The following is a 56625-nucleotide window of genomic DNA, read 5'->3' as shown; positions in this document are numbered from 1 at the left end:
CACCGTAGATGTCGTCGAAGTGCGCGGCGATCTCTCCGGTAGTCAAACCCTTTGCACTGAGCGACAATACGACTTCATCGATGCCCGTGAGTCGGCGCTGGCGCTTGCGGACGATCTTCGGGTCGAACGACGACTCGGTGTCACGTGGGACCTCGATGTCGACTGGTCCGATCTCGGTGAGCACGGTCTTGGTGCGGGTGCCGTTCCGGGAGTTGCCGCTGCCGCGGCCGGCCGGGTCGTGCTTGTCGTAGCCGAGGTGCTCGGTCATCTCCGCCTCGAGCGCGGTTTCGAGCACGTTCTTCGTCAGCTGGTTGAGCAGCCCGTTCGGGCCCATCAGCTCGACACCTTGCCCGCGGGCCTGCTCCAGCAGTTGCTCGGCGAGCTGCTTTGGATCCACCTCGGTAGCCACGGGCTCCAGTGTTTCCGTCATGGCCGGTCCTTCCCGCCAAGCCGCTGCGGCTCGGCGTGTCAGGCCAACCCGGATCCACCGTTATTCAGACAGTCCCGCGTGATCTACTTACCGCCTGAATATCCAGGCAGTGTTGCGACGACCCCTTGAATCCGCCCTGCGATCCGCGGTCGCTGTGGACGATGCAGCCGGCGACCTGATCCCCGGCCGCGGCCCGGCGGGCGACGGCGGAGTCGAGGGCGTCGACGGCGAGTCGGGCCTTCATCCTCGAGTCGATGGAGTAGCCGACGATCCGGTTCGAGTACACGTCCTTGATTGCACACAGGTAGAGCTTGCCCTCACCGGTGTGATGCTAGGTGATGTCTGTGAGCCACAACCGATTTCGTTCATCGGCGGTGAAGTCTCGGGCGACGAGGTCGTCGTGGACCGGCGGCCCGGAACGGACATGTTTGGTGCCGCGTTTCTTGCCGAATGAGCTCCACCACTTGTTGGCTGAGCAGATCCGCCAGCCGGTGCGCGGCGCCATCGTCTGGCCGGCGTCCGCGGCCTCGTCGACGAGGAACCGGTACCCGAACTCTTCGGTCGTCGCGGTGGGCGTCGAACAGGGCGTTGGCCCGGTATGCCTCATCGAGTTCGGCAGCGGTCACAGGTGCGGCAAGCCACCGGTAGTAAGGCTGACGCGCGATTTTGAGGACCCTGCACGTCACCGCGACGGGGATGCCGTCGGCGGCCAGTTCACGGACGAGCGGTGGGGGCACCTCCCGCGTGCGGGGGAAGATCATTTTCCCGGCAGGTTCGCCTGCGACAGATACGCCGCCGCCCGACGCAGGACTTCGTTCTCCTGTTCGAGCAGCCGGATCCGCTTCCGCGCCTCGCGCAGCTCGGCGTTCTCGCTCGCGGTGGTTCCGGGTTTGATGCCGTCTTCGACATCGGCGGCCTTCATCCAGCTGGCCAGGCAGGACTCGCTGATCCCGAAGTCGGCGGCGATCTGCTTCAGTTGCTGACCAGGCTCACGGCCTCGGGCGACGCGGACGATGTCGTCACGGAACTCTTTGGGATACGGCTTCGGCACGGGGTACATCCTTCCAGCAGTGCCTGTCGGCACCACAGATCAGATGTCACCTATCCATGCAGCAGTCCCTTGTCCGGGTGTGCGGGTGTTGGCGGGGTCGTCGATCGGGTTGCGGGGTTTGGTGAGTGTGGACAGTGCGGTGAGGAGCATTTCGCCGGTCTCGTTGTCGAAGTCGCCTTTGGCGGCGATGCGTCCGTTGAGTGTTTTGGAGGCGTGGAGTTCGTTGCGGTCGGTGTCTTCGCTGGCGGGCAGTCCGGCAGATTCGAAGATCCGCTCGAGTTTCGTGATGGTGCCGCGGAGGGTGTCGGTGTTGGCGGTGGGTCCGGTGGCGCAGTCCAGGAGGATGTTTCGGCATGATTCGAGGGCTTTGCCGAGGGCGAGGATTCGTGCGGCTGCGGGTACTTCCAGCAGGGTGGTCGATGCGAGCCACATTTTGACGCTGCGGAATCCGAGGGTGTCCAGTGCGACGGGGCGTTGGTCGATTTCGGTGACGGCGGCGACGCGGAGGGTTTCCAGGCGTGCGATCTCGTGGGAGATCTGAACGGCGGCGGTGAGGAGTTCGGGTTCGGGGAGTCTGCGGATGTCGTCGGCGTGCAGTGTGTTGGCTGCGGTGCCTGGTTCGATGATTCCCCCCGGATTCATGCAGTCAGTTTAGATCGAACTAGTGTTCGAGTCAATCGGCTCGGGGATTCTGTTCTGGAAGAAGGGGCATGCCGCTGAATCCCCCTGCACCGCGGCGGCCCGACGCTACTCGTATCCGGGCAGGCGACAATGCAGGTCGACATGCCGACCCCGACTGACCTCGGCGTACGCGGCGGTGGCCGGTCCGCGGCGGTGAACTGGCTACATTCGAGGGTATGACCGCACAGCCCACCGTTCGTCGCTGCCGCCGCCGTCGCCTCGTCGTCTGGATCGCTGCCGTGATCGCGGTGCTGGCTGTGGTGGCGGGCGGTGTGCTGTGGTGGGCGCCGGAGCGGTACATGCCGTGGGACACGGCGTCCTTCCCCGACGTCGACATGTCGCAGCTGTCGCCGACGCAGGCGCGGGTCGTCGACCTGCTCGAGCAGGAACACGGGCAGCAGCGTCCCGGCACCTTCTATTCGGACGGAGCCGACGAGCCGTGGTGCGCCAACTTCGTCAGTTGGATAATGCGGGAGGCGGGCCAGCCGCTGTCGAACCCCAACTCCGGGTCTTGGCGCATCCCCGGCGTTTACACGCTGCAGGAGTACTACGAATCGGCAGATCGGTTCGAGCCCATCGGCAACGGCTACCGGCCCAAGACGGGTGATGTGGTGCTCTACAACAACGAATTCCGGATCGGGCAGCACACCAACTTCGTCGTCGCGGTTGACGGTGACACCGCCACCACGGTCGGCGGCAACGAACTCGGCAAGATCCGGGTCCACGACCTCGACTGGCAGTCCGACTCCGCCGTCGTGGGATTCGGCCGGTTGGATTCCTGACCGCCGGGCGGCGCCACTGCCCGTTTATGCTCCGATGCGGACCCCGATCTCCGGGGTGAGGGGAGGGCTCGATGAGCACGATCGATCCGGTTGCGGCGCGCGAGCACACCCAGCGGGGGTGGTCGCTGTGAAGCCGCGCTTACCGTTTCGGGGTTAACCACCGTACGCCCGGTCCACGCGACGGGCCGGTGGGATCCTTCTCAGCTCGCCCCGACTGACGGAGGTACGTCAGTTGCGTGACGTCTCGCCGGTCGGCACCTGTGGCGGCGACGATGTCCCGGGTCTGGGTAGCCACCTGCCGCAACGTCATCAAGGGCGCATGTGACAGATGCCTGAGCACTACCCGCAGATTGGGCACTGTCTTGTCGAAGACCTTCTTCTCCACCCAGTCGGCGTCGCGAACGGTTCCGGCGAACGCATCCGGCCCGGAGCGCCTGTCGGAAACCCCGAGCACCACGTAGGCGTCACCGCCGCTGCCGATGGCGAAGCAGATGCATCCGTCGATCAGTGTTTCGGCTACTTCGGCGTCGGGGTTCCCCCTGGCGGCGGGCCGGCTGGGTACCCGAGCGGGATCCTCTTTGAAAACGAGAACCGCAGTCTCCTGCGAACCCCCCGTCGCGCCGGCCCAGATCGCGTCCAACGCGGTAGGGACGGCATCGGGTCAGCTCGGTTTGACGAGGCAAGACTAGCGACTTTACGGCGAGTTGCTGCAAAGTTGTTTCAACAACTCTGCAAAAACTATCTGGATTCACGCGCTGCGCCATGCGGGGTGGGAAGCGCGTCGGAGACGCCATAATCCGAGTTCAGGAGCCTTCTCGGATCGATGGGCACGGTCTTCTCGGAGTTGTAGGAAGTTGTTTCGGAGTTGTTTTCGCCGCACCGCGCGTTCCTCAGAACGCCCACCGCAACGCCGCGGCGATGTCCTCCGGTGACGCGTCGGCGAACCGGGCGATCTCGGCGCGGTGCACGTCTGCGATGGTGGCCACCAACTCGGCGCCGAACGCCTCGGTCAGCAACGCGTCGGCCTCCAGGGCGTCGGTGGCCTCCGCGAGTGATGTCGGCAGCATGCGGATTCCGCGCTCGGCACGTTGCTGCTCGGTGAGCGACGAGGGGTCGACGTCGACGAGCGGGGGCAGCCGGGCGCCGCTGCGGGCTCCGGCCATGCCCGCGAACAGCAGCCCCGCCAGGCACAGATACGGGTTCGCGGACTGGTCGAACACCTTGACCTCGAGATTCGGCGCCGTCCGTTCCTCCCCAGTGCTACCGGTGACGAAACGCAGTGCCGTTTCCCGATTCTCGTGCCCACAGGCCTGGAATGGTGCGGCCCACTGTCCGGGAACCAACCGCAGATAGCTGGCGACGGACGGCGCGCCGATGGCCAGCAGTGCGGGCAGCCGTTCCAGGATTCCGGCGGCGAATCCTTCTGCCGTGGTCGTCATTGCGCACGGGCCGTCGCCGCCGCCGTGCAGGTTCACCCCGTCCTGCCATACCGACAGGTGCACGTGGCCGCCGTTCCCGACGCCGGCGGCGTCCACCTTCGGCGAGAACGACGCTCGCAGCCCGTGTCGCAGCGACACCGCCCGGATCGTCTCCCGGACCAGCACGAACGTGTCGGCTGCGCCCACCGGGTCCTCGGCGGCGACGGACACCTCGAACTGCCCGGATGCGTACTCGGGGTGGATCTGCTCCACCGCGACGTCCTGGTCCCACAGCGCGGTCAGCAATTCGGCCAGGTAGTCCGACCGCTCCACCACGCGGGTGAATCCGTAGGCGGGCCCACGGGTGGCCGGCACGAACTCCTTGCGGTCCAGCCTGAGCGCCCATTCGATCTCGACGGCCGCCTTCACGGTCAGCCCGTCCGCGGACAGCTTCGCGACGGCGCGGTGCAGCGCGCCTCGCGAATCCTGCGGGTGTGGTTCGCCTCCTCGCGTGTACCGGTCGACGGGCGCCCAGGCCCAGCCCGGCTGCGCGGCGAGCACGGTGACCCGGTTCAGGTCGGGCAGCAGACGCAGGTCGCCGATCGGACCGCCGGCATACCGCCCGGCGACGATGGTGTCGTCGGGTGTGAACGCGTCGAACACCGGTGAGGCGCCCACGCCCCACTCCGCGGTCCGTTCGAGTCGCTGTACGGGCACCGCCTTGGTGCGCACGACGCCACTGTTGTCGACCCACGTCAGGGCCACGCCGACGACGCCCCGGTCAGTGAGCCGGCGGGTCAGTCGGGCGGCCTCGATGGCGCGTCGCTCGCGGTCGTGCCGATCCATCGCATCTCCCTCACGCCGGGTCCGGGTCAGCGGCACAATGCAGGGGTGGAGCCGTGTCCAGACGATACGCCGGGAAGCCGCGGGAGAAGCCGGATTGCGGAGGTGATCGAGCGGATTTCCCTCGTCGACCACCACTGTCACGGGGTGCTGCGCGAGCCGCTGGATCGGGCTGCGTTCGAGTCGTGGCTGTGCGAGGCCGACGCACCCGGTCCCTGGCACGGCACCCTGTTCGACACCCAGGTCGGGTTCGCGGTCCGAAGGTTCTGTGCGCCGCTGTTGGACCTCACGCCGCACACCGAGCCCGACGCCTACCTCGAGCGCCGCGCCGAGCTCGGCCCCGCCGAGGTGAGCCGACGTCTTCTGACGGCGACCGGAATCTTCCAATTCCTGGTCGATACAGGATTTTTCGCCGACCAACTGACATCACCCGACGAGCTGGCGGCGTACACCGGGGCGACCGCGCGCGAGGTGGTCCGGCTCGAGATGGTTGCCGAACAGGTGATCCCCGAACACGATCCGATCGTCTTCGCGGACGTGTGCCGCGAAAGGCTCACGGCTGCGGCGGAATCAGCGATCGCGTTCAAGTCCATCGCGGCGTATCGCGTCGGCCTCGACCTGGATCCCGCCCGTCCTTCCGAGGCCGCGGTCGTCACAGCGGTGGCGCGATGGGCATCGGACATCCAGCACGGGGCGACCCCGCGTCTGACCGATGAGACTGTGATCCGCTTTCTGATCTGGGCGGCCATCGACCTCGGCATGCCGATCCAGTTCCACACCGGCTACGGCGACGCCGATACCGATCTGGCCCGCGCCGATCCGTTGCTGCTCACTCCCTTGCTGCGGGCCACCGCACACCACGGGGTGCCGATCATGCTGCTGCACACCTATCCGTTCCACCGGCACGCCGGCTACCTGGCACAGGTGTTCGACCACGTCTTCGTCGACATCGGCCTGGCGGTGCAGAATGTCGGGACCGGCACCGGACGGGTCCTCACAGAGCTGCTCGAGCTGGCGCCGTTCGGTTCGGTGCTGTTCTCCACCGACGGGTGCGGGCTGCCGGAGCTGTTCCACGTGAGCACGGTGCTCTTCCGGCAGGCGCTGGCCGACGTCCTCGGCGCGGGCGTCGCCGAGGACTCGTGGTCGATCGCCGACGCCGAACGGATCGCGCGGATGATCGGCGTCGGCAATGCCCACCGCGCGTACCGACTCGGGTCCTGATCATGGGGAAGGCATGCGGAGCGGTAGACCGATTAGTCCGAAACGCCCAGAATTGGTGCCTGAGTGATCCGGGTCTCCCACGTGCCGTAGTTTCGGCGCACAATGACCTTGCCACACAGGCACGCATCGAACCAGGAGCCGTGAATGTTCAGTACGATGAATGATTTACCTCTTTCCATCGCGCAGTTGCTGCGGCACGGAAGTACCGTCCACGCGGAGGCGGAGGTGGTGACCTGGACGGAGGCCGGTGCGCGCCGTCGTACCTACGCCGAGGTCGGTCGGCGCTGTGCGGCTCTGGCCCACGCGTTGCGTGGTCTGGGCGTCGAGGGCGATGACCGGGTCGCGACGTTCATGTGGAACAACGCCGAGCACCTCGAGGCGTACCTGGCGGTGCCGTCGATGGGTGCGGTATTGCACACCTTGAACATTCGCTTGTTCCCGGAGCAGCTGGTGCACGTGGCAAACCACGCCGAGGATCGTGTGATCATCGTCGACGCGTCGCTGATTCCACTGCTTGCACCGCAGCTGTCACAGATGAAGACGGTGGAGCACGTAATCGTCACCGGCGACTCGACCGGCGGACTCGAAGCGCCCGAAGGGGTGCAGGTGCACGCCTACGAGAGCCTGATTTCGGGACTGCCGACCGAGTTCGACTGGCCGGAGCTCGACGAACGCTCTGCTGCCGCAATGTGTTACACATCCGGAACCACGGGCGACCCGAAGGGTGTCGTGTACTCGCACCGGTCGATCTATCTGCATTCCATGCAGGTGTGCATGAGCGACGGGCCCAATCTGGCGCAGGGCGACCGCGTTCTGGCCGTCGTGCCGCAGTTCCACGCGATGTCGTGGGGCCTGCCGTACGGAGCCTTCCTGATCGGTGCCTCGCTGATCATGCCGGACCGGTTCCTGCAGCCGGCGCCGCTCGCCGAGCTCATCGCCGCCGAGCGCCCCACGATCGCGGCGGCTGTCCCGACCATCTGGCAGGGCCTGCACCTGCACCTCGAACATCATCCGCAGGACATCTCGTCGATGCGGGAGGTGCTGATCGGTGGTGCGGCAGTGCCGCCGTCGCTGATGCACGCGTTCGAAGAGGACCACAAGGTCTCGGTGTTGCATGCCTGGGGAATGACCGAGACTTCCCCGCTCGGATCTGTGGCCCGTCCGCCCGCCGGGACGTCCGGGGACGAGATGTGGAAGTACCGGTACACGCAGGGCCGCTTCCCGGCGTCCGTCGAGGCGCGCCTGATCGACGACGACGGCAACGTCGTTGCGCACGACGGCCGCAGCGTCGGCGAACTCGAGGTGCGTGGTCCGTGGATCACCGCGTCGTACTACGGCGTGGACGCTCCCGACAAGTTCCGCGACGGCTGGCTGCGGACCGGGGACGTCGGCTCCATCACCCCGGACGGCTTCCTGACGCTCTCGGACCGTACCAAGGACATCATCAAGTCCGGTGGTGAGTGGATCTCTTCGGTGGATCTGGAGAACGCCGTGATGGGACATCCGTCGGTGACGGAGGCCGCGGTGATCGGCGTGCCGGACGAGAAGTGGGACGAGCGCCCGCTCGTAGCCGTCGTGTTGCGCGAGGGCAGCACGACGACACTGGACGAGCTGCGAGATTTCCTGGCGGACAAGGTTGCCAAGTGGCAGCTTCCCGAGAACTGGGCCGTGATCCAGGAAGTGCCGAAGACGAGCGTCGGCAAGTTCGACAAGAAGCGGCTGCGCGCCGATTTCCACGACGGCAGTCTCGACGTCACCCGGTTGTGACTCGATAGACCCGTCACGCCGGATCGGGCGCCGTCCCGATCCGGCGTGGCAGGTCCGCCGCGCGGGTGTCCGCGCGCTCCAGGACCATACCGAAGCAGGACTATGCCGATCCAGGCTCTTGATCTTCCGTTATCGGCGCCGGGTGGCACTCGCCAGTAGCGCGGCCACGACGAGAACGATTGCCGCGCAGACGAACGCCGCCCGGAAGCCATCTCCCAGCATCGGCGCCACCGCCAGCGGCCCGAGGATCTGCCCGAGCCCGTACACCGCCGTCAAGGCCGCCGCGGCACGCGGAATGCCCAGTCCGAGGGCCGAATCCATGGCTAGCAGCGTGATGCCCATGAAGGTCCCGCCGAACAGCACCGCCGCGAGCAGGGCAGCTGCCGGACCTGCGACCAGTGCGGGTAGCAGTGCGGAGAAGGCCTGTAGCGCAAGTGCCACCGCGAGCAGTGACTCCGCGGACCAGCGGCGCAGGGCCTTCGCCCACAGCAGCGGGGACGGGATCGCGGCGAACCCGACCACCACCCATGCCGCGGGGCCCGTCCAGTCCGCACCCCCGGTAGACACCGCCGCGACCAGGAATGTGCCGAGGATGATGTAGCCCAGGCCTTCGAGGAAGTAGGAAGTGCCGAGTGTCCACCAGCGCGCCGATGGCGAGGCGCGTATCCCAGAGCTGTTCTGGTGCAGGGGAGGAGGAGCCCCGGGCGGCAGGCTCCAGGCGATCGCTGCGTAGCCCGCCGTGATCGCGGCAGCGGCGGCCCACAGCATGTTCCACGACACGATCGGCCCGAGCGCGACGACAAGGATGCCCGACGTCGCGATGCCGACCCCGACACCGGTGAACGTCACCCCAGCCGACGGGTGACCGACCACCGCCGTGGCGCAGTACACGAAGACGGCGGCACTCGCGATGCCGGCCACGACGCGCGCGGCCAGCCACAGGCGAACGTCGGTACCGGTGATCATCACGAGTTCGCTCGCAATGAGGGCGAGGATGGACGAGCGGAACAGGACCCGCGAGCGTGCTCCGGACGGGAGGAGGGCGAGCGCGATCGCGCCCAGGAAGTAGCCGAGGTAGTTGGCGGTCGCGATCAGTGCGGTATCGGAGTGCGAAACGCCGGTCTGCTCCTGCATGAGTGGTAGCAGTGGGGTGTAGACGAATCGGCCGACACCCATCGCCGCGGCGAGTCCGGCGGCAGCGCGCAGGACCGTCACGCGGGCATTCCGGGGCGGAGCACCCGTCCGGATCCGTGTCGGCACGTTCACGGCCGTCCCCCTTCGTCATCTCGACGCTATGTGGGACGGGCGCCGTACGGAAATGCCGTTTCGGCGGCATCTATGCTTGTTGATTATGAATGTCGAGCTGCGACATATGCGGGCGTTGGTCGCGGTGATCGATGCCGGCACCTTCACGGCCGCCGCTGAGCGGCTGAACATCACACAACCCGCGTTGACGCGAACGATCCAGCAACTCGAAGCCACCCTCGGAACCCGTCTGTTGGAGCGGACCTCGCGGTCGATGACACCGACCGAGGACGGGCGGGCGTTCGCGGAACGCATCCGCCACGTCCTCGGCGATCTGGATGCCGCGGTCGCATCCGCGCAGGCCAATCGGACGGTGCGACTCGGATTCAGCTGGCTGCTTCCGGACCCATGGGCGCACGACACGATCGCCGCGTGCGAGGAACGCTCTGGCGCGAGAGTGTTGCTGCAGCGATGCGACGATCCGCAGACTGCACTGCGCGACGGTGTCATCGATGCCGCGGTGATGCGTGGCGAGGTTCCCGGTGGGGTGCTGGCGGTACACCATCTGTTCTCGGAGCCACGTGTCGCCGCGGTCAGCGCCCGGTCACTCCTAGCGGAGCGGGACACGATCACGTGGGCCGAGTTGGGAACGTATCCACTCGTCGTCAACACCCTGACCGGGACGACCCGTGCCGAGTCCTGGACGGAACCGGACCCCGGCCGAGAGATTGTGACCTGCACCAACTTCGACGAGTGGCTGGAACTGATCGCGACCGACCGCGGCGTCGGGGCCGTGCCGATCGCCGCGCGGCGTCGGGTGCACCATCACAATGTCCGCTTCGTCGATATCGAGGACGCCGCACCGACTGCGGTGAGCCTCGTCTACATCGCATCCCGTGTGACTCCGCTGGTGCGGGTCCTGCGGGACTGCGCGCTAGCCGAGGCTCACCGTCTCAGGCGGTGAGAGAGCCGTCCTGTCGCTCACCAGCCATCACCTCGGCGCCCACGGCACGGCGTAGCGCCGTTACCAGGGCGGGTTGGTTGCGGCCGTCGACGACCGCGGCGATATGGGCGTCGGGGCGTACGATCCATACCTCGTTCGCCGCTGCTTTCATTGCAGCAGTGAGCAGTCCGGTGGTGTCGACATCGGCCAGGGCGTGTATCCGGATGGGGGCGTGGGTGGCGGTGAGCGCGCTCTCGCGAATTTCCGTCGGATCGATCTCGGTGCCGTACAGCAGCAGGACGCCGTGCCGGGCGATCTCCCGCAGACGCGCGCAACTCTGGCCACGGACCGACACCGGAACATCAGGCACGAGCACGCCCGGAACGGGCTCGGGTGCGACGCCGCGAGCGGGGCGTCCGGCGAAGGGTCGGGTCGGGTCCGGCGTCGTCAGCGGTGAATCGACGTACCAGAACGGTTCGGCGAGCCGGCCGGAGTCGACGTCCGCCCGCGCCTCGGGATCGGCGATCGCGGCCTCGAGAACGGCGGCGCGACGGGCGTGCTGTGCATCAGTCCGGGGCACCAGGAAGTCCATCGTCGCGGACGTGACCGCGAGGTTCTCGGAGGCCGCGGCGCGACGTTCGAGATCGTAGGTGTCGAGCAGCGATGGGCCGGCCCAGCCGCGCAGCACGAACGCCAGCTTCCAGGCGGCGTTCTCGGCGTCGCCGACACCCGAGTTCAGTCCACGCGCACCGAACGGCGACACGATGTGCGCGCAGTCCCCGGCAAGCAGCACCCTGCCCACCCGCATGCGGTCGGTGAGACGGGCATGGAAGCGGTACAACGACTTCCATACGATTCGGTAGGGCGTGTCGCCGATGATCTGCCGGATCCGCGCGTCCAGTGCGCCACTCTCTGCCTCCTCGTCGAGGTCGTAATCGCCGGGGACCTGCCAGTCGATCCGGAAGGTCGAGTCCGGGCAGGGATGGATCAGCACCTGCCGACCCGGGTTCCACTCCGGGTCGAAGTAGAAGCGGCGCTCGTCGGCCCAGCCTGGAATGTCGGCCTGGATGTCACAGATGAGGAACTTGTCGTCGAACGACCGGCCGGGGAACCCGATCCCGAGCTGACGGCGCAGTTCGTCACTGCGGGATCCGCTGGCGAGCACCGCATAATCGGCGGCAACCGTTACCGATCCCGCCTCGGTGGCGCACCCGAGTCGGACCTCGGATCCGTCCTGCTCGATGTCCTCGACCGCATGGCCCCAGCGGACGTCGATGAGCGGTTGCCGCGCGATGGCGCCGTCGAGCAGTTCCTCGGTGCGGGCCTGTGAGACGTTGACAAAGGGCGGGAACGGCGACTGCCCGTGATCGACGAACTGCTGCGAGAACAGTTCGTGTCCACGGTGGAACGTGCGCGCGGTGTCCCACGTGACCCCCTCCGCTGCGATCTGCTCGCCGACGCCGATTGCGGCCCACACCTCGAGCACGTCGCGCTGCTGGCAGATGGCCTTGGAGCCGATCGGGTCCCGTTCGGCCCGACCGTCGAGCAGGACGACGCGGACGCCCCAGCGGGCGAGCAGCAGTGCCGTGGTCTGGCCTACCGGACCATTGCCGACTACTGCCACGGTGCCGGTGCGAATGTGGTTGACGCTCATCGAAAGATCCTCCTGTTACAGCTGTAGCCGGCTCAGCCCTGCAGTTGTGCCCAGACCTCGCGGTCGCGCTCGGCGGTCCAGATGATGGGGCGTTCGATGCCGGACAGTTCGTCCCATACCCGCGAGACGTCGAAGGGCAAGCAGTGTTCGAAGATCGGCCAGTGCCCGTACTGCTCGAACAGTGCGGCGTGCGTGGCCTCGAACGCTTCCTTGAGCGTGCCGCCGCGCTGCTGCACGGCCCCCACCTCGGCGAGCATGACGTTGAGGAAGCGCCGGGTCTGTTCGATCGCGGCGTCCACCTCGTCCCGTCCGCGGCTCACGGCACCGCGGCCGCCGATCAGGGCCTCGGCACCGAGGGCCTTCACTCCGTCGAGAGTGCCTGTGGCCCAGTCCCGGTGGAAAGCGTCGCCGGTGTAGAGCGCGGCCTGTGCCTCGACGAGGTCGCCGGCGAAGAGGATCTTCTGCTGCGGCAGCCACGCCACGATATCGCCCTCGGTATGTCCGCGGCCGAGGTGCTGGAGGATCAGTTCGCCGCGGTCGCCGCCCAGATCGATGGTGAGACGGTCCGAGAACGTCATGGTCGGCCATGTCAGCCCCGGAACCGACTCGGCGCCCTTTGCCAGGCGCGGCATGCGACCGAACTCGGACGCCCAATCCTCCTGGCCGCGTTCGGCGATCAGCTTGTGGGTGTTCTCGTGAGCGACGATGATCTCGGCGTCGAACGCGGACGCGCCCAGGACCCGGACGGCGTGGTAGTGCGAAAGCACGAGGTAGCGCACGGGCTTGTCGGTGTGCTGGCGCAGTTTCGCCAGCCAGTCCTGCGCTGCAACCGGTGTCGCGAGCGCCTCGAAGCAGACGAGGAAGTCCTCGCCCTCGATCGCGCCCAGGTTGGGGTCACCTTCCGCAGTGAGTGCGTAAACGCCGTTGGCGAGAATCTCGAGGGTCTGCTCCTTCTCGCCGAGGTCGGCGGAGGACGCGAAGGACAGTGCTGACACGTAATCACCCCAAATAATCAAAGCTTTGATTGAATGTGTAGAGAAGGTAAGTCATGTCACACCAAATGCGCAAGCCTTTGACTAAATTCTCGCGGGATCGGCTGATGAGGGCTCTACTCTGGCGGCATGACCGACGCGCAATGTGAGGGCGGCGAGGGCCGCGAAGTCCCGGCGAATGTGGACGACCTGGACTTTCTGTCCTTCGTCGACTTCGCGGTGCTCGAGACGACGCGGGCGATGCCCGAGGTCGACCCCGTCTCCATGAAACTGGTTCTCGAGCTGACCCGAGTGGCCAGCGCGCTGGTCTACGACCTCGAGTCCACCGTCCATCGCCCCGGCGGCTGGAGCTGGCCGGGCTTCCGAGTGCTCTTCGTGTTGTGGCTGGCCGGGCCGAGCGAGGCGAAGCGTGTGGCGAAGCTGTCGGGCATGAGCCGGGCGGCAGTGTCCGCGTTGGTGAATACGCTCGAACGGGATGGATACGTTGCGCGGCGACGCTCCGAGGTGGACCGTCGAGCGGTGCAGCTGAGCCTGACCGAAGCCGGCCGGGACGCAATCATGACGACCTATGCCGACCACAACAGGCGTGAACAGGTGTGGGCGAACGCTCTGACCAAGTCCGAGCGAACGGTCCTCATCGGTTTGCTGGAGAAGCTCGCGACGGCGTCGTCGGTGGAGATTCACACTCGAGACTGAGCGAACCGGGGATATCCCCGGCCCGCCGTGCGGCGGGTGAGATCACCGTATCGACGATGCTGTTACGAGGCGCTAGCCGTCCCGAACGGGGAGGGCGAGACGTCGAACTGCATCGTGGCCGACGCCGGATCCCCGACGGGTGGCGCGAAGGTGAACACTGCGCTGTACCGTCCGGCCTCGTGGACGCGGGTCGCCACTGTCGCCCCGCCCAGGGTCAGCGGCACTGTGACGGTGCTCGAGTCTCCGCCTGGTTCGGTGATCACCATGACGACCGGGGAGGTGCCGTCCGCGCCGGCGGGCGTGGGTGAGACAACCACCGCGATTGTCGTGATGGTGTTCGCGAACACGGTGCCGATCGGCGGGATCGCAGTGACCTGATAGGTCGTCGCCGCGGCCGCGCTGGGAGCGAAGGCGAGCCACGCTGTCCCTGCCAGGGCGGCCACGGCGATGGACGTTCGAGACGAGCTCATGCGAATCCCCTTGGTGTCGGCGGTATCTGCGGCGAATGCTGAGAGGTTCCCGATCAGCGTACGACCGCCGAATGTCGCCGGAGCGGACTTTGCAGAGGAGCGTCGGTTTTCACCCGTTTCGGGTGAACCGGGATTCGGCCCCGCTCAGAATCCGTACCCGAGCACGGCGGGACGATCGGCAGCGAACATCATGTCGACCAGCGCGAGATCGCGGTCCGACGCCGCTTCGATCCGGTGTGCGGCGGCCAGCGTCCGCGCCCGGTGCGCGCCCAGATACAGGCTGCCCAGCGCGTCCAGGTCGAGTGTGACGTGCGCGGTGGCGTCGGTTCGCCGGCACTCGGCGTGGCCGTCGCGGACGGTGAGCGCGAATGTGCCGCCGGCGTCGAGGTACGGGTCCCGAACCGCGAGAACGATGTCCCCGTCGAGCGCGTACGTGCGCGCTCCGAGCGCGGCTGGCACGTCCATGATGCGAACCCACAGGTCGTCCGACCGGCGGGTCGTGCGGGGCAGCCGATAGTCGGTGAGCATGAGCCGCAGCGGGTCGTCCGGGTGCTGGGTCGCCTCGATTCGTTGCGTCAGGTCCAGCCCGCACAGGGTCCGCCACAGCGCGGTGTGCGCCGCATCGGTGACCGCGACGAGCTCCGCGACTACGGCCACCATGCCGTCGTCGGCGCTGCGATACCGGAACGTCGCGTAGCCATCCGGATGGATGAGGTAGTGCAGACCGGACTTGCCGTCGCGGTGCTCTTCGGGATCGGCGAACGTGTAGTCCCACTGCGGCTGCGGGCGGTTCTGCGCGCCCGGGGTGATCAGTCGCCAGCGTTCGTAGATCTCCGGTAGACGGGTCACGGCGGTGGCCTGGTCGGTCAGCACGACGCCGCCCGGGTCGGGTGCGTCGTCGCGGAAGCGGGCGAAACGGCGGTCGATCGTGACGCTTGTGCTCACCGTCGCCGGTCCGTACCCGAAGCGGCCGTAGATCCCGGCATCGCTCGCCGTGAGCATGGCCAGCGGGACGCCGGTACGGCCGATGTTGTTGTGTATCTGGGCGAAGAGAGCCCGCAGCACCCCGCGGCGGCGGTGCGTCGGGGCCACCGATACCCACGTGACGCCGCGAACGGGCACCTGCGTACCGCCGGGCACCGTCAGGTCCATCGGCAGATCCAACGCCAGGCCGATCGGTGTTCCGGCGTCGGTGGCGACGACGACGTCTTCGGTCCGCGTCAGCGCGCGGGTGAGGGTGCGGTCGGCATCTACTGGGTGATAGGCGAACGCCACCGAGTCGAGCAGTTCGAGCGCCGGCCAATCGTTGTCGGTGGCCGGCCGGACGGAAATCGTGTCGTGCAGGGTCATATCCGTCAATGCTTGCAGAGATCGCCTCGGATCGCTCGTCAATTTCCGGCCGCCGACCGGATATTCCTTCGTCGCCCGCGAATCTACTTGGCGTGCTTGCCGAATCGTAGCTTCCACGGCACGAGTGCTGATTCGAGCTGGACCCCCAGACTCATCTTGGAGACACCTTCGGTGCGCTCCTCGAACCGGATCGGCACCTCCGCGATCTTCATGCCGCGGCTGGTGGTGCGATAGTTCATCTCCACCTGGAAGGCGTATCCGTTGCACTGCACAGACGCGACGTCGATGGCATCGAGCGTGCTCGCACGCCACGCCTTGAACCCGGCGGTCGCGTCCTTGACGCCGAGTCGCAGGATTGCGTTGACGTAGAAGTTGGCCCACGCCGACAGCGCTTTGCGATGCCACGGCCAGTCGCTCGCGACAGCGCCGCCGGGCACGTATCGGGATCCGAGCACGACGGCCGCATCGGTGGTCTCCAGGGTTCGGATCATCACCGGAACGGTCTCGCATGGGTGTGACAGGTCCGCATCCATCTGGACGACGATGTCCGCGCCCTCGGCGAGGGCGCGGCTCATGCCGGCCACGTAGGCGCGCCCCAGCCCGTCCTTCTCGGTCCGGTGCAGGACACCGATCGGGATCGGCCCGTCGATCGCAAGCTTGTCGGCGACCTCGCCGGTGCCGTCGGGGGAGTTGTCGTCGACCACCAGCAGATGCAGGTTCGGGACCTCCAACGCGGCCAGTCGCTCGACGATCCTGGGGAGATTGTCGCGCTCATTGTACGTCGGTACAACCACGGTCGTCTTCGGTGAGCTGCTGTCCATGGGGCCTTCCTGATGATCACACGCTGTCGTCTTCGGCAGAAACGAGTGTGGTCATGAATGAAGGCGAGATCAACTCACCTGGGCTTTTGCCGCGGTCAGCCCTGCGTCTGGGAGATATTGACCAGCCACGGGACTCCGAACCGGTCCTGGCACGCCCCGAACTCGTCGCCCCACATCTGCTTCTCGAGGGGCACCTGGACGGTCCCGGACTCCGAGATCGCCGCCCAATACCCCCGCAGCTCGGCATCGTTGTCGCCGCTGAGGCTCACCGTCATATTGGTGCCGGGTGTGAACTCCATACCGGGCGGGGTGTCAGCCCCCATGATCGTGAAACCACTGTCGGTTTCGAGCATGCTGTGCATGATCTTGTCGGAACCCTCCTCGCCGGGGGCACCCATATCGCCGAAGGTAGTTAGGGTGAGGGTGCCGCCGAACACGCTTTTGTAGAACTCCATGGCCTCGCGTGCGCTGCCGTCGAAGTTGATGTAGGGGTTGAGACGAGAGTCCACGAGAGTCTCCTTGGTTCGTCGCTCGTCGAGGGTCGTGCTACGAAGTGCTCATCGCAGGTTCGACGCTACCGCGCGGGCGCCGGTCACGAGACCGTTTGTCGGCTCCTACGCCACGGCGGAAGTGCGGCCAGCGTGACGGCCCGCAGCGCCCACTCGGCCGGACCGTACCGGTGTCCACGCAGCCACCACCGGCTCGCGACTACCTGCGCCGTGAACACCACCGCGACGACGGCGACGACGGTGGCCGGCGCCAGCCGGTCCACGAGACCGAATCCGTACCCGGTGAACAACACACCGAGCACCGCGGATTGCATCAGGTAGTTGGTGAGCGCGATCTTGCCCATCGGAGCCAAGGCCGACTCGATGCGTCGACCACGGTCGGACCGGAAGAGCAGCAGCCCGGCCACCACGTACGTTGCGGTGAGCGCCGGAGCGGTGAGCTGGCCGAGGCCGAATGCGAACGTCTCGATGCCGCCGCCGGGAGCGTAAGCGGCGGCCGACGCGTAGATGACCGCACCGAAAAGTCCGATCGGAAGTCCGAACGACAGGACTCGACGCATCGCGGCGCGGTATCGGTCGGGATGCGCGAACATCCGGACTCTGCCCGCTGCGAATCCGAAGAAGAACATCGCCATCGCGCTGGGTGCCTGCAGTGCCGCGAGGGCCCCGATGGTGTCCGGCAGGTGCCCGGTGTGGAATCCGAGTGTCGCCGGTGCGTCGCCGCGGAACGCGGACAGCTTGGTCGCCGCATCCACTGCGCTCGATCCGGTCACCTCGCCCGCGGCCAGTTGCGCGATTCCGAGCAACATCCACACCGTGCCGACCGCGACGACGAGTCCTATCCCGATCTTGGTAGCGGTGGCTGGGGAAATGTTGCGGCACGCCAGCAGGATCAGTCCCAGAATCGCGTACGTCGAGAGGATCTCGCCGTAGTAGAGGACGGCGCCGTGCAGCAGTCCGATAGCGAGCAAACCCGACTGCCGGCGGAGCATCCGGGGGACGAAACCGGTTCGGGCACGTTCGGCCGCCGCCATCTGCAGCGTGAAGCTGTACCCGAACAGGAACGAGAACAGCAGGTAGAACTTGGTCTCGAACAGCAACGAAATCAGGAACCGGACAGCGTGGTCCGCTCCGGAGTCGAAGGCAGGGTTCGTCTGCGTCGACGCGTAGTACGGATCGGCGAACGCCCAGATGTTCACGACGAGGATCCCGAACAGGGCGAAGCCGCGCAGGGCGTCGACGTTGAGCAGCCGAGGATCTGGATCCGAGCGGATGGATGAGCCGACGGTGTCCGTCATCGGCCCCGGCCCGACAGCAGCTGCGTGACGATGCGGCGCAGCACCGGCGCTTGCGTGGCCGGCTCGAAGTCGGGATCGGCGGCCACGCGCGCGAACATGCCGTCGACCAGCCCGGCGAGCCACGTGGCGGCGCTGTCGAGGGCGAGGTCGGTGTCGAGCTGCCCGGCCTCGTCGGCGCGCCGGAGGAGGCTCTCGAGCCCCTGCCGAAATCTGAGGTCGTTCTCTTTGAACCGGAGGGAGACATCCTCGTCGCGATGCGCGAGCGCCGAGATCTCCAGCGCCAGTCCCGAATATGTGGGATCCGCAGCAAGCCTGCAGATCTCGTCGAGCAGCAACAGCAGGGCGGCGAAGGGGTCTGCCGTCGTGGACAGTTCGGCGATCGACGCCGCCGTCTCGTTGCCCTCGCGTTCGACCAGTGCCAACAGCACTGCGTGCTTGGTGGGGAAGTAGTGGAACAGGTTGCCCGAGCTCATTCCGGCGGCGGCGCAGATGTCGGCAGTGCGGGTGGCGTTGTAACCGCGCTCGGCGAAGCAATCCGCCGCGGCGTCGAGCAGCGCCGTCCTCTTCGCTTCTCGTGCGGTCTCGTCGACGGTGCGCATTCAGGTGTCCTTTCGTCCTCGCCGGAATAATACATTGAGTGCTCACTTAATTAATGACTCATGATCCCGGACCACCTACACCGTGCTCGGCATGCTGATCGGGAGGGTCGCCAGGCGAGCTATTCGGACGAGCTGCCGGCTCGACTGACCGGACCCTCGGGTTCTCCGATCTCTACCTCTGCATAGCGGCGCCCTCCGTGAATATGGATCACGGTGCGACGTCGCCGGCCCCAGTGAATCCGTAGCGATCGCACGGCCCGATCACGGCGACCTCGAACAACCCCTCACCGACGACGGTCTCACCGTCCTCGGTGAGGGTGAACCGTGCCAGGTTGTCTACCGGGCACAGCATCTTCTTCCACGGCTCGAGGTCGGAGACCTTTTCGCGCAGGCCTTGGACCACCAGATCGCCCTGCCACATGCCGTGCCGCCAGTCCTGCTCCAGCCCATAACCGGTGCCGACGCCCAGATAGTGGGGGAGCACCGGATCGCATGCGACGGAAAGGATCTCGTCCGGCTTGCGGTAACCACCGGGACGATGGAACTCGAGCGTTCCGGCAGTGACCTCTCGGCCGCCCGCGGCGAAGGCCAGGTCGTGCTCGGGACGGCCCAGCCACTCCGGTTCACGGGTGCGATCCGTCCACACGCGGGTCGCGTCCTCCAGGATTCGGCGACCGTGCCGGTCCTCCTGCATGATCGCGACGATCGAGAACGCCTCGAACTGCATGATCGCGTAGATCCAAAAGAAGTTTTGCTCACCCGCGATCGCCGGATCGGCTCGGCGGCCGGGCGGCTCCGCCTCGCCGACGGGACGCACACCCCACGAGCGGTCGCGGTTGCCGCGCCAGGTGTCCGGGGTGACCGGGATGGCCTCGCCGTCGACGGTGAGAATGCCGCTCCATCGGCCGGTCTGGACGAACCGCTGAGTGTCGAATGTGACGCGTTCGAGCTGACGATGGAAGTGCCGTGCCTCCAAGGACGCCGGGATATCGGATTCGAAGACGAGGTCGAAGGACAGGTCGGGTGCCTCGGCAGTGGGCTCGAGCACGACCCGCAGCCGGTGCAGTCCCTCGAGCACTTCGATGCGCAGTGGGCCGACGGTGATGTCCAGCCGGTCGGAGCCGAGCGCCTTCGACGCCCGCGCGACGATGTGATCGTCACCGCGCCGAAGCACCGCGAAGCCATCCGTGACGCCGAGATTCGGGTACTGGCCCAGACCGACGATGAGGAACAGCGGTTCGCCATCGTAGTCGAGTCCCGGGTGGCAGTTGAAGTAGTAGCGGTCGTAGAAGTTGCGATCCGATGTGCCCACGTAGCGAATGGGCTCGGCGACCTGGTGGATCGGGTAGTCGTCCATGGGGGAGAGCATCACGCCACCCCCTGGCGGCCGATACGGTCCCAGTACGTGCCGTCGAGCATCTGTTCCACCGTCGCACGGTGCATGATCATGTCGTCGGGATCCTCGGGAGCCTGCGCCTGAGCGAATGCGACCGCGCGGCTCTGGACGCGGAACATGATGATCGCGTGACGTAGCGCGGCGTAGAGGGTGAAGAAGTCCAGGTTCGCCGCGTCGTGACCGGTAAGGACACGGTACTCGGCGGCCACGTCCTCGCGGCGGAGAAAGTCCGGCAGGCCGGGCAGGCCCGCCATGCCGGCAAGATCTTCGAAGAAGCGGTGCAGGAAGATCATCCAACCGAGGTCCAACTCACGGGGACCGAGAGTTGCCATCTCCCAGTCGAGTACGGCCACCGGGGTGAAGTCCTGATAGATGACGTTCCCGATGCGGGAGTCGCCCCAGCACAGCACCGCGGGTCCGGACACGGTCGGCCAATGGGCGTCCAACCAGTCGAGACCGCGTTCGATCAGCGGCGAGTGCGGACCGGACTCGATTACCCACTGGTAGTAGCGCCGCTGCCCGTCCACGTGCGCGTGCAACGCCGCATCGGCGGAGACGTGGTTGCGACCCAGCTCGCCGGTCAAGCCCGGAAATAGCTGCGCTGGTGAGGGTATCGCGTGCAGATCGGCGAGGAGCCGGACCGAGTTGTCCTGCAGACGTCGGCGATCCTCGGCAGAACCTTCGGACAGCCATGAGCCGAAGTTGTACGGCATCACGTCGGGGGGCACTTGCCCGTCGATACGCTCCATGACGAAGAACTCGCCGCCCAGTGCTTCAGGTGAGGTTTCGGACCAGTAGACCCGCGGGACCGGGACGCGGGAGTGCGTGCCGACGGCCTTGATCACCTCGAACTGCTGGTCCAGGTCGTAGGACGGGAAGATCGGTACTGCCGACGGTGCCGGAGCGATGCGGGCCACCAGGTGGTGGTTGCGCCGCACGAAGTCCTCGTTCCAGAGTGCATCGAACAGGATCGTCTCGTTGGACATGCCGTTCGCGGCCGGAACCTGCACATCGGTGACCCGTGGATCCGAGCCTGGTGGCAGTTTGGTCTGCAGCCATCCGCCGAGTCGATCGGCCAGCTCGGATGGATCGGTGCGGGACTGGCCGGGCCGGGCGACCTCGGCGAAATCCTGGTCTTCGCGGGTGTTATCGGAACTCATGACGACCCTTCGATGGTCGCGAGGCGTACAGGGCCTCGAAATGTTGAGACTCGATGCGGCACAGAATGTTCGAGCAATACGACATGTTCCGGCGAAACAGTGACACAACGGTCCTCTGCCCGAGAGCAGTGACCCGGCGTGTGGGGATAGTCGATACGATCTGTATCGGCTATGGCGTGGAACAATGTAACCTCCATCACACTTCGATGCAAGGGGTTCAGCGATGTCCGGGCAGCGCCAGATGCAGCACAAGCTTGGGCCGCAACGCAATCCCGCCATCGACGAGGCTGTTCTGAATGCGACGAGGGAGCTGCTCGTCGAGAACGGCTATGCCGGAACTTCGATTGACGCCATCGCCACGCGCGCGGGTGTCGGCCGCCCGGCGATATACCGACGCTGGCCCTCCAAGGCGCATATCGTCCACGACGCGGTGTATCCGGTGACGGAGTCCGAGAGCGTATCCGACCTCGCGATCGGCGACGAGATCCGCCGCCTCATCTTCGGCGCCGTCGCATTGTTCGGGGACGCTGCCACTCGCGAGGCGGTGCCTGGGCTGATGAGCGAAGGCCGCAGCTCCGAGGAGCTGCGCAGGGCGCTGATCTCAGACCAACTCGAGGTGATTCGCGAGGAGCTGGGACGCCGGATGGCGCAGGCAGTGGAGGCAGGTGAACTGCGCGACGGCGTCGATCCGGACACGCTGCTCGATGTCATTGCGGGGGCCGCGATCTTTGCGCAGTCTGTCCGGGACCTCCAGGATCAGGAGCGGCTCGCGGCGTCGCTTGCCGAAATCGTGCTGAACGGAGTCCTGCCGCGATGACTTGCCGTATCGAGTCAGCCGGCCAGGTCGTCGGGGCCGATCTCGTCCGTCCGCCATTCTCGTCCGCTCAGTGGCGATTCGAACCGAAGCCGTGTCCATACGGCCCAGGCTGCGACGACGATTGCGATGGTGACTGCGACGCGCTGAAGCGAGGTCATCTGGCCATTCTGCCCGGTCTCGGTCGGGCGCGCTACGTCGAACAACTCGCCCGAAACGTTCGGGATGTGGAAATGAGAACAGGAGAGTATGCATGAGTGCTGCCGAGGATCTGGTCACGGAGTTCTGCGGTCTGTGGGCGAACCCGGATTCGGCCTTGATTACAAGCTACTTCGCTGAAGATGCTGTTTACCATAATATTCCGATGGAGCCGGTCAAAGGGCGTGAGGATATCCGCGCCTTCATAGAGGGATTCCTTGCCGCGTTCGACGGCATCGACTTCCAGATCCATCGGCAGATCGCCGTAGACGGCATCGTGATGAACGAGCGTACCGACGTGCTGCGCGGCGCCGGCAAGGAGATCGCGCTGCCGGTGATGGGCGTCTTCGAGGTGGCGGACGGCAAGATCGCGGCCTGGCGCGACTATTTCGACATGGGCGCTGTCAATGCGGCGTTCGGTGGCTGACTCGGGCGCATCGCGGGCAATCTACACATAGCGCCGGAGGAAAGAAAGGCCTTACGGGATAGTTGGACGTCCTATAATGTGCGTCACATGAGTCAGGATCCGCGCACCGACACCGTCGACGGAGTACTGCGACGGGCTGCCGCTCGGCAGCCCGATCGCACCGCTCTCACCTTCGGTGACCGCACCTGGACCTACCGCGAGCTGGACGACGCGGTCACCAGGGCGGCCGCCCGCCTACTGGCCCTCGGGCTCGGTCCTGGCGACAGGGTGGCCGGGTACGGCGTCAACTCCGATGCCTACGTCATCGGATTCCTCGGTTGCGCGCGAGCCGGATTGGTGCACGTGCCGATCAACTATGCGCTCACCGGTGCCGAGCTGAGCTACCTACTCGGGCAGTCCGGCGCCCGGGCGGTACTGGTAGATCCGGCGCTCGAGCCGACCCTGCGGACGGTGAGCGACGGGCTCGCCGTCGAACATGTGGTGGCGCTGCGTGACGACGCCGGCTCGCTGCTTGAATCGAGCGCTACGGGTGCGGTTCCCGCACTGCATCCTCTGGCGGCGTCCGGCGATCTGGCACAGCTGCTCTATACCTCGGGCACCACGTCGAAGCCCAAGGGCGCCATGATGACCCACGGCAGCCTGGTCCACGAGTACGTGTCTTCCGTGATTGCACTTGGGCTCGGCGCCGAGGACAACCCGTTGATCTGTATGCCGCTTTACCACTCGGCCGGGATGCATGTGTTCATGCTTCCGTACCTCTCGGTGGGGGCGACCGTGAATCTGATGCAGTCCCCGGATATTCCGGAGATCCTCCGGCGCGTCGAGGCGGATCGGATCGGGTCGCTGTTCCTCGCGCCCACGGTATGGGTGCCGCTGGCCAACCATCCCGATCTCGACACCCGCGACCTGTCCTCACTGAAGAAGGCACAGTACGGGGCGTCGATCATGCCGGTGACGGTGCTCAACCGGCTGCGTGAGCGGTATCCCGATCTGGGCTTCTACAACTGTTTCGGGCAGTCGGAGATAGGCCCGCTCGCCACCGTGCTGCAGCCCGCAGAACATGCGGACCGACCCTCGTCATGCGGGCGCGCGGTGTTCTTCGTCGAGACGCGTGTCGTGGACGCGGACGGTCGCGACGTTGCCGACGGCGAGCCGGGCGAGATTCTCTACCGATCTCCTCAACTGTGCGAAGGATATTGGGAGAATCCGGAGGCGACGGCGGAGGCCTTCCGTGACGGCTGGTTCCATTCGGGTGACCTGGTGACACGCGATGCGGAGGGTTTCGTCACCGTCGTCGACCGGATCAAGGACGTGATCAACACCGGCGGCATCCTGGTCGCGTCGCGTGAGGTGGAGGATGCGCTCTACACGCACCCCGCGGTCGCGGAGGTGGCCGTCGTCGGTACCCCGGACGAGAAGTGGATCGAGGCGATCACCGCCGTCGTGGTGCTGCGCGCCGATGTCGACGGAGTCGATGCCGATACGCTGATCGAGCACGTGCGAGATAGGATCGCTCCGTTCAAGGTGCCCAAGCGAATTCGGTTCGTCGAGGCGCTTCCTCGCAACCAGAGCGGAAAGCTCCTCAAGCGGGAGCTGCGCACAGTGTTGGACCCGGTCTAGCATCGCTGGGAATCGGTGATCGGGCCGATATGGGACGGGGGGCGTCGTGCGGTGGCTGCTGTCGATACTCGCCGTGCTGGGACTGACAGGCGCGGTGTCGTTGTCCGCGCCGGGGACGGCCTGCGCCTGTTCATGCGCCTACACTCCCGACGGCCCGGAGATCGTCGAGCAGGTCTCGCATGCCGCGTCGGCCTTTGCCGGCACTGCTGCGGCGATGCGCGTGGACGGCGACACGGCGTACTACGAGTTCGAGGTCCACGAGGTGTTCCGGGGAGAGGTGGGCGCGACGACTGTGGTGTCGTCGAGTGTGCAGGGCAGCGCCTGCGGCCGTGGCTTCGAGATAGGTACCGAGTACCTGGTGTTCACGTCTACGTACGACACTCAGGGTGCCCCCTGGGCTGTCGAAAGCTGCTCGGCGACAACCGAGTCGAGCAATACACGGACTCGCGACGCGGCTGTGACCGCGTTCGGCCCGGCGAGGCCGCCGGAACGGCAGGTCGGCGATATCGGTGCCGACGACGTCGGCAGACCGCTGTGGTGGGGGCTCGGTGCCACCGTCGTCGTGGTGTGGTTCGTCGTGCTCGTCGTCCGGCAGCGACACTTGGCGGCAGAGGAACTGAGCCGTCGACGGCTCGACCCTGCCGAGTAGGGCAGGTTCGAGCCGCCTGACCTTGCGGTGCGGTGTGGGATCTAGCCGCCCCAGGTGACAGCAACGTCGTTGTCGCGCAGCCAGATCTGCGGATCGACCTGGTTGCCAGCCGGATCCCAGACCTCGAAGTGGAGGTGCGGTCCGGTGGACTGGCCGCGGTTGCCGACGGTCGCGATCTGCTGGCCGGCGACGACGCGTTCACCGACGCCGACTGTGAAGGTGTCGACATGGCCATACACGGTGATGGTGCCATCATCGTGTTGGACGCGGACCCATTGGCCGAATCCGGAGGCCGGGCCGGCGTTGATGATCACACCGTCAGCGGCGGAGTAGATCGGTGTGCCGAGATTGGCGCCGATGTCGATGCCGTTGTGGTGTGTGCCCCAGCGCGGGCCATAACCGGAGGTCAGGACGCCGGAGACCGGCTGGATGGCACGCGCTCGCTGCGGAAAGACCCGGTTGGCGGGCGCAGGTGCAGGTGCAGGTGTCGCATCGGGTGCGGGTGCGGGTGCGGGTGTGGGTGCGGGTGCGGGTGCCAGCTTCTTCGGCGCCGGCGTCCACTGCTGATCGGACGGCGTCCACTGCTGGGGTGCCGGTGCTGCCGGAGGGGTGGGTGTCGCCGGGGCGGCAGGTGCCGGGACTCGAGGCAGTAGGAGGCCTGCGGGCAGCTCGATTTCGACATTGCCGAGGATCGGGAGCTGGAGTGGGGCTGCTGCGGCGGTGGTGACGCCGATCTGCGCGCTGCCAGTGAGGATGGCGCCGGTGGCAGCTGCAACTGCGGCGACCTTGAGCGAACGACGGCCGCGGGTGGTGTGCGAAGCCTTGGTCGGGGAGTTCGAAGGACTAACCGTCCTGTGGTGATTGGCCACAGTAAGTACCTCATCTGTGTCTCTGGTCGGCCCTGATCGGGATTCGCGACCTCGGTATATCCCCCCGGTCACATGAAAGTAACAAAACGATATCGACACGTCTACCGTGACCGAATCTTTATCTTGATGAGTTATAAACCGACCAGTTTCGAGAGTAAGTGCTGGTCAGGGTGCTGGGCGGGTTGCGGTCGGCCCTGTGACTGCACGCGGGTAGACGGCGGGTCCGTCGGTCGACCCATGCAGCATGCGGCGAATGTCGAGGTCACGACGATGCCCGTCACGGTGTCCTCGGGCAATTCCGTCACCAAGACGGTGATCGCCCACGGGCGGTGCGCTGTCCGCGTCCTGTCGAAGATTCGATGGACTCGTGTAGCCGGGTCGGGATAGCCGGCTCCGGGAAGTGTGACGGGCATCACATAGAGATGGGTTGGCGAGAACGGAGATCCTGGGCGTCTGGAGCATCTGCGGACGCAATCGTGTGGGCGGTCCGGCGGCTGAATGCTCGGCGGCGACCTGTTGTTGCACCCGACTGGGTGTCTCGGCTGTGCAGGAGGGGGCGGAGTGTGGGCATGGCCGACTGTGTGCCCTTCTACTGCCGAAGGACCCCCGGGTGCGCGCCAGGGGTGCTCTTCGATCTCTCGAGCGTTGTTGCGTACCAGTTGGTCTCGTGACTCCTGTTGCGGTGCTCTTGCGTACCGTGTTCGATGCGGCACTGGCGGTGGGGGAGGTCCCGGGAAGTGATCGACCCCTTCCGTGAAGTGACTACAGTCACCTATTGACATGACAAGTGGTGCACGCCACACTTCTTAAAAAATAACTGGCTGTTCAGTCAACTAAGGAGCCCACTCATGAGTACAGCGCACAGGCGGACTCGATTGGCGACGGGGCTGACTCTCGTGGCCGCGGCAGTTGCGGCATGCGGGTCGTCGGCTGGAGATCCGAGCAAGACCCTCGAAGTCACGATGTGGGGCGGATCGGCGCAGCGTGCACATGTCGACACCTACATCAAGCCGTGGGCGGAGGCCAACGGGCTCACGGTCAGTGAGGATTCCCCCACCGACTACGCCAAGATCAAGGCCCAGGTCGATTCCAAGAACGTCACCTGGGGCGTGACCGAGGTCGAGCCGAACTTCTCCGAAACTGCCTGTGCTAGCGGAGTACTGACTAAGCTCACCCCCGAGGTCAAGCAGGCCGCGACCGACGCCGGTATCAATCCCGGCTACATCAACGACTGCGCGATTCCGAACCTCTCCTACGCCTTCACGATTGCCTACAACACCGATACCTTCGCCGACAATCACCCCAAAACGTGGGCAGAGTTCTTCGATACGCAACTCTTCCCCGGGAAGCGTGGATTCTGGAAGTACGCCACCGGAGGGATGTTCGAGGCTGCTCTGCTCGCCGATGGGGTGCCCGCGGACCAGCTCTACCCCCTCGATCTGGACCGGGCGTTCCGCAAGCTGGATACCATCAAGCAGGACATCGTCTTCTACGAGACGGGTGACGAGCAAGCTCAGCTGGTCGCGAGCGGCGAGGCACCCCTTGTACAGGCATGGAACGGCCGGATCTATCACGCGGCCAAGGAAGGCCAGCCCGTCGCGAACGAGTGGGGCCAGAACCTCGTTTCCTATGACCAGGTGGTGATCCCCGCCGGTTACCCAAACACCGACCTCGCGATGAAGTGGATGACCGCATTTGTCGGTGACGTCCAGGGGCAAGCCGCCGATGCCGAAGCCAGTGCTTACGATCCCATCAACCCGAAAGCCATGGAACTCGTCGATCCCGAAGTTGCCAAGGAACTCGCCACCTTCCCTGCCAATCAGGCGCAGGCCGCCACGACGATGAACTACAAGTACTGGGCGGAGAACTACAACACGGCGACCGAACGACTGAACGCCTGGGCGTTGTCGTGACGCAGACATTGGAGGCTGCGGCAGACGAACAAGCCGATCGGACCGGACCGCCGAACCCGGCTCCGCGCGTGCGGCGTTGGGCCCGGCTCGAGTTCGACAACTGGGCTCTGCTCCTGTTGCCGCTGCTCGGATTCCTCACCCTGGTTTTCGTGATCCCGCTGCTGCTTTTGCTGTCGAAGAGTTTCACGGATCCCGCAGTGGGACTAGCGAACTACTCGGATATCCTGACCAACCCGCTGTACCTGAAGGTGCTACGCAACACGTTCGTCACCGCGATCACCGTGACGCTGGTGACTGTCGTCATCGCCTTCCCCTTCGCCTACCTGATGACACTGGCGACGCCCTTCTGGCGCGGCGTGATGATGATCGCAGTACTCATCCCGTTCTGGACCAGCCTATTGGTGCGCAGCTTCGCCCTGGTGCTGCTGCTGCGCGATACGGGCGTCATCAACACGGTGCTCGATTCGGTCGGCGTGATCGATGAACCGATCCCGATGCTGAGACACCTGTCCGGCGTGATGTTCGGCATGGTTCAGATCACGCTGCCGTTCGCTGTACTGCCGCTGTACGCGACGATGCGCACGATCGACCGGCGGTTGTTGCTCGCTGCCGAGAGCCTGGGCGCACGACCGTCGGTGGCCTTCTGGAAGGTGTTCGTACCGTTGACGATTCCGGGTGTCTTCGCCGGATTGATCCTGGTCTTCATCCAGGCACTCGGCTACTACATCACGCCAGCCCTGCTGGGCGGTCCGCAGAACACCATGATCGGCCAGCTGATTGTCGAGCAGGTGTCGACCGTGCTCAAGTTCGGCTTCGCGGCAGCGCTGGCTGTGGTGCTGCTGGGCAGCACGCTGATCCTGCTCGCCATCGCGAGCCGGTTCGTCGATATGAAGAAATACCTGATGGGGTCGAAATGACACGAACACTCACCCGGGTGCTCCTTGGGGTGATCGCCGCTCTCACCGTCTGCTACCTGCTGCTCCCGATCCTGATCGTCATCCCGATGTCGTTCTCGGACAGTTCGTTCCTGAACTTTCCGCCCGAAGGCCTGTCCGGACGCTGGTATCAGAGGCTGATCGACGACCCCACCTGGCTGCACTCTGCCGCGACGAGCATGCGGGTGGCTCTTGTCTCGACTGTTTGCGCGGTCGTCCTGGGAGTCCTGGCTGCGCTGGGTCTGGTCCGCGGGCGATTCCCGTTCCGCGGCGGCATCACTGCTCTGATCCTGGCACCGGTAATCGTGCCGTACGTGATCGTCGGCCTCTCTGTGTACATCGTGTTCCTGCGGATCGGGCTCACCGAGACAACGCTCGGGCTGGTGCTGGTGCACACCGCGTTGGCAGTACCGTATGTGACGATCAACGTGGCGTCCGGTCTGGTCAGCTTCGATCGCAACATCGAACTGGCAGCTCAGTCCCTCGGTTCGGGTCCGGTGTCCACCTTCTTCCGAATTACGCTGCCCAACATCGCTCCCAGCGTGTTTGCAGGCGCGGTGTTCGCCTTCGTCACCAGCTGGGACGAGGTCGTCACCGCGATCTTCCTGACCGGACCGCGGATGACCACCTTGCCCGTGCGGATCTGGTCCGGTGTCAAGGTACAAGTCGATCCGACCGTTGCCGCGATCTCCGCGCTCTCACTCTTCGTGATCCTTGCCGCCTTCCTCGCCCTGGGCGCGGGCAAGCTGCTCCAGAAGGCACTCCGCGCGTACCGAAGTCGAAACGTGCCCAATGTGATTGGAGTTCAAGCATGACCCGGAAGACCAATACGACCAGCGGGGCGCCGATTCGGCTGTCGAACATCAGTAAGAGCTACGGCGACACCGTCATTCTCGACGATCTGAGTCTCGACATCCGGGGTGGCGAGTTCCTCACGCTGCTCGGTGCGAGCGGATCGGGAAAGTCCACCCTGCTCAACATCATTGCCGGATTCGTCAAGCCGACCGGAGGCACCGTCGAGGTGGACGGCGCGACCATGAACAAGGTGCCGCCGCACAAGCGCGGATTCGGGATGGTGTTCCAGAATTACTCGCTGTTCCCGCACATGACGATCGCTGAGAACGTCGCGTTCCCGCTGAAGCGACGCGGTTGGTCGAAGGAACGGATCGCCGCCGGCGTGGCCGAGGCCCTCGACGTCGTCCAGCTCGGGCATCTCGGTGCCCGTAAGCCGTCCGAGCTCTCGGGTGGCCAGCAGCAGCGCGTCGCTCTCGCCCGCGCCATCGTGTTCCGTCCGCCGGTGCTGCTGATGGACGAACCGCTCGGCGCTCTGGACAAACTGCTCCGCGAGCAGTTGCAACTCGAGGTCCGCAGGCTGCACCAGGAACTGGGGATCACATTCATCTTCGTCACGCACGACCAGGACGAAGCGCTGGCGATGTCGGATCGGATCGCTCTGCTGCGCAACGGTTCCATCGTTCAGGTGGGCTCGCCAGAGGAGCTGTACAAATCCCCCAACTCCCGATACGCGGCCGAGTTCATCGGGGCGTCGAACATCTTCGCCGGACGGGCCGTGGGTGCGGATTTCGCGGACAAGGACACCGGGCAGTGTTTCCGGCTTCCTGGATCCGGTCACCGCGGCGATGTGAGCGTTCTACTGCGACCGGAGCGTCTTCAGGTGTGTGCGCACACCGAGCCCATTCCTGTCGGGTGCGACTCCGTGACCGGAGTGGTCGAGGACAGTGTGTACTTCGGCAGCAGCCGCCAGGTCCTGGTCCGTACCAAGGCGGATCGCGTCGTCATCGCCCGTACCCCGGTTCCGCTGAGCCACGATGCCGTCACGCCAGGAGCACGGGTGAGCGTGTACTGGAATGTCGGCGACGTCACCATCCTCTCCGATCCTATCGACAGTTCGACGGCCGTCTCCGCCTGACGCGAATGCCGTCCGAAACTCATTCATTCAGGAGTCAACTTATGGCGCAAACGATGTCGCCGACCGACCGTGATCTGCGTGTCTTCCGAGACCCGGCCTCGGTGGCGGTCGTCGGCTCCACCTCGGACCCGGCCAAGTGGGGTTACTGGTTGGCAAAGGGCGCGCTCACCGGCCGCTCCCGGCGGGACGTGTTCCTGATCAATCGTTCGAAGGCAGACATTCTCGGCGAGCCGAGTCACGGCTCGCTCAGCGAACTGCCCACTACTCCCGAGCTGGTTGCCTTGTGCGTGCCCGCCGCCCACATCGGTGCCGTCGTCGATGAAGGGCTTGCACTCGGCGTGCGCGGCTTCCTCGGCATCACTGCCGGCGTCCCTGACGAGTCCGCGATCGCGCAGCGCATCGCCGACGCGGGTGCACGTCTGGTGGGCATGAACAGCCTCGGCATCTACGACAGTTCGACCGACTTGCAGCTGGCGTGGGGTCGGTTCACCCCCGGACCGATCGCGGTGATTTCGCAGAGCGGTCAACTCGGCTCCGAGATCGCTATCCTCGCCGCCCGCGCGGGCCTCGGGGTGTCCCGATTCGTATCCATCGGTAACCAGGCGGACGTTCGCGCCGCCGAGCTGCTTGCCGACCTCGTCGAGGACGAGGGCACCCGGGTGGTTGCCCTGTACCTCGAAAGCTTCTCCGCGGGAAGGGAGCTGATCGAAGCCCTGGTCACGTTACGTAATGCGGGCAAGTACACGATCTTGCTCACGGTCGGGGGGAGTGAGGCCAGTTCTCGACTCGCCCGATCCCACACCGGCTCCCTCACCTCCAATCTCGACGTCGTGGACGCGGCAGTTCGTGCGGCCGGTGCGGTGCGGGTCAATACGCCGAGTGAGCTGGTCGACGTGGCGCGGCTGTTGCTTGCGACGTCGCTGCCGCGGGGGAACCGAGTGGCGATTGTCGGGGACAGCGGTGGGCAGACCGGCATCGCGGCCGACGTGGCTGCCGCTGCAAAGCTGCGTGTTCCGGCATTCTCTGCCGAGTTGGCCACAGAGCTGGCTCAGCTGCTTCCGGACGGCGCCTCGTGTAGTAACCCTGTCGATCTCGCGGGTGCCGGCGAGAAGGATCTGGCCTCCTATTCCGATGTCGTGTCGGTGTTGCTGGCGTCGGATGAGGTCGACTCGGTGGTGCTCACCGGGTACTTCGGCACGTACGGCGCGGACACCCCGTCTCTGGTCGGGCGGGAGCTCGAGATCGTCGATGCGATGGGGGATGCGGTCATCCGCACCGGTACGCCGCTCCTCGTGCACACCATGGTCGACGGCAACCTCGCGACCGAGGCGATGTGGAAGCACCGGATTCCTGTGTACGGCAACATCGAGACGGCAGTCCGGGCCCTGGTCGATGCCGACAGGCTCTCGCGAGCCGGACGCGTTCTGCCCTGCCTGCCCGAGTGGTCCGAGCCCATCGCAGCGGGCTATCTGGGGGCACAGGAGATCCTGACGGAGTTCGGAATCCGCTTTCCTCGCGGAGTCACGGTGCGAAGTCGGGAAGATCTGGCGGTCGTCGAGGCTCAGCTCACGGCTCCCTATGTCCTCAAGGCCAGCTGGCTCGAGCACAAGAGCGAGGTGGGCGGGGTCGCGGTCGGCCTTTCGGATCTCGGAGCCCTCGCTGCCGCCTTCGAGACCATGTACGCCGCGCTCGGTGAGGGTGACTACGTCATCGAGGAACTCGACACCCGCCCGCACACAGTGGAGATCCTTCTCGGTGCGCGCCGGGACCCGGATCTGGGACCCGTCGTGGTCGTGGGCGCCGGCGGTACCGAGGCCGAGGTGTATCGCGACGTCACCGTCGAGATGGCCCCGGTTTCCATCGACACCGCGCATGCGATGCTGCGTCAGCTCGAATGCGCACCCCTACTGCAGGGTTGGCGGGGACGGCCGCCCACCGATATCGATGCCCTGGCATCGGCGGTGGCGGCGGTATCCGAGCTCGCCGCCGCTCATCCCCACATTCGTGAGCTCGAGCTCAATCCCCTCCGTGTCGGCCCGGACGGTGTCCTGGCCGTCGACGCACTGATCATCGACGACCCTCGCTGACCATCAGATAAGGACAATTCATGACTGCACCAGACATCAGGGCCGAGTTCGCCGACCGGGTGGCCGTGGTCACCGGAGGCGGCTCCGGCATCGGTCGCGCCATTGCGGTGCGATGGGCGGCCGCGGGCGGCACGGTAGCGGTGCTCGGTCGCCGCGAGGACGCGCTCAACGAGACGGTGGCCCTTGCGGAGCGGGCGGGCGGCAAGGCGCAGGCTCTCCCGTGCGATGTTCGCGACCACGCCGCCGTCGATGCGGCCATCGATTCCGTGGTCGAGCGACACGGCCGTCTCGACGCTCTGGTCAACAACGCGGCCGGGAACTTCGTCGTACCTGGTGAGAACCTGTCTCCCGGCGGCTGGAAGGCCGTCATCGACATCGTCCTCAACGGCACCTTCTACTGCACCCGAGCCGCCTCACGACACATGCTGCCGGCGGGCCGGGGATCGATTCTCAACGTGATCGCCACGTACGCCTGGCATGGTCACCCCGGCACCGTCCACAGTGCAGCGGCCAAAGCTGGTGTGGTCGCGATGACCCGCACGCTGGCTGTCGAATGGGCGGCTCGTGGTGTTCGATTGAACTGCATCGCCCCCGGCCCCACGGAGACCGAAGGTGCTGGTGCGGCACTGTGGCCCACCCCGGAGGCCCGGGCCCAGGTGCTCTCGAGCGTTCCCGCCGGCCGGTTCACCAATCCGGAAGAGGTATCCGAGTCGGCGGCCTACTTGCTCTCCGACCGGGCCTCCTACGTCACCGGTGATGTCCTGGTCGTCGACGGTGGTCAGTGGCTGGGCAAGGCGATCTACACCGATCCCACCAAGGGGGCCTGAGGATGACGGTCGAAAAGCAGACCGGCGGACGGGCGCTCGTCACCGCATTGTCGGCGCACGGCGTCGAAGTCGTCTTCGGCATTCCCGGCACCCACAATCTCCCGATCTACGCGGCACTCGCCGAATCTGGAATCACGCATATCTCGCCGCGGCACGAGCAGGGTGCCGGATATGCGGCAGACGGCTACGCCCGGGTCAGCGGTAGACCTGGCGTGTGCATCACCACCACCGGACCAGCGATTCTGAATGCGGCCGCGGCTGCGGCGCAAGCATATTCGGACTCGGTCCCAGTGTTGTTCATTGCGCCGGGGCTTCCGCTGGGGCATCCGAGCAACGGCAACGGGTACCTCCACGAGGTCAAGAATCAGTTCGGTGCAATGGATTCGATCGTCGGTCACAGCCAGCGTGTCACCAGCGTCGAAGAGATCCCACTCGCGGTGGCTCAGTGCTTTGCGGCAATGACCACCGGCCGCCCGCGGCCTGCCTATCTGGAGGTGCCGCTGGATCTGCTCGATGCGTGCGCCGATGTGCAGCCGGTCCCGCCGGTGCAGGTCCCGGTCATGGTGCCGTCGCCCGACCAGGTGCGGGCCGCCGCCGAGTTGATCGCAGCGGCCAGCAGGCCACTGCTCATCGCCGGCGGAGGATCCTGTTCCGCGGCAGGGCAGTTGCGCGATTTTGCCGAGACAATTGGTGCCCCGGTTATCACGACCGCCAACGGCAAGGGCGTCCTGTCGGAGGAGCATCCGCTTTCCCTCGGTGCAGGCCTGCACCATCCGACGGTGGCGGACCTGGTCGCGGACGCCGACCTCGTCATCGCTGTCGGTACGGAGTTGGCGCCTTCGGACCTGTGGATCGGCCCGTTGCGGGCGGAAGGAAGGTTGATCCGAATCGATATCGATCCCACTTCGGTCTCGACCAATGCCGTGGCAACGATTGCTCTGGTCGGTGATTCCGGTGCCACGCTCGCAGCGCTGCAGAATAGCGCCGGGTCGTCCGGCGGATCCGGCGTGGAACGGGCCGCTGATTGGCGCAAGCGGCTTCGGGTCGATGCCGAGCATGAAGGTGCGCGCTATGTCAGTCTCTGCGCTTCCCTGGACAAGTCGCTCGATGAGGGAGCGATCCTGTCCGCAGACAGCGCCATGGCCTGCTATTACGGGGCCTTGTCGAATCTCCCACTGCATCAACCGCGTTCGTTCCTCTATCCGACCGGCCTGGGGACATTGGGATACGGTCTGCCGGCCGCGATAGGTGCAAAGGTCGCGGCACCGGATCGGCAGGTGGTCGCCATGCTCGGAGACGGCGGTGTGATGTTCACGGTGGCCGAGCTCGCGGCCGCGGCGGAGGCTGGGCTGGCGATCCCGGTGATCATCGTCGACAACGGCGGCTACGGCGAGATCCGCAACGAGATGGTCGATCGCGGGGAGGCGGTGCACGCGGTGGAGCTCGGTTCACTCGATTTCCCCGCTCTGGCAAGGTCTCTCGGATGTCATGGGGTCGCCCTCAGCTCTGCCGACGAGGTCGGTGACGCGGTCCGGTGGGCGCTGGACGCCGACCGCCCGACCTTGATTCATGTGCGCGAGAGCGAGGACGAGTAATGAGCTGGACGCGTAACACGGTCCTCATCGACGGGAAGTGGCACGAATGTGCCGACGTTACCTCGGTGTACAACCCGGCGACGGAAGAGGTCATCGGCCAGTCGGCCGCCGCAGGGGTCGAGCAGGTCGACCGGGCGGTGCGCGCTGCGCGCACCGCCGGTGTCGAGTGGGGCCGTACCACCGGCGCAGAGCGTGCCGACGTCCTGGACTCGCTGCGCGTCCGTCTGTCCGCTGACCGGAGCCAGTTGGTCGATGCCATCGTTGCCGAGGTCGGTGCGCCGGTGACGGTGGCTGAAGATGCGCACGTCGACCTGGCGATCGAGCTGATCGCAGCCTTCGCCCGCATTGCTCGCGAGCAGCCGGCCGAGTGGGTGATCGGGAACTCGACGGTGCTGCGGCGTCCCGCAGGAGTGGTCGGTGCGATCACTCCGTGGAACTATCCGCTTTACCAGCTTGCTGCGAAAGTTGGTGCGGCTCTGGCTGCCGGGTGCACCACCGTGATCAAACCTGCCGAGTTGACCCCACTGACGACATACCTGTTCTGTGATGCGGTACTCGGGACGGCCCTTCCGCCCGGCGTCGTCAATCTGGTTCCCGGACCGGGGTCAGTCGTCGGCGCGGCCCTCGCGGCACACCCGGGAATCGATGTGGTCTCGTTCACCGGTTCGACCGCGGTGGGACGTCAGGTTGGCCGTGTTGCCGGCGAACAGCTCAAGCGCGCCTGCCTCGAGCTGGGCGGGAAGTCGGCGAGTGTGGTGCTCGACGGCGCAGACCTGGCCGCCTCGGTTGTCGGCACCGTGGATTCCGCGATGTTCAACAGCGGCCAGACGTGCAGCGCGTGGACCCGACTGCTGGTCCCTCGGGAGAGCTACACCGAAGCGGTAGCGATCGCGGCTGCCCGCGCGGACGCGATGATTGTCGGCGATCCGGTCGATCGGAATACCCAACTCGGGCCGGTGATTTCGGCACGGCAGCGCAGTTCGATCGCTAATGCCGTGGAGAGTGCGGTCCGCCGTGGCGCCCGGATCGCGGCCGGCGGAACCGAACAGATTGCCGAGCGCGGTCACTACCTGCGACCGACGGTGCTCGCAGACGTCGACCGTGCGGATCCGATTGCCCACGAGGAGATCTTCGGCCCCGTCCTCGTGGTTCTTCCGCACGATGGCGACGACGACGCGATTGCCGCGGCCAACGACAGCGCATACGGTCTTGCCGGCGCGGTGTGGTCGGCCGATCGCGAGCGTGCCGTCGCAGTAGCCGGCCGAATGGACACCGGCCAGGTCGACGTCAACGGTGCCGCGTTCAATCCCGTTGCGCCGTTCGGCGGCTGGAAGGCATCGGGGCTGGGCCGCGAACTCGGGAGTGTGGGCGTCGAGGAGTTCACCGAGCTGACGGCGGTGCAGCTGTGAGCGCGCCCCGCCGGCCGCTGGCCATCTACACCGATGTGGTCGATACCGATATCGCGCCCGGCCTGGAGCTGTTGGAACGCGCGGGATTCGAGACTCGGGTTCTGCACGGTGCCGACGAGGCGTCGGTGCTGCGGGAGGCGCAAGACGCCGAGGTGCTGCTGGTGGGCTACCTGCACATCACCCGCGCGATCATCGAGGGGTTGCCGAAGCTGCGCCTGATCGCCACCCAGTCCGTCGGGGTGGACATGGTCGACACCGCCGCCGCGGCCGAGCGCGGCATCAGCGTTGCCACCGTGCCGGGAGCCGCCACCGAGGAGGTCGCGGTCCATGCTCTGGCGATGGCACTCTCGCTGATCCGCGGTCTGCCGTTCCTCGATCGGGACGTGCGCGCGGGCGGCTGGGACGGCACGGCCGAGCGTCTGCTGCGGCCATCAGCATCCACTCTGGGTGTGGTCGGCATGGGCCGGATCGGGCAGCGACTCGCCGCGCTCGGTGACGGAATCTTCGGCGAGGTGGTCGGATACGATCCCGTGCTGGCGGACGGCCAGTGGCCCACCGCGGTGCGGCGCCTCGAGTTCGATGCGCTGCTGGAATCGAGTGATGTGGTGTCTGTGCACGTCCCACTCACGAAGCAGACGGAGCGGCTGATCGACGCCGCCGCGCTGGCGCGGATGCGGCCGGGATCGTTCCTGGTCAACGTGGCTCGGGGTGGTGTGGTCGATCACGATGCTCTGCTCGCGAGCCTCGATCGGGGGCAGCTCGGCGGGGCCGCCCTCGATGTGCTGCCAGTGGAGCCGCCCACCGATCAACGCATCTGTGGGCATCCGCGGATCTTGGTCACCCCGCACGCGGCTTACCTGTCGCCGGAGAGCGCCGGTGACTACGTGCGGATACAGGCGGAGAACGCCGTTGAGTGGCTGCTGACCCGGGAGGTGACTGCAGCGTCCTGACCGATCTCCCTCACTTCCCCATTCACCTCGCCAGTAAATTAACTGACTAGCCAACCAGGAAAGGCTCATCATGGCCACCACGCAGTTCGACCCTTGGCCCCTCACCACCGAACAGCAGGAGATCGTCAAGCTGTGCCGCGACTTCGCGGAGAAGGAGATCCGTCCGCGCGGACGCGAGGTCGACGAGGCCGATGTCGTCACGCCGGTCGACATTTTTCAGAAGGCCGCCAAGGTCGGCATCACCGACTTCATGATCGACGAAGAGTTCGGCGGCGGCGGGTTCTCCGACGTCTTCACCCAGTGTCTGGTCCAGGAAGAACTGTGCTGGGGCGATCCGGGCATCGGAAACCTGGTGTGTTCCAACGGCTTCTTCTCGGATCCTCTGATGGCATTGGGAACACTCGAGCAGAAGGAGAAGTGGCTGCGTCCGCTCACCGGCGACAACCCGGTGATGACTGCCCTCGCCACCACCGAGCCCGGCTCCGGTTCCGATGCTGCCTCGATCATCACCACCGCCACCAAGGTCGATGGCGGCTACAGGATCAATGGACAGAAGGCGTGGATCTCCAACGCCGGCGCCGCCGAGCAGTACGTCGTGTTTGCCAAGACCGATCGCAACGAGCGCTCCAAGGGTGTTTCTGCCTTCTTGCTGAAGAAGGATGCTCCCGGATTCTCGTGGGGCGAACCGATGAAGAAGATGGGGCAGCGCGCGATCGTCTGCCGCGAGCTGTTCTTCGACGATGTCTTCGTCCCGGACGAGAACCGACTTGGCGACGAGGGCCAGGGCTTCTACGGGCTGATGAAGACGTTCGACATCTCCCGCACGGTGCTCGGGGCGGCGGCGGTCGGCGCCTCCCGTGCGGCCTATGAATACGCGCTGGACTACGCGCGAACCCGAAAGCAGTTCGGCAAGCCGATCATCGAGCACCAGGCCGTCGCTTTCCGTCTGGCCGACATGGCCACCCGGATCGAGACAGCTCGGCTGATGGTCCTCAACACTGCGCGGGTCATCGATGCCGGAGGGGATGCCACAGGACTCGCAGCCATGGCGAAGCTGACAGCGTCCGAGACCGCCATGTTCGTGACGTGGGCGGCCGTGCAGACCCTTGGTGGCTGGGGCTACTCCCGCGAGTACCCCGTCGAGCAGTGGATGCGGGACGTCAAACTCGAGGAGATCGAGGAAGGTACCTCCGACATCATGCGGCTCGTCATCTCCCGGAATCTGGGGTGACTCGGCGCCCGGGCACCGGATCGGCGGTGCACGTCGAGGATCGGCGCGTTGCCGGTGCCTGGGTCGGCGGGATAGCGTCCGCGATCGCGTACGGTCTGACACCGACCGTGGCAGCCCTTGCCTACACGGAGGGTGTCTCGCCCTCCGTGTTGGTGACTCTTCGCGGGCTGCTCGGTGGCGCGCTCATACTCGCCTTTGCCGCAGCCACCGGGCGTCTCCGGCGGCTGCCCCTCAGGGCGTCGCTGGGTCTGACGTTCCTGTGCGGACCGATCTTCGGGCTACAGATCCTCGCGTACTTCGCCGCAGTGCAGTCAACGGGAGCGCAGATCGCCCTTGTGCTCGTGCACGTCTATCCGGTGTTCGTGTTGCTGCTGGTCATGCTGACCAGGGGACAGCGAGCCGGGCTCCCCGTGCTGATGGTGTGTGCCCTGATGATGGGCGGGATCGGTCTGGTTTCCGGCTCAGGCTCGTCTTCGATAACGGCGGTCGGCGCCGGTATGGCGGTGTTGAGCGCCGCTGGGTACGCGGTGTACCTGGTTCTCGGCGAGCCGTGGGTTCGACAGGTTGGTGCGATTGCCGCCACGGGCCTGGTCACGGCGGGGTCGACCCTCGCCGTCGGCATTGTCGCTCTCGCGACACATCAGGACTTCGCACTGTCGTCTGGGGGATGGCGCACCGTCATTCTGCAAGCAGTGTTTCTCATCCCGATCGGAGTCGGCGGCGCCTTCTATGCGGTCCGGCACCTGGGTTCGGTCTCGATGAGCCTGCTCGGATTGCTCGAACCGATCGTCGGGGTGGTCGTCGCGGCTATCGTGCTCTCGGAAAGGCTGGGCGGCCTCCAATGGGCAGGGGTAACCACGATTCTCCTGGCTTGCTCGCTATTGCCGTGGGCAACGAGATGGCGGAGAGCGCGAGGTTCCACAGACACAAGCGAACGTTCAGTTACGGTTTCGAACTAGAACACGTCACACTCGAGGAGTTGTCCACTCAATGCCACGACCCAGCGTTGAAGCCGAACGCCGAGAACAGATTCTGCAGGCGACTTGCGAGGCCATCGCCGAGCTCGGCTTCCGGGATGTCCGCATCTCCGATGTATCCCGACGCGCCGGCGTGAGCAACGGGACCGTGCACTACTACTTCGACTCGAAGGATGCGTTGCTGCACGCCGCATTCCAGTTCAATTTCGAGAACTCACTGGACCGGCGTGCGTGGATCATGGAGAAGAGTGACGGCCCGTTGGTCCGGCTGCATCGCCTCGTCGAGTCGTATCTGCCTGCCGGTCCGGAAACGGTGACCGCATGGCGAGTCTGGGTCGAACTGTGGGCATCTGCGCTCGGCGACGCGGAATTGCAGAAGCTCAACGACAACGTCTACGGCGAGTGGCGCGCTGTGGTGTACGACACCGTGGAGGCCGGTATCGACCAGGGCGTCCTGCGCGCTGAAGACCCGGGGGTGGCCACTGACATGTTGCTGGGTTTGCTCGACGGCCTGGCCATTCAGGTTCTGACCGGGTCTGCGCACATGACTCCGACGCGCATGCGCGCCATCTGCGACCAGTTCATCGACGCAATCACGGTCGGGCGGGCAGTTTGAGCGTCGGCGCGGAAATGCCGGACATGCCGATGGGCGGAACAACTCGATAGTCGGTCAGCTGGAGGATGCAGCTCGTCGCGGTGATCCGCGCGCTCGTCGCACATTCCGGACGTGTCGCCGATCCGAAAGGCTGCCATGGAACGAAACCCGCATGTCAGAGGCATTTCGTCTGTTTGTCGGCGCCATTTCGCCGGCAGGTCGAGAGTTAGCCTTCTCACTGTGACCCTGTGCGTGGACGAAGCCGGATCCCAGTCGAACCCGACCCGGATCCAGAGTTCGGTGTTCCGGAGCAAAGTGACATCCGCGCAGGCGGCCGTCGAGTTCATCCACCCCCACGACACGGTCGCGATCAGCGGTTTCGCCAGCGCCGGCACGCCCAAGGCGATCATTCCCGCGCTGGCGGAACGGATCCATGCGGTCCGCGGCGCCGGATCGAACTTCACCATCAACCTGCTCACCGGGGCGTCCGTGTCGGCGAGCACCGAGAAGCTGCTCGCCGAGGTCGACGGCATCTCGCTGCGCATGCCGTACCAGTCCGAGCCCACCGCGCGCCGCAACATCAACAACGGACGGATGGACTACGTCGACATCCACCTCTCGCACGTCGCGCAGCAGGTGTGGGAGGGCTACTACGGCAACGTCGACGTCGCGGTAGTCGAGATCGCCGGTATCACCGAGTCCGGTGAGCTGATCCCGTCCACCTCCATCGGCAACAACAAGACCTGGCTCGACGTCGCCGACAAGATCATCCTCGAAGTCAACTCGTGGGTGCCCGACGCGATGACCGGTATCCACGACGTTTACTACGGCACCGCGCTGCCGCCGTTCCGCAAGCCGATCCAGCTGACGTCCGTCGAGGACCGCATCGGCCAGCCCACCATGAAGGTGGACCCGCAGAAGGTGGTTGCTGTCGTCGAGACGAACGCCCGCGACGCAGCGAGCCCGCTCACTGCGCCGGACGCCGTGAGCCAGGCCATCGCGGCGCACGTGCTGGACTTCTTCGAGTACGAGGTGTCCAAGGGACGGCTGCCCGCCGACGGTCTGCTGCCGCTGCAGTCCGGCATCGGCAACGTCGCCAATGCCGTGTTGCAGGGCTTGGACGCCGGTCCACACAAGGGCCTGACCTGCTTCTCCGAGGTGATCCAGGACGGAATGCTGCACCTCATCAAGCACGGCACCGTGCGGTACGCGTCGGCCACGTCGCTCGCACTGTCGGATGCCGGTATCGACGAACTGGTGTCGAACATCGACTTCTACCGCAAGCACATCGTGTTGCGCCCACAGGAGATCAGCAACCACCCGGAGATCGTCCGCCGCCTGGGCGTCATCGCGATGAACGGCATGCTCGAGGCCGACATCTACGGCAACGTGAATTCCACGCACGTCATGGGCACCAAGATCATGAATGGTATCGGCGGCTCGGGTGATTTCGCCCGTAACGGTTACCTGTCGATGTTCCTGAGCCCGTCCACCGCGAAGGGCGGCGCGATCTCCTCGATCGTGCCGATGGTCCCGCACGTCGACCACACCGAGCACGATGTCCAGGTGCTCGTCACCGAGCAGGGCCTGGCCGACCTGCGCGGCCTGTCGCCGCGCAAGCGCTCCCGCGTCGTGATCGACAAGTGCGCGCACCCCGACTATCGGGCGATGTTGCTCGACTATGTCGACCGGGCGGAGGCATTCCCGTCAGCGGGCCACACACCGCACTTGCTGGGTGAGGCGCTGTCGTTCCACCAGCGGTTCAGCGAGACGGGTTCGATGCGGCCGGAGTGACGGCCGGCGGGATTTTCGTGTAGGTGACGCCGATCGCCGGTTCAGGTTTCCGGGTCGCCGGGGGCTCGGCGGGGCAACCTCCCGGTGAAGAACAGCGCCGAGACGGCCAGCAGGGCAGCCACCGAGAAAGCGCCCTGTAGCGCCTCGAGGCGCGCATCGGAATTGGCCTCGACCACGGCATCTGCGACGGTGGGATCCACCGAGGCCCCGTCGAGTGCCGTACGCAGCTGGGTATCGCTGAGGAATGGCACACCACCGGTGAGTTCGGTGGTGGCTTGGCTGCGAACCGAGTCGGGCACCCGGGGGTCGTTCTCGATCCCGGCGATCACCGATGCGCTCAGGGTCGCGATCAGCACCGAGCCGATGAGGGCGGTGCCGAGGGAAGCGCCGAGGTTGGTCGCGGTGTTCTGCAGTCCGCCCACCTCGGCGCTGCGCGAATCGGGCACCGCCGAGACGGTGACCGCGCCGAGCTGGGATGCCAGCGCACCCAGACCGAGCCCCATCAACACCATCGGAATTGCCACAACTTCGGCGTCGGCGCCCGGACTCATGCCGCCCGCGAGGATGACGATGCCGACGATCATCGACGCGAGCCCGAGCCGGACGACACGGCGCGGCGAGGCGTGCGGTCGAAGCCGCGGGATGCCGATCGCGGCCAACAGAAGCGCCAGCGACAGCGGGAACAGTCGGATACCCGTCTGCAGAGCGCTGAGTTCGAGTACGACGGACAGGAACAACGGTACTGCGAAGAAGACGCCCGCCTGAACGATGAACTGGGCAAAGAACATCGCCAGGCCGCCGGACAGCTGGCGGTTGGCGAGCAGGCTCGTGTCGAGCAGCGGTTCCCGGCCAGTGCGGGCCACATGCGACTCCCACTGTATGAACACGTACACCACCAGGAGCCCGGTGAGGATCAACCAGAAGACGGGTGAGAGGCCGAGGATCTCCGGACTACCCGGCCGGCCGCGCAGCCAGCCCCATTCGCCGGATCGGAGCACGGCGAAGACCGCCAGGCCCAAGCCGACGACCGACAGTACCGAGCCGACAAGGTCGAGCCGGACCCTCGACGCCGGGACGTCCTCGATCCGGCGCAATACCGGGAGGATCAGTACGACCAGTACAACCTCGCCTGCGAAAACATAACGCCACGAGGCGAATGTCGTCACGGCGCCGCCGATGAGCGGTCCAGCCGCCACTGCAACCGCTCCGGCCGCGGCGATCAGCCCGTAGGCGCCGGGCCGTCGCTCCGCCGCAAAGTTCGACGCGACCAGAGCGACGATTGCGGGCATGATGAGCGCGGCTCCGATCCCCTCGAGCAGGGACCAGCCGACCAACAGCACTGGAAGATTCGGTGCCAGCGCGGTGGTGAACGATCCCGCGCCGTAGACGACGAGTCCGATGGCGAACGCGCGGCGGCGGCCGAGGATGCTGCCGATCTTGCCGCCCGTGATCATCAGTGTCGCCATGACCAGGGTGTACAGCGTGATTGCGGTCTGGATTCCGGTGATGGTGGTGCCGAGATCGGACGCGACTGCGGCCATCGACACGTTCATCACCGAACTGTCGAGCGTCATCAGGAACTGCCCGGCCGCGAGGACGAGCAGGACCAGGCCCGCCCCCGATCCGGTCGTCAGCCCAGCATTTCGGCGCATCCCTCATTGAATCAGCGTCTCCCCCCGAACGGGGGCCGATCGGGCCAACTCCGCCCCGTGCGTGGTTTGCGAGTCTCTGGACTCGCAAACCACGCACGGGGCCGCAGGCCCTCCGAACGTCCAAATTGGTTGTGGCAAAACAAGTTTTGGCAAATCTGCATCGATCGTTCGAGCTGCCTGTGATGCCCGCCGGGGGAACCGGTGAAATGTTCGGGCGGGAGCGGAAACACGGATATAGTTCACATCCTGTACAGGGTCCCAGCTACACCGATATGCGGCACCGGCTTGCTGCCTTCGATCGCGGCTGAACAGAAGAACAGGGGAATGGAATCGATGGCGGTCAACCAGCTGATGCAGCGACTCGGCGGGGATGCACGGGTGGAGCTGTTGCGCGCGATCCGGGAGTCGGACGTCTCCCCGTACTTCCGGGTGATGGAGTCCGCGACGGCGCCCGTCGTCCGGGTCGAGGGGGCCGACAAGATCATGCTCGGCTCCAACAACTACCTCGGTCTCGCCGACCATCCGGGCCTCAAGCAGGGGGCGCAGCAGGCGCTGGACCGGTTCGGCTGTGCTGTCACCGGGAGCCGTCTCCTCAACGGCACCCTCGATTTGCACATCGAGCTCGAGGCCGAGATTGCGGATTGGCACGGCACCGACGGTGCGATTGTGTTCACCACCGGGTATCAGACGAATCTCGGAACCATCAGCGCGATCGTGGGCAAGGGCGATGTGATCGTCGTCGATGCCGCGGCCCACGCCTCGATCCGTGACGGAAGCGCGCTGTCCGGGGCCACCGTGCGCAAGTTCCGGCACAACGACGTCGAACATCTCGAGAGCGTGCTGGCCGAGCCGGTGGAGGGCGGCGGCGCGGTGCTGGTCGTCGTCGATGGGTTGTATTCGATGGAGGGCGACTTCGCGCCGCTCGACGCGATGTCGCAGGTGTGCGAGCGGTACGGTGCCGCGTTGATGGTGGACGAGGCGCACAGCCTGGGGTTGTTCGGACCGAAGCGGACCGGAGTAGCCGAACTGCTCGGCGTGGCGGGAACTACGGACATCCGCATGGCGTCACTGTCCAAGGGCCCCAGCTCCACCGGTGGATTCATTGCCGGATCCCACGACCTGCTCGACACCCTGCGAGTGCATGCTCGTGGCTTCCTCTTCACCACCTCCGGCGTGCCTGCTGCGATCGGAGGTGCGCTCGCCGCGATCCGCATCATTCGCAGCGAGGAGGGCGAGCAGCTGGCTCGACGAGCCGTCGCCAACGCGACGACCCTGCGCGATGGGTTGGTTGCGAGCGGGCTCGACATCGGTGTGCAGTCGCCGATGCCGGATGGTACCCAGGCAGCCTCGCCCATCGTCGCGCTTCATGTGGGTGATGATCTGAAGGCGATAGCACTGTGGCGCAAGCTCTTCGATCGTGGAGTCTTCACCAGCGCGGCGCTGCATCCCGCGGTCCCACGGAGCGGTGCGCTACTGAGACTGTGTGTGATGGCCACGCACACGGACGCCCAACTGCGGACGGCGATCGACGTGATCTCGCAGACCGTCGACGAAATGGCGGAATAGGATCGGGCTGGAGGCGTCGGCGGCACGCGCGTCACGAGGGGGTTGAATGAGAACGAGGATTGCGGTTACCGGTGCGACAAGTGATTTCGCTGCGGTGATCCTTCCGGTCCTACTGGCTGATCCTGACGTGGAATCCGTTGTCGGCATTGCACGAAGCGTTCCGCGGGTGGCGCACGACAAGCTGGAATCGGTCCGGATGGACATTCGGTCGCCGGAACTCGAGGAGGCGTTCCGGGGCTGCGATGTCGTTGTGCACCTGGCGTTCGTGGTCGAGGAGATGCGCAACAAGGCCGAGACCCACGACATCAATCTGCGCGGTTCGCGCAATGTGATCGACGCTGCGTACCGGGCGGGTGTTCGCCGCGTAGTGGTGGCATCGAGTGTCAACGCGTACGGTCCCGAACTGCGTCCCAAGCCCGTCGACGAGAGTGCGTATCCGGCCGGTGATCCCGACCGCTACTACTTTCACGACAAGGCGGAAGTGGAGCACTATGCCGAGTGGTGGCTGCGTCGTCATCCGGGTGAAATGACAATCTCACTGCTGAGATCCACCTATGTTGTCGGACCGCACTTCTCGAACGACGGCATCGATCAGCTGACTGCGTCGGTCGGCGCCTTCCCACGGGCCGACGAGGCCGCCTACCAGTTCCTTCACGAGCGTGATCTCGCGGACGCCTTTCATCGCGCGACCACACTTGACCTCGTGGGACCGTTCAACATCGGGCCGCCCGATTGGGTGGGTGTGCGTGAGCTCGCCGCGATGCAGGGTCAGCGCCTGTTCGACGTCCCGGAACGGCCGGCCGTCATCGCGGCGAACATCGCCTTCCGTCTGGGTCTGAGCCGGTTTTCCGGCCAGTGGATCACCGCGGGTGAGACGGTGGTGGACTCGACTCGCTTTGCGGAGGCCACTGGATGGCGGCCGATGCTGACGGCTCACGAGGCCGCAGCGTTGATGGTTCTTTTTCAGGGAAAGGGGCTGCTGCGCAAGGAGAATGCTCTCACGCGCCACGTGGCCTGCGAGGCGGCATTGGAACCGTCGACCGCGTTCACCGGGGTGGATACCGGCGGGCTCGAACACGTTCAGGTTCCGGTGCGCGAGGGATCCGTACACCTCGAGGTCCATCCCGCAGGCCCCGTCCCCGGTGGTCGGCCGCTGGTGATCCCGGTACCCGAGGGTCTGCACGCCCGATACCTGACAGCCGTCGCAAAATCGCTGTCGGAGAAGGGATTCGACGTCGTCCTGATGGACCTGCCCGGGCACGGGCTCAGCACGGGGCCACGGGGTCGGCTGACTGCTGTGTCGGTGGCGGAGGCCGTCGAGGCGGCAGTGTCATACGCGCGAAACTGGTTCGGCGGCTCACCGGTGGTGTTCCACATTCGCGGGGCCGGGGAGCCTGCTCGCTCGGCACCCTGGACCGCGAGACTGCGGGCGCGCATCACCGGGTCCATTGCGTACACGCCGGTCAACCCGTCCGACCCACTGCTTCCGCGGGTGTTGCGTGGTGTGGACGGCCGAGCCATCCGCGGTCCCGGTGAATCGCTGGTCGACGAGATCGTGGCGACCTGTGCGCCGAGGTTCGACGAGCCGCGGGCCCGGGAGCAGATTATCGGGGCAACCGAACCGTGAATGTATTCGACGCGCTGCCCGAGGTGGCCGTCACCGTGCCGCCGTGCAGGCGCACATTCTCTGCGACCAGCGCTAGGCCGATCCCGCTGCCATCGGTGCGGCCGCGGGACGCGTCCGCCTTGTAGAACCGCTCGAACAGCTGCTGTCGCTCCTGTGCCGGAATGGGCGGGCCGTGATCGGTGACGGCGATGACGGCGGACCGGTCGTCCTCGCTGACGGTCACCACGACCGGTGGCCGGCCGTGGGCGAGTGCGTTGGTCACTAGATTCGCGATCACGAGGTCCAGGCGTCTCCGGTCGACTGCGCACCGCACGGGGGTGCTGTCCGCGAACTGCACCTGGTCCTGGAAACCGCGGGTGCGCAAAGAATCCCGCACCAGATCCCCGAGATCGTGCACGTGCAGCTCCAGGTCGGCGCGTCCGGCATCGAAGCGCGATATCTCGATGACGTCCTCGGTGAGACGGGAGAGCCGTTCTGCGCCGCGGCTGACGATCCGCGCGGCTCGCGCGGTGTCCGGCCCCATCGACACGGCGTCCTCCTCGAGTACCTCGGCGACGGCGACCAATGCTGCGAGTGGCGTCCGTAATTCGTGGAACACGTCGGCGACGAATCGGCGGGCGTCGGACTCCTTGGCCGCGAGATCGGCGACTGTCCGATCGAGCTCGGCCGCGGTCCGGTTGAAAGTTGAAACCAACTCGGCCAGTTCGTGACTGGATCCGGCCGCCAACTCGTGTCGCGGCTCACCGGGTACGAGTGCAGCTGCCGCGAGATTGAGCTGGCGGAGAGGCAGGACGAGCCGCCGGGCAGTCCACAGCCCGACCAGGGCGCCGAGTGCGGCGACGGCTGCGGCGACGGCTGCGGCCCGGCGTTCCAGTTCGTCGATCTGAAACTGTGCCTGTGCGAGGTTGAAGACGGCGGCGACGAGCACCGGCTGACCGTCCGGTTCGCTGCGGACCTTCCCGGCGACGTAGAAGAGCGGTGCCGCTCGCCCCGATTCGCGTTGGAAGACCGGAAGAGGCGACGCCTCCACACGATCCAGTAGTTCCTGCGGCGGTCCGGGTACGTCGGATGGCCAGCTGCCGACCTGTATGCCGCCGGACCGTGCGAGACTGCCGTCGCCGACGCTGGCGAGTTCCCGTAGTTCGCCGTGGGTCGGTTCGGGTCCGATCCAGTTGGCCGCGGCGTCGATGGTGTCGGCGAAACCGCTCAGGATCTGGTTCTGAGCGGCGGAGAAGATGTTGCTGCGAGCCTGCAGATACACCGCGGCTGAGGCTGCTACCCCGGCTGCCAGCGCGACAGCCGCAACGAGGACGGTGAGCTGCGCCTGCAGCCCGGGCCGCCGGATCGTCACGAGACGGGTCCGAATCGGTATCCGAAGCCGCGTACGGTTTGCACGTAGCGTGGAGACGACGGATCCTTCTCGATCTTGGCGCGCAGTCGCTGGACGCACGCATCCACCAGACGCGACCCGCCGAGGTGGTCGAACCCCCATACCGACTCGAGCAGCTGTTCACGGGAGAACACCTGTCCCGGTCGGGTCGAGAGTGCCAGCAGCAGTAGCCATTCGGTGCGGGTGAGTTCCGGCTGCCGGTCACCCTCGCTGATGGTCAGTGAGTCGCGGTCGATCACCAGGTCGCCGTGGACCTCCCGTGTGGACGGGAGTTCGGGGACTGTGGCGGCACGGCGCAGCACGGCCTTGATCCGCGCGTCGAGGATGCGCGGCTGCACGGGCTTGATCACGTAGTCGTCCGCGCCGGTCTCGAGCCCCGACACCACGTCGATGTCCTCGCTGCGGGCCGTCAGCATCACGATCGGGACGAGACTGTCGGATCGAATCCGTCGGCAGACCTCGAACCCGTCCACTCCGGGGAGCATGACGTCGAGCACGACGATGTCGAAGGCTCCGGCGGACAGGGCGGTGAGCCCCGATTCGCCCGACGGCGTCGCGATGACCTCGTGCCCGTATCGGCTCAGAGCCAAGGTGAAGGCGTCGCGGAGGTTGTCGTCGTCCTCGATCAGCAGCACCGAACTCATGGGGCCATTCTGCGGGGCGGACCGGCTGACACAATCGGCGCCACACCTTGTAGCAGAACGGTGACACTGCCCCAGCCGAATCCGGACACTCGCCCGCGACGGTGGACGTCATGCAGAACTTCCGCAGGGGAATAGCACTTCCGATCGCCGGCGCCGCCATGCTGGTGGGGATTGCGTTGTGGCTCGTCTACGTCGTGACCGGTCCGGGATCCGGCGGTCCCGCCGGCCTGTACCGGCACGGCGCGTCCATCGCCTTCGCATTCGTGGATGGGGAAGACGGGACGGTCCGGGTCGCTAATCCCGGCCAGCGCCCACAGCCGACCGCGAGTGCCGCGAAGGTGATCACGGCCCTGGCCGTGCTGGGTAAGGCGCCGCTGGTGCCCGGGGAGGAGGGTCCGGTTCTGACAATGACGGAGGCCGACTCCCAGCTGTACTGGGACTATGCCACTCACGGCGGATCGGTGGTGGCGGTCGGGCAGGGGCAGGAACTGACACAGTACGAGATTCTCGAGGCGATGCTGTTGCCCTCGGCCAATAATCTGGCGGACACGCTCGCGATCTGGGCATTCGGCTCGATCGACGGGTATCGCTCCGCAGCAACACAGTTGGTTCGTTCACTGGGAATGAAGGCGACCACAATCGGCGAGGATGCGAGCGGTTTCTCCCCGACCACGACCAGTACCGCCGAGGATCTGACCCGGCTCGCGACCGCTGCGATGCGCGAGCCGGTGATCGCCGAGATAGTGGCACGTCCCGAGGCGGTGATTCCTGGAGTGGGTCCGGTGCGCAACACGAACTGGCTGCTCGGACAGCAGGGCGTGGTCGGGCTCAAGACCGGTACCACGGATGCGGCGGGTGGGGTGTTCCTGTTCGCCGCGACCGTCGGTACGCCCGGCCGCCTCGTGGTGGGAGCGGTCCAGGGCGAGGGACGTTCGGCTGATGATGCCATCGACCGCGCGTCTGCTCTGATCGCCGAGATAGCGGCCACCGAGAGTTGATTCAGGCTCAGTTGGCCATACCGCTTGGAGTCCCGACGGGTCGATCTCCGTCAGAGTCGCTCGGCCTGCCTGGACGTGATGCGCTGTAACGATTCTCGTATATCGAGAACTGTCACAGCGCATCTCGTCGACTCGCTACCGTTCCGCGATCAGGTCGAGGACGATGTCGACGATCATGTCCTCCTGGCCGCCGACCAGTGAGCGTCGGCCGACCTCGAGCAGGATCGTCCGCACGTCGATGCCGTAGCGCTCGGACGCCGCCTCCGCGTGACGGAGGAACGAGGAGTACACGCCGGCGTAGCCCAGGGTCAGGGTCTCGCGGTCGACGCGGACAGGGCGGTCCTGCAGCGGGCGGACGAGGTCGTCGGCGGCGTCCTGCAGCGCGAACAGGTCGCAGTTGTGCTTCCACTCGTGCAGGTTCGCGACGGCGATGAACGGTTCGATGGGGCAGTTACCGGCACCGGCGCCGTGACCGGCGAGGGATGCGTCGACACGGGTGACGCCTTCCTCAACTGCGACAACACTGTTCGCGACGGAGAGCGAGAGGTTCTCGTGGGCGTGGATGCCGATCTCGGTGCCCGGATCGAGGATGTCGCGGTAGGCGCGGACGCGTTCGCGGACCCCGTTCATGGTGAGCCGGCCGCCGGAATCGGTGACGTAGACGCAGTGCGCGCCATACGATTCCATCAGCTTGGCCTGCTGCGCGAGAACCTCGGCCGGTGCCATGTGGCTCATCATCAGGAAGCCGGAGACGTCCATGCCGAGCTCACGCGCCTTGGCGATGTGCTGGGCCGAGACGTCGGCCTCGGTGCAGTGGGTGGCCACGCGGACCGAACGCACTCCGAGGCTGTAGGCGCGCTCGAGTTCCTGGATGGTGCCGATGCCCGGTAGCAGGAGTGTGGTCAGCCGGGCCCGGGAGATGTTCTCGGCAGCCGCCTCGATCCATTCCCAGTCGGTGTGGCTGCCCGGTCCGTAGTTGAGGCTGCCACCGGCCAGCCCGTCGCCGTGCGCGACCTCGATCCCGTCGACGCCGGCGGCGTCGAGGGCGGCCACGATGCGACCCACGTCCTGTGGCGTGATTCGGTGCCGGACGGCGTGCATGCCGTCCCGCAGCGTGACGTCCTGGATGAACAGTGCGTCCGTCATCGGTTGACTCCCAGCTCTGCCGTAGGCACGGCGATCGTCTCGGCAATGCTCTCCGCGTATCGCAGTGCGGCGGAGGTCATGATGTCCAGGTTGCCGGCGTAGGCCGGGAGGTAGTGCGCAGCGCCCTCGACCTCGAGGAACACCGACACCTGATGGGTGGGGGTCGCCGTCGAACCCTCGGCCAGCAGCGTGTGGACCGGGTACCCCTCCGGGAGCGGGGTGATCTGGACCTGCTGCTTGAGCCGGTAGCCCGGGACGTAACCCGCCACCTCGGCGACCATCTGCTCGATCGACTCCCGGATCGCCTGGTGCACCTGCTCGTCCGGATCGGTGATCAGGCACAGAACCGTATCGCGCATGATCAGCGGCGGCTCGGCCGGATTGAGGATGATCACGGCCTTTCCGCGCTCGGCACCACCGACGGATTCAATTGCGTGTGAAGTGGTCTCGGTGAACTCGTCGATGTTTGCGCGCGTGCCCGGTCCCGCGGACTTCGAGGCGATGGAGGCGACGATCTCGGCGTACGGCACCGGCGTGACCCGGGATACCGCGGCGACGACCGGGATGGTCGCCTGGCCGCCGCACGTGACCATGTTGACGTTCGTGGCGTCGCGGTGCTCGGGGAGATTGACGGCGGGGACGACGAACGGCCCGATCGCCGCGGGGGTGAGGTCGACCAGCCGCTTGCCGAACGGCTCGAGCGCCTTCGCATTGGCGATGTGGGCCTTGGCGGCCGTCGCGTCGAACACGATGTCGATCTCGTCGAAGTTCGGCAGACCGATCAGGCCGGTGACGCCCTCGGCCGTCGTCGGGACCTTCAACCGGCGTGCCCGGGCGAGCCCGTCGGAGTCCGGGTCGATGCCGACCATGGCTCCCATCTCGAGGTTCTCCGAGTGCCGGATGACCTTGATCATCAGGTCGGTGCCGATGTTGCCGGAGCCGATCACGGCCACCTTGATTCGGCGTCTTTCGTCGCTCATGTGTCTTCCTATCTGCTGAAAGTTGCGGTGACCGAACCGAGGCCGGTGATGTCGGCGACCACGGTGACGCCGGGTTCGACGACAGCCATCGGTCCGAGGGCGCCGGAGAGGACCACCTGACCGGCTCGGAGCGGAGTGCCGAAGTGGCGGCTCTTCTCTGCCAGCCAGGCCAGGGCGCGGAGCGGATCGCCGAGACATGCTGCTCCGGTGCCGGCCGAGACGGCCACACCGTCGATCCGCATCTCCATCGTGGTCTCGATCGGGGTGAAGTCGTCGAGGGTGCGGCGCTGCGCACCGAGGACGAACAGTCCGCTCGATGCGTTGTCGGCCACCGTGTCACCGAAGCTGATGTCCCATCCGGCGATCCGGCTGTCGACGATCTCGAGTGCGGCGACGGCATAGTCCACCGCTTCGCGGATCTGCTGTTCGTCGAGCGGACCGTCCGAGAGGTCGGCGCCCAGGACGAAGGCGATTTCCGCCTCGACCTTCGGTTGGAGTAGTCGACCGAACGGTACGGCCTCGTTCTCGGGGCAGTGCATGTCGTCGAACAGGACGCCGAAGTCCGGCTGGTCGACACCGAGTTGCTGCTGCACGGCCGGTGACGTCAGGCCGATCTTCCGGCCGAGCACGCGGGCTCCGGCGGCTATCCGCGCAGCGGTCAATTTCTGCTGGACTGCATAGGCGCGCTCGACGTCGCCGCTTCCGATCAGGTCACGCACCGGGGCGCATGGCGTCTGTGTGCTGTTCGCGCGTTCGAGTCGCTCGAACGCTGCGTCGACCGCCTGATCGGCGGCCGAACCGTCGGAATCGGAGACCGACGTGCCGTCGGGCTCGGGAATAGTCGTCATGGGGCGTCCTGGCGTCGAGGGGCTGGGTTCGTCCACTGTCACCGTTGGCATGGCACGGCCGCCACGTTGGCGTTCGGCTCACCGGAACGCGAGTGAGTATGATTCAGAAACTCCCAGGTCAGCGGAAGGGCACACCATGGACGATCCCTCGCTCGACGCTGTGATCGACAGGAATACCGTGCTCGGCAAGGTGGTCACCGTCCTTCGCGCGTTCACCATCGATGATCACGGCGTCAGCCTCGCGGAGCTCGGCCGTCGTACCGACATCCCCAAGGGGACCCTGCACCGCGTCGTGTCCGATCTCGTCGCCGTTCGACTGCTCGATCGGACCCCGTCCGGGTACCGGCTCAGTGGTCAACTGTTCGAACTGGGAATGCGGGCGTCCGTGGAGCGGAGTCTGATCGAGGTCGCGACGCCGTTCATGGAGGACCTCTACGAGCGGACGCACGAGACGGTTCACATCGGCGTCCTCGAGGGCTCCGAGGTGGTCTACGTCTCCAAGATCGGCGGCCACCGCCAGGCTACCTCCCCGTCCCGGGTCGGCGGCCGAATGCCGTTGCATTGCACCGCTATCGGCAAGGCGATGCTGGCTCACTCCGAGCCGGCCGCCATCGAACGGGTTCTCCGCGGCCGGCTCGAGCGGCGAACGCCCCGAACCCTGATCGCCCCGGGCGTTCTGCGAACCCAGCTCGAGCGCATTGCACGTGAGGGCGTCGCATACGAGTTCGAAGAGTCCGCCGTGGGGATCACCTGTGTGGCGGCGCCGGTGCTCGATGCCGACGACCGTCCGATTGCGGCACTGAGCGTCACCGGCACCGTCGGACGGTTCCGGCCCGAGCTTCACGCTGCGTCGGTCCGGGCCGCGGCCGCTGGTGTCGGTGCCACTCTCGCGAGACGAGCGCACCTGGCCGAAGGCAGCAGAGCCGAGTAAACGCTCACGTGGGGCGGTGCACGTTCGTACCCGATGTCGCGGTGAACTGCTCGGGAGTGAGTGCGTCCGCAGTCCCGTTCATCGGGTCGCCACCCGAGCCGGTTTCGCAATTGCCAACGCCATCACCGCCGCGACCGCACACAGGCCGCCGGCAACGTAGAACGCGGCGTCGTAGCCGCCGAAATGGTCGCGGACCAGGCCCGCGAGGAAGGCCACCAGCCCAGCGCCGATCTGGTGCGAGGCGAGGACCCAGCCGAACACGATTGGGCCGTCGGCGCCGAAATGCTTGCGGCACAGTGCCACGGTCGGCGGCACCGTGGCAACCCAGTCGAGGCCGTAGAAGATTATGAACGCGATCATCGGCGGATGCACGGTGTTCGCGAACAGTAGCGGCAGGAGCATCAGCGAGATCCCACGCAGCAGGTAGTAGATGCCGAGAAGCTTGCGGGAATCGAAGCGGTCGGTGAACCAGCCGGAGGCGATGGTGCCGATCAGGTCGAAGATGCCGATCACGGCGAGCAGACTCGCGGCCGCGGTCACCGGCATGCCGTGATCGTGCGCGGCGGGCACGAAGTGGGTGCCCACCAGCCCGTTGGTGCTGGCGCCGCAGATTGCGAACGTGCCGGCCAACAGCCAGAAGACGCGCGTGCGGGCTGCGGAGCGCAGGACCCCGAGCGCGCGGGCGACGGGTCCACCCGGCGAGGCCGGGGGCGTGGGGCGGACGTAGTCGTCGGGGGCGCCGTAGGGGGTGGCGCCGATGTCCTCGGGGCGGTTGCGCAGGAACATCAGCACCAGCGGCACCACTGCGAGCGCCGCTGACGACACGGTCAGCGACACCGTTTGCCAGTCGTAGCGTTCGGCGAGCATCGCCAGCACCGGCAGGAACACCAGCTGGCCGGCGGCGCCGCCAGCGGTGAGGATGCCGGTGACCAGACCGCGGCGGGCAACGAACCACCGGTCCGTCACGGTGGCGACGAAGGCCAGCGCCATCGACCCCGTTCCGAGACCCACCATCACGCCCCACAGCAGCACCAGTTGCCACGTCGCGGACATGAACACGGTGAGTCCGCTGCCGAGCGCGATCAGTGCCAGCGCCGCGGTCACGACCTTGCGGATGCCGAACCGTTCCATCAGAGCTGCCGCGAATGGTGCCGTCAGCCCGTACAACACCAGGTTGACGGACACTGCCGCGGAGATGCTCGCCCGCGACCAGCCGAAGTCGGCGTGCAGCGGCTCGATGAGCACCGACGGCGCTGCCCGGAAGGCGGCGGCGCCCACCAGGGCGAGGAATGCGACGGCGGCGGCGGGCCAGGCCGGATGGATCCGAGGTCGGCGCCCGTCCGGGGCGGATGGCAGGGTGGAAAGGGGCGGGGCGATCTCGGAACTCACGGCGTACATTGTGGCCGCCGGACTCGATGCCCGATCACGCCGCCGTCGTCACGACGGCGGCACCGGTGAGGCAGATTCTCTACGGTGTGCCTGCGGTGCGGTGCGCTACCCAGCCTTGCCCCGGCGGCGCATCGTCAGCACACCGGCCACCCAGCCGATCGCGAAGATTATCGTCAGCGTCAGCCAGAGCGGCGCTTCGACGCTGACCCAGAACAGCGATATCGACACGGTATTGCGGTTCTGCGCCACGAAGATGATCGCGAGCACGGCCAGGACCAGAGCTGCCCACTGTGGCGGCGACACTCGGCTGAGGAAAGAACCGGACTTCGGGGTGGTCATCGCCTGAGATTAGCCAACCCGAAGCGGTTTTCGGCCGAGCACGCCGGATTTGTATCCCCCGGGACGTGTGATCCGATTCGCCGGGTTCGTCCTGCCGAGGTCTCGAATCGTGTACCAGTGGTGCCCCGTCTTGCGGTGTTCGGGTTCCGGTACTGCGTCCTGAGTACCCTGGACTCCGGATACTGCCGGCGCGCCGGGAGGACGCATGCCTCGTTCCCGTGACCTGCTCCAACGTTTCCGCCCCGTGGGCACTCCCGGGGCGGCCGCGGTCACGGGTGTCCCGGCCGACCGGGTGGCGGAGCTGTCCGCCGAACTCGAGCCGATACTGGCGTTGCTCGCCGAGACCACCGATGAAGCGCAGCGTATTCGGGACGATGCCGAGCGGGACGCCGCCCAACGGCGTCGGGCCGCCGAAGAGTGGGCGCGAGATCGCGTCGAATCCGCTCGGCGCCGGGTCGAATCCGAACGGGCCGCCGCGGCGGCCCGGGTGACAGAGCGGGCGGGCGGCGAGTCTGCGGCCACCCTCGCCGCCGCCGAACAGGAGGCCGACGCCGTGCGGAACCGTGGACGTGCCCGCGTACCCGGCTTCGTGGACCGGATCGTCGCATCCGTCCGCGCCGACCTGAGCGGGAACGAACCGGACGAAGCCGGGCCGTGACCGCATCGTGGGTGGCGGGCACCGTGCGGGCCGAGGCCCTGGCACGGAGGCGAATCGGGGCCGGCGCCGCCCGCGCGCTCGCCTCCTGCCCCACCTGGGCCGACGCGCTGACGGCGTTGTCGGCCACGCCGTACGGCCACGACGTATCGCCCACGGCGACATTGGTGCAGGCCCAGCACGGGGTGGGTGCGACCCTGCTCTGGCACCTGCGGGTGCTCGCGGGTTGGCTGCCCCGATCGGGCGCCGACGTCATCCGGTTGCTCGCGCGGGGATTCGAGATCGCCGGCATCGACGACCAGCTGGCCCGGTTG

Annotated in this window: 54 protein-coding genes and 2 pseudogenes (2 of these 56 only partly in view); 28 read left to right on the top strand and 28 right to left on the bottom strand. The window is 66.4% G+C overall.

Annotated elements, in window-relative coordinates; all coding sequences use genetic code 11:
• The 5 genes and pseudogenes from ERC79_RS10360 to ERC79_RS10340 form a co-directional block, all read right to left on the bottom strand.
• Window positions 1-430, bottom strand: a pseudogene (locus tag ERC79_RS10360) (IS256 family transposase); it reaches 847 nt to the left of the window's first position.
• A gap of 64 nt (window positions 431-494) precedes the next feature.
• Complete coding sequence (locus tag ERC79_RS10355; RefSeq protein WP_165497077.1) at window positions 495-716, bottom strand: hypothetical protein; 222 nt, start codon at window positions 714-716, stop codon at window positions 495-497.
• 45 nt (window positions 717-761) lie between these two features.
• Window positions 762-1037 (bottom strand): hypothetical protein, encoded by a 276-nt coding sequence (locus ERC79_RS23270; RefSeq protein WP_207390461.1) that lies wholly within the window; start codon window positions 1035-1037, stop codon window positions 762-764.
• A 150-nt stretch (window positions 1038-1187) separates the two neighbouring features.
• Entirely contained in the window at window positions 1188-1481 is a 294-nt protein-coding gene (locus ERC79_RS10345) for a transposase (protein ID WP_165497076.1), read from the bottom strand.
• A gap of 60 nt (window positions 1482-1541) precedes the next feature.
• Window positions 1542-2123: pseudogene (locus ERC79_RS10340) on the bottom strand (HNH endonuclease); the annotation flags it as partial.
• Window positions 2124-2338: 215 nt separating this feature from the next.
• Between ERC79_RS10340 and ERC79_RS10335 the strand changes: the two are divergent.
• The gene (locus ERC79_RS10335; RefSeq protein ID WP_131577914.1) at window positions 2339-2944 is read left to right on the top strand and encodes a CHAP domain-containing protein; all 606 of its coding nucleotides are present in this window, start codon (window positions 2339-2341) and stop codon (window positions 2942-2944) included.
• A 139-nt stretch (window positions 2945-3083) separates the two neighbouring features.
• Here ERC79_RS10335 and ERC79_RS10330 read toward each other — a convergent pair whose 3' ends face one another.
• Window positions 3084-3584, bottom strand: a complete 501-nt coding sequence (locus ERC79_RS10330; RefSeq protein ID WP_131577913.1) for a hypothetical protein — start codon at window positions 3582-3584, stop codon at window positions 3084-3086.
• A 250-nt stretch (window positions 3585-3834) separates the two neighbouring features.
• Window positions 3835-5208: a glutamine synthetase family protein gene (locus tag ERC79_RS10325; RefSeq protein WP_131577911.1), complete on the bottom strand. Its 1374-nt coding sequence runs from the start codon at window positions 5206-5208 to the stop codon at window positions 3835-3837.
• A 102-nt stretch (window positions 5209-5310) separates the two neighbouring features.
• Here ERC79_RS10325 and ERC79_RS10320 point away from each other — a divergent pair, with 102 nt between their 5' ends.
• Both ERC79_RS10320 and ERC79_RS10315 read left to right on the top strand, forming a co-directional pair.
• Window positions 5311-6426, top strand: coding sequence for an amidohydrolase family protein (locus ERC79_RS10320; protein ID WP_242676801.1), 1116 nt, complete (start codon window positions 5311-5313; stop codon window positions 6424-6426).
• A 144-nt stretch (window positions 6427-6570) separates the two neighbouring features.
• Window positions 6571-8193 (top strand): long-chain fatty acid--CoA ligase, encoded by a 1623-nt coding sequence (locus tag ERC79_RS10315; protein ID WP_131577910.1) that lies wholly within the window; start codon window positions 6571-6573, stop codon window positions 8191-8193.
• A 129-nt stretch (window positions 8194-8322) separates the two neighbouring features.
• Here ERC79_RS10315 and ERC79_RS10310 read toward each other — a convergent pair whose 3' ends face one another.
• Window positions 8323-9459 carry a YbfB/YjiJ family MFS transporter gene (locus ERC79_RS10310; RefSeq protein WP_347563587.1) on the bottom strand — a complete coding sequence of 379 codons (1137 nt, stop codon included), beginning with the start codon at window positions 9457-9459 and terminating at the stop codon, window positions 8323-8325.
• A gap of 85 nt (window positions 9460-9544) precedes the next feature.
• Between ERC79_RS10310 and ERC79_RS10305 the strand changes: the two genes are divergently transcribed.
• On the top strand, window positions 9545-10402 hold the full coding sequence (locus tag ERC79_RS10305) for a LysR family transcriptional regulator (RefSeq protein WP_131577908.1): 858 nt from the start codon (window positions 9545-9547) through the stop codon (window positions 10400-10402).
• Here ERC79_RS10305 and ERC79_RS10300 read toward each other — a convergent pair.
• Both ERC79_RS10300 and ERC79_RS10295 read right to left on the bottom strand, forming a co-directional pair.
• A complete protein-coding gene (locus tag ERC79_RS10300) occupies window positions 10392-12035 on the bottom strand; it encodes an FAD-dependent monooxygenase (protein WP_131577907.1) in 1644 nt (547 codons plus the stop codon). The two genes, ERC79_RS10305 and ERC79_RS10300, sit on opposite strands and share 11 nt — an antisense overlap.
• A gap of 32 nt (window positions 12036-12067) precedes the next feature.
• The gene (locus ERC79_RS10295) at window positions 12068-13030 is read right to left on the bottom strand and encodes an MBL fold metallo-hydrolase (RefSeq protein WP_131577905.1); all 963 of its coding nucleotides are present in this window, start codon (window positions 13028-13030) and stop codon (window positions 12068-12070) included.
• 126 nt (window positions 13031-13156) lie between these two features.
• On the opposite strand from ERC79_RS10295, the gene ERC79_RS10290 reads away from it, so the two are divergent.
• On the top strand, window positions 13157-13723 hold the full coding sequence (locus ERC79_RS10290) for a MarR family transcriptional regulator (RefSeq protein WP_131577904.1): 567 nt from the start codon (window positions 13157-13159) through the stop codon (window positions 13721-13723).
• Window positions 13724-13785: 62 nt separating this feature from the next.
• On the opposite strand, the gene ERC79_RS10285 is transcribed toward ERC79_RS10290, so the two are convergent.
• From ERC79_RS10285 to ERC79_RS10250, 8 genes are all read right to left on the bottom strand, one after another.
• The gene (locus ERC79_RS10285) at window positions 13786-14193 is read right to left on the bottom strand and encodes a hypothetical protein (RefSeq protein ID WP_131577902.1); all 408 of its coding nucleotides are present in this window, start codon (window positions 14191-14193) and stop codon (window positions 13786-13788) included.
• A 144-nt stretch (window positions 14194-14337) separates the two neighbouring features.
• Window positions 14338-15543 carry a GNAT family N-acetyltransferase gene (locus ERC79_RS10280; RefSeq protein ID WP_131577901.1) on the bottom strand — a complete coding sequence of 402 codons (1206 nt, stop codon included), beginning with the start codon at window positions 15541-15543 and terminating at the stop codon, window positions 14338-14340.
• Between the two features lie 83 nt (window positions 15544-15626).
• Window positions 15627-16364, bottom strand: coding sequence for a polyprenol monophosphomannose synthase (locus ERC79_RS10275; protein WP_131577900.1), 738 nt, complete (start codon window positions 16362-16364; stop codon window positions 15627-15629).
• Between the two features lie 95 nt (window positions 16365-16459).
• Window positions 16460-16873, bottom strand: a complete 414-nt coding sequence (locus ERC79_RS10270) for a VOC family protein (protein WP_131577898.1) — start codon at window positions 16871-16873, stop codon at window positions 16460-16462.
• 83 nt (window positions 16874-16956) lie between these two features.
• Entirely contained in the window at window positions 16957-18171 is a 1215-nt protein-coding gene (locus ERC79_RS10265) for a DUF418 domain-containing protein (RefSeq protein WP_131577897.1), read from the bottom strand.
• Window positions 18168-18770 carry a TetR/AcrR family transcriptional regulator gene (locus ERC79_RS10260; RefSeq protein WP_131577895.1) on the bottom strand — a complete coding sequence of 201 codons (603 nt, stop codon included), beginning with the start codon at window positions 18768-18770 and terminating at the stop codon, window positions 18168-18170. Before ERC79_RS10260 ends, ERC79_RS10265 begins: the two co-directional genes overlap by 4 nt.
• A 208-nt stretch (window positions 18771-18978) precedes the next feature.
• On the bottom strand, window positions 18979-20139 hold the full coding sequence (locus ERC79_RS10255) for a hypothetical protein (protein ID WP_131577894.1): 1161 nt from the start codon (window positions 20137-20139) through the stop codon (window positions 18979-18981).
• On the bottom strand, window positions 20139-21326 hold the full coding sequence (locus ERC79_RS10250; protein ID WP_131577893.1) for a phosphotransferase family protein: 1188 nt from the start codon (window positions 21324-21326) through the stop codon (window positions 20139-20141). The genes ERC79_RS10255 and ERC79_RS10250 overlap by 1 nt, the downstream gene beginning before the upstream one ends.
• A gap of 223 nt (window positions 21327-21549) precedes the next feature.
• On the opposite strand from ERC79_RS10250, the gene ERC79_RS10245 reads away from it, so the two are divergent.
• A complete protein-coding gene (locus ERC79_RS10245) occupies window positions 21550-22143 on the top strand; it encodes a TetR/AcrR family transcriptional regulator (RefSeq protein WP_131577891.1) in 594 nt (197 codons plus the stop codon).
• Between the two features lie 14 nt (window positions 22144-22157).
• Here ERC79_RS10245 and ERC79_RS23060 read toward each other — a convergent pair whose 3' ends face one another.
• Complete coding sequence (locus ERC79_RS23060) at window positions 22158-22301, bottom strand: hypothetical protein (RefSeq protein ID WP_165497075.1); 144 nt, start codon at window positions 22299-22301, stop codon at window positions 22158-22160.
• A gap of 92 nt (window positions 22302-22393) precedes the next feature.
• On the opposite strand from ERC79_RS23060, the gene ERC79_RS10240 reads away from it, so the two are divergent.
• The 3 genes from ERC79_RS10240 to ERC79_RS10230 all read left to right on the top strand — a co-directional run bounded on the left by ERC79_RS10240 (window position 22394) and on the right by ERC79_RS10230 (window position 25034).
• Entirely contained in the window at window positions 22394-22765 is a 372-nt protein-coding gene (locus tag ERC79_RS10240; protein WP_131577890.1) for a limonene-1,2-epoxide hydrolase family protein, read from the top strand.
• Window positions 22766-22852: 87 nt separating this feature from the next.
• Entirely contained in the window at window positions 22853-24385 is a 1533-nt protein-coding gene (locus ERC79_RS10235; RefSeq protein WP_131577889.1) for an acyl-CoA synthetase, read from the top strand.
• A 46-nt stretch (window positions 24386-24431) separates the two neighbouring features.
• Entirely contained in the window at window positions 24432-25034 is a 603-nt protein-coding gene (locus ERC79_RS10230; RefSeq protein ID WP_131577887.1) for a hypothetical protein, read from the top strand.
• A gap of 41 nt (window positions 25035-25075) precedes the next feature.
• On the opposite strand, the gene ERC79_RS23720 is transcribed toward ERC79_RS10230, so the two are convergent.
• On the bottom strand, window positions 25076-25903 hold the full coding sequence (locus ERC79_RS23720) for a M23 family metallopeptidase (RefSeq protein WP_131577886.1): 828 nt from the start codon (window positions 25901-25903) through the stop codon (window positions 25076-25078).
• A gap of 848 nt (window positions 25904-26751) precedes the next feature.
• Between ERC79_RS23720 and ERC79_RS10220 the strand changes: the two genes are divergently transcribed.
• From ERC79_RS10220 to ERC79_RS10160, 13 genes are all read left to right on the top strand, one after another.
• Window positions 26752-27816 carry an ABC transporter substrate-binding protein gene (locus ERC79_RS10220; RefSeq protein WP_131577885.1) on the top strand — a complete coding sequence of 355 codons (1065 nt, stop codon included), beginning with the start codon at window positions 26752-26754 and terminating at the stop codon, window positions 27814-27816.
• Window positions 27813-28733 carry an ABC transporter permease gene (locus ERC79_RS10215; protein ID WP_207390459.1) on the top strand — a complete coding sequence of 307 codons (921 nt, stop codon included), beginning with the start codon at window positions 27813-27815 and terminating at the stop codon, window positions 28731-28733. The genes ERC79_RS10220 and ERC79_RS10215 overlap by 4 nt, the downstream gene beginning before the upstream one ends.
• Window positions 28730-29566, top strand: a complete 837-nt coding sequence (locus ERC79_RS10210) for an ABC transporter permease (protein ID WP_131577883.1) — start codon at window positions 28730-28732, stop codon at window positions 29564-29566. Before ERC79_RS10215 ends, ERC79_RS10210 begins: the two co-directional genes overlap by 4 nt.
• Window positions 29563-30681, top strand: a complete 1119-nt coding sequence (locus ERC79_RS10205; RefSeq protein WP_131577881.1) for an ABC transporter ATP-binding protein — start codon at window positions 29563-29565, stop codon at window positions 30679-30681. Before ERC79_RS10210 ends, ERC79_RS10205 begins: the two co-directional genes overlap by 4 nt.
• A 41-nt stretch (window positions 30682-30722) precedes the next feature.
• Window positions 30723-32768, top strand: coding sequence for an acetate--CoA ligase family protein (locus ERC79_RS10200; protein WP_131577879.1), 2046 nt, complete (start codon window positions 30723-30725; stop codon window positions 32766-32768).
• Window positions 32769-32788: 20 nt separating this feature from the next.
• Window positions 32789-33595 (top strand): SDR family oxidoreductase, encoded by an 807-nt coding sequence (locus tag ERC79_RS10195; protein WP_131577877.1) that lies wholly within the window; start codon window positions 32789-32791, stop codon window positions 33593-33595.
• A 2-nt stretch (window positions 33596-33597) separates the two neighbouring features.
• The gene (locus tag ERC79_RS10190) at window positions 33598-35190 is read left to right on the top strand and encodes a 5-guanidino-2-oxopentanoate decarboxylase (RefSeq protein ID WP_131577875.1); all 1593 of its coding nucleotides are present in this window, start codon (window positions 33598-33600) and stop codon (window positions 35188-35190) included.
• Window positions 35190-36599 (top strand): aldehyde dehydrogenase family protein, encoded by a 1410-nt coding sequence (locus ERC79_RS10185; protein WP_131577873.1) that lies wholly within the window; start codon window positions 35190-35192, stop codon window positions 36597-36599. Before ERC79_RS10190 ends, ERC79_RS10185 begins: the two co-directional genes overlap by 1 nt.
• A complete protein-coding gene (locus ERC79_RS10180) occupies window positions 36596-37549 on the top strand; it encodes a C-terminal binding protein (protein ID WP_131577871.1) in 954 nt (317 codons plus the stop codon). The genes ERC79_RS10185 and ERC79_RS10180 overlap by 4 nt, the downstream gene beginning before the upstream one ends.
• A 70-nt stretch (window positions 37550-37619) precedes the next feature.
• Window positions 37620-38780 carry an acyl-CoA dehydrogenase family protein gene (locus ERC79_RS10175; RefSeq protein WP_131577869.1) on the top strand — a complete coding sequence of 387 codons (1161 nt, stop codon included), beginning with the start codon at window positions 37620-37622 and terminating at the stop codon, window positions 38778-38780.
• Complete coding sequence (locus ERC79_RS10170) at window positions 38777-39739, top strand: DMT family transporter (protein ID WP_242676800.1); 963 nt, start codon at window positions 38777-38779, stop codon at window positions 39737-39739. Before ERC79_RS10175 ends, ERC79_RS10170 begins: the two co-directional genes overlap by 4 nt.
• A gap of 31 nt (window positions 39740-39770) precedes the next feature.
• Window positions 39771-40373, top strand: a complete 603-nt coding sequence (locus ERC79_RS10165) for a TetR/AcrR family transcriptional regulator (RefSeq protein WP_131577867.1) — start codon at window positions 39771-39773, stop codon at window positions 40371-40373.
• Window positions 40374-40592: 219 nt separating this feature from the next.
• Complete coding sequence (locus tag ERC79_RS10160; RefSeq protein WP_131577865.1) at window positions 40593-42146, top strand: acetyl-CoA hydrolase/transferase family protein; 1554 nt, start codon at window positions 40593-40595, stop codon at window positions 42144-42146.
• A gap of 41 nt (window positions 42147-42187) precedes the next feature.
• Here the strand turns inward: ERC79_RS10160 and ERC79_RS10155 are convergent, their stop codons facing one another.
• Window positions 42188-43798: an MFS transporter gene (locus ERC79_RS10155; RefSeq protein ID WP_131577863.1), complete on the bottom strand. Its 1611-nt coding sequence runs from the start codon at window positions 43796-43798 to the stop codon at window positions 42188-42190.
• 333 nt (window positions 43799-44131) lie between these two features.
• Here ERC79_RS10155 and ERC79_RS10150 point away from each other — a divergent pair, with 333 nt between their 5' ends.
• Together ERC79_RS10150 and ERC79_RS10145 are read left to right on the top strand one after the other, a co-directional pair.
• Window positions 44132-45364 (top strand): aminotransferase class I/II-fold pyridoxal phosphate-dependent enzyme, encoded by a 1233-nt coding sequence (locus tag ERC79_RS10150; RefSeq protein WP_131577861.1) that lies wholly within the window; start codon window positions 44132-44134, stop codon window positions 45362-45364.
• Between the two features lie 46 nt (window positions 45365-45410).
• Window positions 45411-46991 carry an NAD-dependent epimerase/dehydratase family protein gene (locus ERC79_RS10145; protein WP_131577859.1) on the top strand — a complete coding sequence of 527 codons (1581 nt, stop codon included), beginning with the start codon at window positions 45411-45413 and terminating at the stop codon, window positions 46989-46991.
• Here the strand turns inward: ERC79_RS10145 and ERC79_RS10140 are convergent.
• Together ERC79_RS10140 and ERC79_RS10135 are read right to left on the bottom strand one after the other, a co-directional pair.
• On the bottom strand, window positions 46969-48342 hold the full coding sequence (locus ERC79_RS10140) for a HAMP domain-containing sensor histidine kinase (RefSeq protein ID WP_131577857.1): 1374 nt from the start codon (window positions 48340-48342) through the stop codon (window positions 46969-46971). The genes ERC79_RS10145 and ERC79_RS10140 overlap by 23 nt on opposite strands.
• A complete protein-coding gene (locus tag ERC79_RS10135) occupies window positions 48339-49025 on the bottom strand; it encodes a response regulator transcription factor (protein WP_131577855.1) in 687 nt (228 codons plus the stop codon). Before ERC79_RS10135 ends, ERC79_RS10140 begins: the two co-directional genes overlap by 4 nt.
• A gap of 110 nt (window positions 49026-49135) precedes the next feature.
• On the opposite strand from ERC79_RS10135, the gene ERC79_RS10130 reads away from it, so the two are divergent.
• Entirely contained in the window at window positions 49136-50023 is an 888-nt protein-coding gene (locus ERC79_RS10130) for a D-alanyl-D-alanine carboxypeptidase (RefSeq protein WP_131577853.1), read from the top strand.
• A gap of 135 nt (window positions 50024-50158) precedes the next feature.
• Here the strand turns inward: ERC79_RS10130 and dmpG are convergent, their stop codons facing one another.
• Genes dmpG through ERC79_RS10115 form a run of 3 tightly spaced genes read right to left on the bottom strand, consistent with a single transcriptional unit; the run spans window position 50159 to window position 52997 of the window.
• Complete coding sequence (dmpG, locus tag ERC79_RS10125) at window positions 50159-51169, bottom strand: 4-hydroxy-2-oxovalerate aldolase (RefSeq protein WP_131577851.1); 1011 nt, start codon at window positions 51167-51169, stop codon at window positions 50159-50161.
• The gene (locus tag ERC79_RS10120) at window positions 51166-52149 is read right to left on the bottom strand and encodes an acetaldehyde dehydrogenase (acetylating) (RefSeq protein ID WP_131577849.1); all 984 of its coding nucleotides are present in this window, start codon (window positions 52147-52149) and stop codon (window positions 51166-51168) included. Before ERC79_RS10120 ends, dmpG begins: the two co-directional genes overlap by 4 nt.
• A gap of 8 nt (window positions 52150-52157) precedes the next feature.
• On the bottom strand, window positions 52158-52997 hold the full coding sequence (locus ERC79_RS10115) for a fumarylacetoacetate hydrolase family protein (RefSeq protein WP_131577847.1): 840 nt from the start codon (window positions 52995-52997) through the stop codon (window positions 52158-52160).
• Between the two features lie 136 nt (window positions 52998-53133).
• Here ERC79_RS10115 and ERC79_RS10110 point away from each other — a divergent pair, with 136 nt between their 5' ends.
• Window positions 53134-53928, top strand: a complete 795-nt coding sequence (locus ERC79_RS10110; RefSeq protein ID WP_131577845.1) for an IclR family transcriptional regulator — start codon at window positions 53134-53136, stop codon at window positions 53926-53928.
• 78 nt (window positions 53929-54006) lie between these two features.
• Here ERC79_RS10110 and ERC79_RS10105 read toward each other — a convergent pair whose 3' ends face one another.
• Both ERC79_RS10105 and ERC79_RS10100 read right to left on the bottom strand, forming a co-directional pair.
• A complete protein-coding gene (locus ERC79_RS10105; protein ID WP_242676799.1) occupies window positions 54007-55317 on the bottom strand; it encodes an MFS transporter in 1311 nt (436 codons plus the stop codon).
• A 105-nt stretch (window positions 55318-55422) separates the two neighbouring features.
• On the bottom strand, window positions 55423-55656 hold the full coding sequence (locus ERC79_RS10100; protein ID WP_131577841.1) for a LapA family protein: 234 nt from the start codon (window positions 55654-55656) through the stop codon (window positions 55423-55425).
• Window positions 55657-55861: 205 nt separating this feature from the next.
• On the opposite strand from ERC79_RS10100, the gene ERC79_RS10095 reads away from it, so the two are divergent.
• A complete protein-coding gene (locus ERC79_RS10095; RefSeq protein ID WP_131577839.1) occupies window positions 55862-56314 on the top strand; it encodes a hypothetical protein in 453 nt (150 codons plus the stop codon).
• Window positions 56311-56625, top strand: partial view of a hypothetical protein gene (locus ERC79_RS10090; RefSeq protein ID WP_131577837.1) — the start only. Its footprint extends 636 nt past the window's final position; only the first 315 of its 951 coding nucleotides appear in the window; its start codon is at window positions 56311-56313; the stop codon falls past the right edge of the window. The genes ERC79_RS10095 and ERC79_RS10090 overlap by 4 nt, the downstream gene beginning before the upstream one ends.

The sequence above is a fragment of the Rhodococcus sp. ABRD24 genome (genome assembly GCF_004328705.1).
Lineage (GTDB): Bacteria > Actinomycetota > Actinomycetes > Mycobacteriales > Mycobacteriaceae > Prescottella.
The sequence above is the reverse complement of the archived record's forward strand: the minus strand, read 5'-3'. Positions and strand labels throughout refer to the sequence as shown.

What these genes read in the sequence shown, in the direction of transcription:
- ERC79_RS23270 (WP_207390461.1), bottom strand. Translation starts at nt 1,037, where the DNA reads ATGAGGCATACCGGGCCAACGCCCTGTTCGACGCCCACCGCGACGACC.
- ERC79_RS10335 (WP_131577914.1), top strand. Translation starts at nt 2,339, where the DNA reads ATGACCGCACAGCCCACCGTTCGTCGCTGCCGCCGCCGTCGCCTCGTC.
- ERC79_RS10325 (WP_131577911.1), bottom strand. Translation starts at nt 5,208, where the DNA reads ATGGATCGGCACGACCGCGAGCGACGCGCCATCGAGGCCGCCCGACTG.
- ERC79_RS10315 (WP_131577910.1), top strand. Translation starts at nt 6,571, where the DNA reads ATGTTCAGTACGATGAATGATTTACCTCTTTCCATCGCGCAGTTGCTG.
- ERC79_RS10305 (WP_131577908.1), top strand. Translation starts at nt 9,545, where the DNA reads ATGAATGTCGAGCTGCGACATATGCGGGCGTTGGTCGCGGTGATCGAT.
- ERC79_RS10300 (WP_131577907.1), bottom strand. Translation starts at nt 12,035, where the DNA reads ATGAGCGTCAACCACATTCGCACCGGCACCGTGGCAGTAGTCGGCAAT.
- ERC79_RS10290 (WP_131577904.1), top strand. Translation starts at nt 13,157, where the DNA reads ATGACCGACGCGCAATGTGAGGGCGGCGAGGGCCGCGAAGTCCCGGCG.
- ERC79_RS10285 (WP_131577902.1), bottom strand. Translation starts at nt 14,193, where the DNA reads ATGAGCTCGTCTCGAACGTCCATCGCCGTGGCCGCCCTGGCAGGGACA.
- ERC79_RS10280 (WP_131577901.1), bottom strand. Translation starts at nt 15,543, where the DNA reads ATGACCCTGCACGACACGATTTCCGTCCGGCCGGCCACCGACAACGAT.
- ERC79_RS10275 (WP_131577900.1), bottom strand. Translation starts at nt 16,364, where the DNA reads ATGGACAGCAGCTCACCGAAGACGACCGTGGTTGTACCGACGTACAAT.
- ERC79_RS10265 (WP_131577897.1), bottom strand. Translation starts at nt 18,171, where the DNA reads ATGACGGACACCGTCGGCTCATCCATCCGCTCGGATCCAGATCCTCGG.
- ERC79_RS10260 (WP_131577895.1), bottom strand. Translation starts at nt 18,770, where the DNA reads ATGCGCACCGTCGACGAGACCGCACGAGAAGCGAAGAGGACGGCGCTG.
- ERC79_RS10255 (WP_131577894.1), bottom strand. Translation starts at nt 20,139, where the DNA reads ATGCTCTCCCCCATGGACGACTACCCGATCCACCAGGTCGCCGAGCCC.
- ERC79_RS10250 (WP_131577893.1), bottom strand. Translation starts at nt 21,326, where the DNA reads ATGAGTTCCGATAACACCCGCGAAGACCAGGATTTCGCCGAGGTCGCC.
- ERC79_RS10245 (WP_131577891.1), top strand. Translation starts at nt 21,550, where the DNA reads ATGTCCGGGCAGCGCCAGATGCAGCACAAGCTTGGGCCGCAACGCAAT.
- ERC79_RS23060 (WP_165497075.1), bottom strand. Translation starts at nt 22,301, where the DNA reads ATGACCTCGCTTCAGCGCGTCGCAGTCACCATCGCAATCGTCGTCGCA.
- ERC79_RS10240 (WP_131577890.1), top strand. Translation starts at nt 22,394, where the DNA reads ATGAGTGCTGCCGAGGATCTGGTCACGGAGTTCTGCGGTCTGTGGGCG.
- ERC79_RS10235 (WP_131577889.1), top strand. Translation starts at nt 22,853, where the DNA reads ATGAGTCAGGATCCGCGCACCGACACCGTCGACGGAGTACTGCGACGG.
- ERC79_RS10220 (WP_131577885.1), top strand. Translation starts at nt 26,752, where the DNA reads ATGAGTACAGCGCACAGGCGGACTCGATTGGCGACGGGGCTGACTCTC.
- ERC79_RS10210 (WP_131577883.1), top strand. Translation starts at nt 28,730, where the DNA reads ATGACACGAACACTCACCCGGGTGCTCCTTGGGGTGATCGCCGCTCTC.
- ERC79_RS10205 (WP_131577881.1), top strand. Translation starts at nt 29,563, where the DNA reads ATGACCCGGAAGACCAATACGACCAGCGGGGCGCCGATTCGGCTGTCG.
- ERC79_RS10200 (WP_131577879.1), top strand. Translation starts at nt 30,723, where the DNA reads ATGGCGCAAACGATGTCGCCGACCGACCGTGATCTGCGTGTCTTCCGA.
- ERC79_RS10195 (WP_131577877.1), top strand. Translation starts at nt 32,789, where the DNA reads ATGACTGCACCAGACATCAGGGCCGAGTTCGCCGACCGGGTGGCCGTG.
- ERC79_RS10190 (WP_131577875.1), top strand. Translation starts at nt 33,598, where the DNA reads ATGACGGTCGAAAAGCAGACCGGCGGACGGGCGCTCGTCACCGCATTG.
- ERC79_RS10185 (WP_131577873.1), top strand. Translation starts at nt 35,190, where the DNA reads ATGAGCTGGACGCGTAACACGGTCCTCATCGACGGGAAGTGGCACGAA.
- ERC79_RS10175 (WP_131577869.1), top strand. Translation starts at nt 37,620, where the DNA reads ATGGCCACCACGCAGTTCGACCCTTGGCCCCTCACCACCGAACAGCAG.
- ERC79_RS10165 (WP_131577867.1), top strand. Translation starts at nt 39,771, where the DNA reads ATGCCACGACCCAGCGTTGAAGCCGAACGCCGAGAACAGATTCTGCAG.
- ERC79_RS10155 (WP_131577863.1), bottom strand. Translation starts at nt 43,798, where the DNA reads ATGCGCCGAAATGCTGGGCTGACGACCGGATCGGGGGCGGGCCTGGTC.
- ERC79_RS10150 (WP_131577861.1), top strand. Translation starts at nt 44,132, where the DNA reads ATGGCGGTCAACCAGCTGATGCAGCGACTCGGCGGGGATGCACGGGTG.
- ERC79_RS10145 (WP_131577859.1), top strand. Translation starts at nt 45,411, where the DNA reads ATGAGAACGAGGATTGCGGTTACCGGTGCGACAAGTGATTTCGCTGCG.
- ERC79_RS10135 (WP_131577855.1), bottom strand. Translation starts at nt 49,025, where the DNA reads ATGAGTTCGGTGCTGCTGATCGAGGACGACGACAACCTCCGCGACGCC.
- ERC79_RS10130 (WP_131577853.1), top strand. Translation starts at nt 49,136, where the DNA reads ATGCAGAACTTCCGCAGGGGAATAGCACTTCCGATCGCCGGCGCCGCC.
- dmpG (WP_131577851.1), bottom strand. Translation starts at nt 51,169, where the DNA reads ATGACGGACGCACTGTTCATCCAGGACGTCACGCTGCGGGACGGCATG.
- ERC79_RS10120 (WP_131577849.1), bottom strand. Translation starts at nt 52,149, where the DNA reads ATGAGCGACGAAAGACGCCGAATCAAGGTGGCCGTGATCGGCTCCGGC.
- ERC79_RS10115 (WP_131577847.1), bottom strand. Translation starts at nt 52,997, where the DNA reads ATGACGACTATTCCCGAGCCCGACGGCACGTCGGTCTCCGATTCCGAC.
- ERC79_RS10110 (WP_131577845.1), top strand. Translation starts at nt 53,134, where the DNA reads ATGGACGATCCCTCGCTCGACGCTGTGATCGACAGGAATACCGTGCTC.
- ERC79_RS10100 (WP_131577841.1), bottom strand. Translation starts at nt 55,656, where the DNA reads ATGACCACCCCGAAGTCCGGTTCTTTCCTCAGCCGAGTGTCGCCGCCA.
- ERC79_RS10095 (WP_131577839.1), top strand. Translation starts at nt 55,862, where the DNA reads ATGCCTCGTTCCCGTGACCTGCTCCAACGTTTCCGCCCCGTGGGCACT.